At 67.6% G+C, this 56,243-nt stretch carries 51 protein-coding genes, 2 pseudogenes and 1 riboswitch (1 of these 54 running past the window's edge); of the genes and pseudogenes, 33 read left to right on the top strand and 20 right to left on the bottom strand.

Features of this window, described 5'->3' with window-relative positions; all coding sequences use genetic code 11:
• Together ASE66_RS32450 and dksA are read left to right on the top strand one after the other, a co-directional pair.
• A pseudogene (locus ASE66_RS32450) lies at window positions 1-364 on the top strand (MBOAT family protein); the annotation flags it as partial.
• Window positions 365-1,487: 1,123 nt separating this feature from the next.
• Window positions 1,488-1,910: an RNA polymerase-binding protein DksA gene (dksA, locus tag ASE66_RS06065; RefSeq protein ID WP_057188724.1), complete on the top strand. Its 423-nt coding sequence runs from the start codon at window positions 1,488-1,490 to the stop codon at window positions 1,908-1,910.
• Between the two features lie 104 nt (window positions 1,911-2,014).
• Here dksA and ASE66_RS06070 read toward each other — a convergent pair whose 3' ends face one another.
• The 5 genes from ASE66_RS06070 to ASE66_RS06090 all read right to left on the bottom strand — a co-directional run bounded on the left by ASE66_RS06070 (window position 2,015) and on the right by ASE66_RS06090 (window position 6,637).
• Window positions 2,015-2,776 carry an HpcH/HpaI aldolase family protein gene (locus ASE66_RS06070; protein ID WP_057188725.1) on the bottom strand — a complete coding sequence of 254 codons (762 nt, stop codon included), beginning with the start codon at window positions 2,774-2,776 and terminating at the stop codon, window positions 2,015-2,017.
• Window positions 2,777-2,787: 11 nt separating this feature from the next.
• Window positions 2,788-3,570, bottom strand: coding sequence for a 2-oxo-hept-4-ene-1,7-dioate hydratase (hpaH, locus tag ASE66_RS06075; RefSeq protein WP_057188726.1), 783 nt, complete (start codon window positions 3,568-3,570; stop codon window positions 2,788-2,790).
• An 80-nt stretch (window positions 3,571-3,650) separates the two neighbouring features.
• Window positions 3,651-5,156 (bottom strand): 2-hydroxymuconic semialdehyde dehydrogenase, encoded by a 1,506-nt coding sequence (locus ASE66_RS06080; RefSeq protein ID WP_057188727.1) that lies wholly within the window; start codon window positions 5,154-5,156, stop codon window positions 3,651-3,653.
• Window positions 5,157-5,186: 30 nt separating this feature from the next.
• Window positions 5,187-5,927 (bottom strand): SDR family NAD(P)-dependent oxidoreductase, encoded by a 741-nt coding sequence (locus ASE66_RS06085; protein WP_057188728.1) that lies wholly within the window; start codon window positions 5,925-5,927, stop codon window positions 5,187-5,189.
• Window positions 5,924-6,637, bottom strand: coding sequence for a GntR family transcriptional regulator (locus ASE66_RS06090; protein WP_057188729.1), 714 nt, complete (start codon window positions 6,635-6,637; stop codon window positions 5,924-5,926). The genes ASE66_RS06085 and ASE66_RS06090 overlap by 4 nt, the downstream gene beginning before the upstream one ends.
• Window positions 6,638-6,891: 254 nt before the next feature.
• Between ASE66_RS06090 and ASE66_RS06095 the strand changes: the two genes are divergently transcribed.
• Genes ASE66_RS06095 through ASE66_RS06130 form a run of 8 tightly spaced genes read left to right on the top strand, consistent with a single transcriptional unit; the run spans window position 6,892 to window position 13,951 of the window.
• Window positions 6,892-8,097 (top strand): ABC transporter substrate-binding protein, encoded by a 1,206-nt coding sequence (locus ASE66_RS06095; protein ID WP_082613246.1) that lies wholly within the window; start codon window positions 6,892-6,894, stop codon window positions 8,095-8,097.
• Window positions 8,098-8,117: 20 nt separating this feature from the next.
• Complete coding sequence (locus ASE66_RS06100; protein WP_057188730.1) at window positions 8,118-8,987, top strand: branched-chain amino acid ABC transporter permease; 870 nt, start codon at window positions 8,118-8,120, stop codon at window positions 8,985-8,987.
• The gene (locus tag ASE66_RS06105; RefSeq protein ID WP_057188731.1) at window positions 8,984-10,003 is read left to right on the top strand and encodes a branched-chain amino acid ABC transporter permease; all 1,020 of its coding nucleotides are present in this window, start codon (window positions 8,984-8,986) and stop codon (window positions 10,001-10,003) included. The genes ASE66_RS06100 and ASE66_RS06105 overlap by 4 nt, the downstream gene beginning before the upstream one ends.
• Window positions 10,000-10,770 (top strand): ABC transporter ATP-binding protein, encoded by a 771-nt coding sequence (locus ASE66_RS06110; protein ID WP_057188732.1) that lies wholly within the window; start codon window positions 10,000-10,002, stop codon window positions 10,768-10,770. The genes ASE66_RS06105 and ASE66_RS06110 overlap by 4 nt, the downstream gene beginning before the upstream one ends.
• The gene (locus tag ASE66_RS06115; protein ID WP_057188733.1) at window positions 10,770-11,516 is read left to right on the top strand and encodes an ABC transporter ATP-binding protein; all 747 of its coding nucleotides are present in this window, start codon (window positions 10,770-10,772) and stop codon (window positions 11,514-11,516) included. The genes ASE66_RS06110 and ASE66_RS06115 overlap by 1 nt, the downstream gene beginning before the upstream one ends.
• Window positions 11,513-12,370, top strand: a complete 858-nt coding sequence (locus ASE66_RS06120; RefSeq protein WP_057188734.1) for a VOC family protein — start codon at window positions 11,513-11,515, stop codon at window positions 12,368-12,370. The genes ASE66_RS06115 and ASE66_RS06120 overlap by 4 nt, the downstream gene beginning before the upstream one ends.
• Before the next feature lie 40 nt (window positions 12,371-12,410).
• Window positions 12,411-13,268 (top strand): VOC family protein, encoded by an 858-nt coding sequence (locus ASE66_RS06125; RefSeq protein WP_057188735.1) that lies wholly within the window; start codon window positions 12,411-12,413, stop codon window positions 13,266-13,268.
• A complete protein-coding gene (locus ASE66_RS06130) occupies window positions 13,265-13,951 on the top strand; it encodes a class II aldolase/adducin family protein (RefSeq protein ID WP_057188736.1) in 687 nt (228 codons plus the stop codon). The genes ASE66_RS06125 and ASE66_RS06130 overlap by 4 nt, the downstream gene beginning before the upstream one ends.
• 260 nt (window positions 13,952-14,211) lie before the next feature.
• On the opposite strand, the gene flgH is transcribed toward ASE66_RS06130, so the two are convergent.
• The 4 genes from flgH to flgF are packed head-to-tail and all read right to left on the bottom strand — an operon-like array spanning window position 14,212 to window position 17,585.
• Window positions 14,212-14,976, bottom strand: a complete 765-nt coding sequence (gene flgH, locus ASE66_RS06135) for a flagellar basal body L-ring protein FlgH (RefSeq protein ID WP_413814249.1) — start codon at window positions 14,974-14,976, stop codon at window positions 14,212-14,214.
• Between the two features lie 11 nt (window positions 14,977-14,987).
• A complete protein-coding gene (gene flgA, locus ASE66_RS06140) occupies window positions 14,988-16,019 on the bottom strand; it encodes a flagellar basal body P-ring formation chaperone FlgA (RefSeq protein WP_162262451.1) in 1,032 nt (343 codons plus the stop codon).
• A 15-nt stretch (window positions 16,020-16,034) separates the two neighbouring features.
• Window positions 16,035-16,823 (bottom strand): flagellar basal-body rod protein FlgG, encoded by a 789-nt coding sequence (gene flgG, locus ASE66_RS06145; RefSeq protein WP_057188739.1) that lies wholly within the window; start codon window positions 16,821-16,823, stop codon window positions 16,035-16,037.
• Between the two features lie 18 nt (window positions 16,824-16,841).
• On the bottom strand, window positions 16,842-17,585 hold the full coding sequence (gene flgF, locus ASE66_RS06150) for a flagellar basal-body rod protein FlgF (RefSeq protein WP_057188740.1): 744 nt from the start codon (window positions 17,583-17,585) through the stop codon (window positions 16,842-16,844).
• A 288-nt stretch (window positions 17,586-17,873) separates the two neighbouring features.
• Here flgF and fliL point away from each other — a divergent pair, with 288 nt between their 5' ends.
• From fliL to ASE66_RS06170, 4 genes are read left to right on the top strand one after another with little or no spacing between them, the layout of a single operon-like run.
• On the top strand, window positions 17,874-18,386 hold the full coding sequence (gene fliL, locus ASE66_RS06155) for a flagellar basal body-associated protein FliL (protein WP_057188741.1): 513 nt from the start codon (window positions 17,874-17,876) through the stop codon (window positions 18,384-18,386).
• Window positions 18,387-18,416: 30 nt separating this feature from the next.
• Complete coding sequence (gene fliM, locus ASE66_RS06160) at window positions 18,417-19,547, top strand: flagellar motor switch protein FliM (protein ID WP_057188742.1); 1,131 nt, start codon at window positions 18,417-18,419, stop codon at window positions 19,545-19,547.
• 17 nt (window positions 19,548-19,564) lie between these two features.
• Window positions 19,565-20,011: a DUF6468 domain-containing protein gene (locus ASE66_RS06165; RefSeq protein WP_057188743.1), complete on the top strand. Its 447-nt coding sequence runs from the start codon at window positions 19,565-19,567 to the stop codon at window positions 20,009-20,011.
• The gene (locus ASE66_RS06170) at window positions 20,008-20,805 is read left to right on the top strand and encodes a MotE family protein (protein WP_057188744.1); all 798 of its coding nucleotides are present in this window, start codon (window positions 20,008-20,010) and stop codon (window positions 20,803-20,805) included. Before ASE66_RS06165 ends, ASE66_RS06170 begins: the two co-directional genes overlap by 4 nt.
• A gap of 12 nt (window positions 20,806-20,817) precedes the next feature.
• Here the strand turns inward: ASE66_RS06170 and ASE66_RS06175 are convergent, their stop codons facing one another.
• Together ASE66_RS06175 and ASE66_RS06180 are read right to left on the bottom strand one after the other, a co-directional pair.
• The gene (locus tag ASE66_RS06175) at window positions 20,818-21,783 is read right to left on the bottom strand and encodes a Bug family tripartite tricarboxylate transporter substrate binding protein (protein WP_162262452.1); all 966 of its coding nucleotides are present in this window, start codon (window positions 21,781-21,783) and stop codon (window positions 20,818-20,820) included.
• Between the two features lie 190 nt (window positions 21,784-21,973).
• Complete coding sequence (locus tag ASE66_RS06180) at window positions 21,974-22,735, bottom strand: hypothetical protein (RefSeq protein ID WP_057188746.1); 762 nt, start codon at window positions 22,733-22,735, stop codon at window positions 21,974-21,976.
• Between the two features lie 142 nt (window positions 22,736-22,877).
• Between ASE66_RS06180 and ASE66_RS06185 the strand changes: the two genes are divergently transcribed.
• Window positions 22,878-23,786: a LysR family transcriptional regulator gene (locus tag ASE66_RS06185; RefSeq protein WP_057188747.1), complete on the top strand. Its 909-nt coding sequence runs from the start codon at window positions 22,878-22,880 to the stop codon at window positions 23,784-23,786.
• A 390-nt stretch (window positions 23,787-24,176) separates the two neighbouring features.
• Window positions 24,177-27,575 carry a hypothetical protein gene (locus ASE66_RS06190; protein ID WP_057188748.1) on the top strand — a complete coding sequence of 1,133 codons (3,399 nt, stop codon included), beginning with the start codon at window positions 24,177-24,179 and terminating at the stop codon, window positions 27,573-27,575.
• A gap of 9 nt (window positions 27,576-27,584) precedes the next feature.
• Here ASE66_RS06190 and fliP read toward each other — a convergent pair whose 3' ends face one another.
• Entirely contained in the window at window positions 27,585-28,346 is a 762-nt protein-coding gene (gene fliP, locus ASE66_RS06195) for a flagellar type III secretion system pore protein FliP (RefSeq protein ID WP_200964560.1), read from the bottom strand.
• Window positions 28,347-28,459: 113 nt separating this feature from the next.
• A complete protein-coding gene (locus tag ASE66_RS06200; protein WP_057188750.1) occupies window positions 28,460-29,785 on the bottom strand; it encodes a hypothetical protein in 1,326 nt (441 codons plus the stop codon).
• 219 nt (window positions 29,786-30,004) lie between these two features.
• Between ASE66_RS06200 and flgB the strand changes: the two genes are divergently transcribed.
• The 10 genes from flgB (at window position 30,005) to ASE66_RS06250 (ending at window position 40,984) form a co-directional block, all read left to right on the top strand.
• The gene (gene flgB / locus ASE66_RS06205; RefSeq protein ID WP_057188751.1) at window positions 30,005-30,388 is read left to right on the top strand and encodes a flagellar basal body rod protein FlgB; all 384 of its coding nucleotides are present in this window, start codon (window positions 30,005-30,007) and stop codon (window positions 30,386-30,388) included.
• Between the two features lie 11 nt (window positions 30,389-30,399).
• Window positions 30,400-30,810 carry a flagellar basal body rod protein FlgC gene (gene flgC, locus ASE66_RS06210; RefSeq protein WP_057188752.1) on the top strand — a complete coding sequence of 137 codons (411 nt, stop codon included), beginning with the start codon at window positions 30,400-30,402 and terminating at the stop codon, window positions 30,808-30,810.
• A gap of 29 nt (window positions 30,811-30,839) precedes the next feature.
• A complete protein-coding gene (locus ASE66_RS06215) occupies window positions 30,840-31,172 on the top strand; it encodes a flagellar hook-basal body complex protein FliE (RefSeq protein ID WP_057188753.1) in 333 nt (110 codons plus the stop codon).
• Window positions 31,173-31,211: 39 nt separating this feature from the next.
• On the top strand, window positions 31,212-31,478 hold the full coding sequence (gene fliQ / locus ASE66_RS06220; protein WP_057188754.1) for a flagellar biosynthesis protein FliQ: 267 nt from the start codon (window positions 31,212-31,214) through the stop codon (window positions 31,476-31,478).
• 77 nt (window positions 31,479-31,555) lie between these two features.
• Complete coding sequence (gene fliR, locus ASE66_RS06225) at window positions 31,556-32,314, top strand: flagellar biosynthetic protein FliR (RefSeq protein ID WP_057188755.1); 759 nt, start codon at window positions 31,556-31,558, stop codon at window positions 32,312-32,314.
• 12 nt (window positions 32,315-32,326) lie between these two features.
• Window positions 32,327-33,394, top strand: coding sequence for a flagellar biosynthesis protein FlhB (gene flhB / locus ASE66_RS06230; protein WP_057188756.1), 1,068 nt, complete (start codon window positions 32,327-32,329; stop codon window positions 33,392-33,394).
• Window positions 33,395-33,479: 85 nt separating this feature from the next.
• Window positions 33,480-35,984 carry a cell cycle histidine kinase CckA gene (gene cckA, locus ASE66_RS06235; protein ID WP_057188757.1) on the top strand — a complete coding sequence of 835 codons (2,505 nt, stop codon included), beginning with the start codon at window positions 33,480-33,482 and terminating at the stop codon, window positions 35,982-35,984.
• 129 nt (window positions 35,985-36,113) lie between these two features.
• Window positions 36,114-37,247: an efflux RND transporter periplasmic adaptor subunit gene (locus ASE66_RS06240; protein WP_162262453.1), complete on the top strand. Its 1,134-nt coding sequence runs from the start codon at window positions 36,114-36,116 to the stop codon at window positions 37,245-37,247.
• A gap of 9 nt (window positions 37,248-37,256) precedes the next feature.
• Window positions 37,257-40,379: an efflux RND transporter permease subunit gene (locus ASE66_RS06245; RefSeq protein WP_057188759.1), complete on the top strand. Its 3,123-nt coding sequence runs from the start codon at window positions 37,257-37,259 to the stop codon at window positions 40,377-40,379.
• 131 nt (window positions 40,380-40,510) lie between these two features.
• Window positions 40,511-40,984 (top strand): ester cyclase, encoded by a 474-nt coding sequence (locus ASE66_RS06250; protein WP_244494815.1) that lies wholly within the window; start codon window positions 40,511-40,513, stop codon window positions 40,982-40,984.
• A gap of 11 nt (window positions 40,985-40,995) precedes the next feature.
• Here the strand turns inward: ASE66_RS06250 and ASE66_RS06255 are convergent, their stop codons facing one another.
• Both ASE66_RS06255 and ASE66_RS06260 read right to left on the bottom strand, forming a co-directional pair.
• Complete coding sequence (locus tag ASE66_RS06255; protein ID WP_057188760.1) at window positions 40,996-41,415, bottom strand: DUF1330 domain-containing protein; 420 nt, start codon at window positions 41,413-41,415, stop codon at window positions 40,996-40,998.
• A gap of 11 nt (window positions 41,416-41,426) precedes the next feature.
• Entirely contained in the window at window positions 41,427-42,248 is an 822-nt protein-coding gene (locus ASE66_RS06260) for a crotonase/enoyl-CoA hydratase family protein (RefSeq protein ID WP_057188761.1), read from the bottom strand.
• An 86-nt stretch (window positions 42,249-42,334) separates the two neighbouring features.
• On the opposite strand from ASE66_RS06260, the gene ASE66_RS06265 reads away from it, so the two are divergent.
• Window positions 42,335-42,922, top strand: a complete 588-nt coding sequence (locus tag ASE66_RS06265; protein ID WP_057188762.1) for a TetR/AcrR family transcriptional regulator — start codon at window positions 42,335-42,337, stop codon at window positions 42,920-42,922.
• 34 nt (window positions 42,923-42,956) lie between these two features.
• Window positions 42,957-43,508: a hypothetical protein gene (locus ASE66_RS06270; RefSeq protein WP_156412040.1), complete on the top strand. Its 552-nt coding sequence runs from the start codon at window positions 42,957-42,959 to the stop codon at window positions 43,506-43,508.
• Here the strand turns inward: ASE66_RS06270 and ASE66_RS06275 are convergent.
• Entirely contained in the window at window positions 43,452-43,961 is a 510-nt protein-coding gene (locus ASE66_RS06275; protein ID WP_162262454.1) for a hypothetical protein, read from the bottom strand. The two genes, ASE66_RS06270 and ASE66_RS06275, sit on opposite strands and share 57 nt — an antisense overlap.
• A 167-nt stretch (window positions 43,962-44,128) precedes the next feature.
• Between ASE66_RS06275 and recA the strand changes: the two genes are divergently transcribed.
• From recA to ASE66_RS06295, 4 genes are all read left to right on the top strand, one after another.
• Window positions 44,129-45,214 (top strand): recombinase RecA, encoded by a 1,086-nt coding sequence (gene recA, locus ASE66_RS06280; RefSeq protein WP_057188765.1) that lies wholly within the window; start codon window positions 44,129-44,131, stop codon window positions 45,212-45,214.
• Between the two features lie 186 nt (window positions 45,215-45,400).
• On the top strand, window positions 45,401-48,052 hold the full coding sequence (alaS, locus tag ASE66_RS06285; RefSeq protein WP_057188766.1) for an alanine--tRNA ligase: 2,652 nt from the start codon (window positions 45,401-45,403) through the stop codon (window positions 48,050-48,052).
• Window positions 48,053-48,059: 7 nt separating this feature from the next.
• Window positions 48,060-49,217: a cyclic nucleotide-gated ion channel gene (locus ASE66_RS06290; protein ID WP_244494816.1), complete on the top strand. Its 1,158-nt coding sequence runs from the start codon at window positions 48,060-48,062 to the stop codon at window positions 49,215-49,217.
• Entirely contained in the window at window positions 49,217-49,843 is a 627-nt protein-coding gene (locus ASE66_RS06295; RefSeq protein ID WP_156412041.1) for a hypothetical protein, read from the top strand. Before ASE66_RS06290 ends, ASE66_RS06295 begins: the two co-directional genes overlap by 1 nt.
• Window positions 49,844-49,846: 3 nt before the next feature.
• Here ASE66_RS06295 and ASE66_RS06300 read toward each other — a convergent pair whose 3' ends face one another.
• From ASE66_RS06300 to ASE66_RS06310, 3 genes are all read right to left on the bottom strand, one after another.
• Entirely contained in the window at window positions 49,847-50,296 is a 450-nt protein-coding gene (locus ASE66_RS06300; protein ID WP_057188779.1) for a GFA family protein, read from the bottom strand.
• Between the two features lie 55 nt (window positions 50,297-50,351).
• Window positions 50,352-51,476, bottom strand: a complete 1,125-nt coding sequence (locus ASE66_RS06305) for a ribonucleotide-diphosphate reductase subunit beta (protein ID WP_082613249.1) — start codon at window positions 51,474-51,476, stop codon at window positions 50,352-50,354.
• A 157-nt stretch (window positions 51,477-51,633) separates the two neighbouring features.
• On the bottom strand, window positions 51,634-54,537 hold the full coding sequence (locus ASE66_RS06310) for a ribonucleoside-diphosphate reductase subunit alpha (RefSeq protein ID WP_057188769.1): 2,904 nt from the start codon (window positions 54,535-54,537) through the stop codon (window positions 51,634-51,636).
• Window positions 54,538-54,650: 113 nt separating this feature from the next.
• Window positions 54,651-54,849: riboswitch (cobalamin riboswitch) on the bottom strand.
• A gap of 65 nt (window positions 54,850-54,914) precedes the next feature.
• Here ASE66_RS06310 and ASE66_RS31240 point away from each other — a divergent pair.
• Window positions 54,915-55,209: pseudogene (locus tag ASE66_RS31240) on the top strand (5-methyltetrahydropteroyltriglutamate--homocysteine S-methyltransferase); the annotation flags it as partial.
• A 140-nt stretch (window positions 55,210-55,349) separates the two neighbouring features.
• Here the strand turns inward: ASE66_RS31240 and ASE66_RS06320 are convergent.
• Window positions 55,350-56,243, bottom strand: the 3' portion of a protein-coding gene (locus tag ASE66_RS06320; RefSeq protein WP_057188771.1) for an NADP-dependent isocitrate dehydrogenase. Its footprint extends 321 nt past the window's final position; the window shows 894 of its 1,215 coding nt (coding positions 322-1,215); its start codon lies off the right edge, out of view — the gene reads right to left on this strand; the stop codon is at window positions 55,350-55,352.

The raw sequence follows: 56,243 nt of genomic DNA on the forward strand, positions 1-56,243 counted from the left end.
CGCCGGCCTCAACTTCGTCGCCTGGGGCGTGGCGCATGGCGTCGTGCTCGCCATCGGCGTTCTATGGCGCCGCGCCGGGCTGCCGATGCCGAAGCTGCTCGGCTGGGTGCTGACCTTCGTCTTCGTCGCCTTCTGTTGGGTGCTGTTCCGCGCCACCTCCTTCGACGCGGCGCTCGCCGTCTACAAGGGCATGCTCGGCCTGGGCCCGGTCGGCACCGGCTTCAAATGGCGCGCCTTCGTGCCCGCGATCGCCGTCGCGATGATCGGCCCAACCGCCTGGGCGGCAGTGCACAAGGCGACCCCGGCACGCTGGCTCGCGGTCCTCACCGCCATCCTCTTCGTACTGATCCTGTTCAAGATCGGCNNNNGCGCTGGGGCGGCTTCGTCCGGACCTTCCTGCTGGCCTCGGCGGGTGTCGCGGCGGCCTTGCTGGCGCTCGGTCTCCTGGTCGACCCCTACGACAGCGGGCGCTCACCTTTCGCGCTCAAGACCGGCGTGAGGCCGCAGGGCCCGCGCACCGCTGCCGCCAGCCGCGGCCGCGATCCGGCCTTCGCCGGCGCGGTCTTCGGCAACTCGCATGTCCAGCTGATTTCGCCGGAGCAGTTGACGCAGCAAACCGGCATCCCCTTCGTCTCGCTGATCGCCCCCGCCACCGGCCCGCGCGAGACTCTCGTCCTGCTCGACTGGTTCCTGCGCAATCGCAAGGAGCCGGCCAAGGCGCTGGTGATCGGCGTCGACGTGCGCTGGTGCTTTGCGGACCCGGAGCTGCCGGTCGACCGCCCCTTCCCGTTCTGGCTGTATGAGCGCTCGCACCTCGTCTATCTGCGCGGACTGCTGCGCTTCGATGCCATCGAGGAAAGCCTGCGTCGTCTGAGCTATCTCGCGACGCGCTCGCCGGAGCGCGCACGCCCCGACGGCTATTGGGATTATGAGGCCGGCTACGAGGCCCAGGGCTACGTTGCCGACCCGAAGCTTCGCAGCGAATTGCGCAAGCAGCTCGACATCAGCGGCGGCAACCTGACCGGGCAATTCCCGGCGGCCGTTGCGCTGCGCGAATTGCTGGAGCGTGCCGCCCCCGGCGTGCCGGTCGTGCTCGTGCGGCCGCCGAGCATCATTACGGGACTGCCGGTACCCGGCACATCCGGGGCGGATGCCGACTCCGCCTGCCGCGACACCTATGCCAGACTCGCCGCGGAGCGCCCGCGCACCGCTCTCGTCGACTGGCGCGTCGACCGGCCGGAGAATCACGAGCCGGACAACTACTTCGACCACACTCACTACCGCCGGAAAATCGCCGTGCCGCTCGCGGCCGACATTGCCGCAGCCATCGTCGGATTGCGCTGATTTTCCAGCCCTTTGCCAGCTTGTTCACGGCTGCGCGAAAGCGATTGTTCCTTATGTGACCAATCGCTATAAGGACGCCAAATCGGCGGCCTCGACACGGCAAAGCCGGCGGGGCCTTCGAACGCTCATGCAGAAGGCCTGCCATGTCGAAGCAGATCAGTCTTGCCCCTGACTACAAGCCCTCCGATAGCGAGCCGTTCATGAATGAGCGGCAGCGGGAGTATTTCCGCAACAAGCTGCTCGCCTGGAAGGAGGAGATCCTCAAGGAGGCCAAGGAAACCCTGGTCACCCTGCAGAGCGAGAGCGAGAATCATCCTGACATCGCCGACCGCGCCTCCTCGGAGACCGACCGTGCCATCGAGCTGCGCGCCCGTGATCGTCAGCGCAAGCTGATCTCCAAGATCGACTCCGCGCTTTCCCGCATCGAGGACGGCTCCTACGGCTTTTGCGAGGAGACCGGCGAGCCGATCTCGCTGAAGCGCCTGGAAGCCCGCCCGATCGCGACCCTCTCGCTCGAGGCCCAGGAGCGCCATGAGCGCAATGAGCGGGTCTTCAGGGACGATTGAGTCGAACGCGGATATCGCGCTTCATCCTAAAAAGGCCCCACAGCTCGCTGCGGGGCCTTTTGCGTGGAAGGCCGACCGGCCGATCAGGCAAGTTGGTCTGTGTTCTACCAAAACGTCTTCGCCAGCGCGTCGGCGTGCTTGGTGAGCAGACCGAGATCGGAGCCGACCGCGACGAAGCGGTAGCCCCATTCGATGTAGCGGCGCGCATCGGCCTCGGACGGGGTCAGGATGCCCGCCGGCTTGCCGAGTGCCGTCAGGCGGCTGGCCGCGCCCTTGATCGCGTCCTGGACCTCGGGATGACCGGGATTGCCGATATGGCCGAGCGAGGCGGACAGATCGGCCGGGCCGATGAAGACGCCGTCGACGCCATCGACCGAGGCGATCGCCTCCAGCTGGCTCAGGGCCTCGCCGGTCTCGACCTGCACGAGGACGCAGATCTCGGCATCGGCGCGCTTGAGATAATCCGGCACGCGGCCATAGCGGCTGCCACGCCCGCTCACAGTGATGCCGCGGATGCCGGCCGGCGGATAGCGGCAGGCGGCGACAGCCTTGGCGGCCTCCTCCGCGTTCTGGACGAAGGGTACGAGAACCGCCTGCGTGCCGATGTCGAGCAGGCGCTTCAGCAGCACCGGATCGTTCCAGGCCGGGCGCACGATCGGCGTCGCGGTGCCGGCCTGCATCGCCTGAAGCTGGGCGAGCACGGCCGGCGGCTCGTTCGGCGAATGCTCGGTGTCGACCAGGATCCAGTCGAAGCCGCTATGGCCGATGATCTCGGCGACGATCGGGCTGCACAGGCTGCTCCACAGCCCGATCTGAAGCTCGCCTCGGGCGAGCGCGGCCTTGAAGGCGTTGCGGGGCAGATCCATCGACGGCTCCTTCAGACGAACTGCACGGAGACGCTACCAAGCGGCCCGAAATCGGCGTGCAGTGTGTCGCCCTTGTTAGCCCAGACCGGCCGGGTGAAGGAACCCGACAGCATGAGGTCGCCCGGCTTCAGCGTGATGTCGAACGGCGCGAGCTTGTTGGCGAGCCAGGCGATCGCCATTGCCGGGTGGCCGAGCACGCCGGCGGCGAGCCCGGTCTCCTCGATCTCCGAGTTGCGGTAGAAGATCGCGCCGACCCAGCGCAGGTCGACATCCTCAGGCCGGACCGGCCGGCCACCGAGCACGATGCCGGCGGCTGCGCCGTTGTCGGCCACGGTGTCGAAGATCTTGCGCGGCTCGGTGACGCGCGCATCGATGATCTCGATCGAGGGCACGACATATTCGGTCGCCCTGAGCACGTCGATCAGCCCGACGCCCGGCCCCTTCAGCGGCTCCTTCAGGATGAAGGTCAGCTCCGGCTCGACGCGCGGCACGCAGAAATTCTCGAACTTCACCTTGGCGCCGTCATTCAGCAGGAGATCGTCGAAGAGATAGCCGTAATCGGGCTCGTCGATCTTCGAGGAGGCCTGCATCGCCCTCGAGGTCAGGCCGATCTTGTGACCGATGATGCGAGCGCCGGCCTTGACGCGCTCCTGCGCTACGGCCGAGGAGATCGCATAGGAGTCCTCGATTTTGATCTCGGGGAACATCTGCGAGGGGCGCTCGCCCTGCTTCTTGGTGCGGTGGCTCTCGAGCAAAGACCGCACCACCTGGGCGCGCTGGGCTTCAGTCAGCATGGCTTTTTGTCCTGTGTCGCGATGGCAGAGACCGCGGTCGCTGCGGGCGACCGCCGGATGTGGTGAAAAAGCGGAGGCCGTCAGAGCTTGACGCAGACGTTGCGCAGCTCGGTGTAGAACTCCATCGAGTGCACCCCGCCCTCGCGGCCGATGCCGGACTGCTTGGAGCCGCCGAACGGCGTGCGCAGGTCGCGCAGGAACCAGGAGTTCACCCAGGTGATGCCGACCTCGACCTCTGCCGCGACGCGATGGGCTCGCGTCAGGTTCTCGGTCCAGATCGAGGTCGCGAGGCCATAGGGGCTGTCGTTCGCCAGCGCGATGACGGCGTCCTCCTCGTCGAAGGGCACGATGTTGCAACAGGGGCCGAAGATCTCCTCGCGCATGACGGCCGAACCCTCGGAGAGGCCGGTCCAGATCGTCGGCTCGACGAAGGAGCCGGCGGCGTAAGGCGCCGGCAGCTCGGGCACGCCGCCGCCGGTGATGATCTCGGCGCCCTCAGCCTTCGCCTTGGCGTAGTAGGACAGCACCTTGTCGCGATGGACCTGGCTGATCAGCGGGCCAAGCGTGGTCGAGGCCTCGAACGGATTGCCCGGTGTCAACTTCTCAGCCGCCAGCTTCAGGCGCTGGGTGAACTGATCGAAAATCGGCCGCTCGACATAGACGCGCTCGGTGCCCAAGCAGACCTGGCCGCAATTGGCGAAGACCGCACGGCCGACGCCCTCGATCGCCTTGTCCATGTCGCAATCGGCGAAGACCAGCGAGGCGTTCTTGCCGCCGAGCTCGAGCGAAACCGGCCGGACGCCCTTTGCGGCAGCGCGCATGATCGCCTCGCCCGTCCGCGTCTCGCCGGTGAAGGTGATGCCGTCGACCTGCGGGTGGCTGGTCAGGTATTCGCCGGCGCTGTCCTCGCCGAAGCCGTGCACGACATTGTAGACGCCGGGCGGCACGCCCGCCTCGTTCATGATCTCGCCGAGCATGGTCGCCGTCGTCGGCGTTTCCTCGGAGGGTTTGACCACGACGGTGTTGCCGCAGGCGAGCGCCGGCGCGACCTTCCAGGTCATCAGCAGCAGCGGCAGGTTCCACGGGCAGACCACGGCGATGACGCCGCGCGGGCCCCGGATCGCGTAGTTCAACGCGCCGGCGCCGTCAGGCGTCGCCATGCGGAAGGTCTCGGTCGAGAGCGTCAGCACTTGGTCGGCGAAGACGTTGAAGTTGGCGGCGCCGCGCGGAATATCGATATGCGAGGCGAGGCTCTTCGGCTTGCCGGTGTCGAGCACCTCGGCGGCGAGGAAATCGTCGAAGCGGGCCATGATGCCGTCGGCGACCTTGCGCAGGATGGCCGAGCGCTGTTGCTCGCTCATCCTGCCCCACGGGCCCTTGAGGGCACGCTTCGCGGCCTTGACCGCGTCGTCGATCGCGGCCGAGTCGGCCTCCGGCACGAGGTTGATCACTTCGCCGGTCGCCGGATGGCGGTTCTCGAAGCTGCGGCGGCCGGCCGGCACGAAGCGCCCGTCGATGAAATGCGACAGGCGGGCGGTCTCGGCACTGACAGCAGCGCCCTGATAGCGCGGAACGGCGCTGTTCATCATCTCACTCCCGGTTTGTTGTCGTTGTCGTCATGGGCGCATCATCGCGCCGCCATTCACGTCGAGGATGGCGCCCGAAACGAAGCTCGCGGCCGGAGAACAGAGGAAGGCGATCGGCCAGGCGATCTCCTCCGGCCGGGCAGCGCGGCCGAGTGGATGGCGCGCCAGCGCTGCCGAAAGATCGTGGACGCCGACCATCGCCGTGTCGGTGATCCCCGGCGCGACGCCGTTGACCAGCACGCCCTGCCCGCCGAAGCGGGCCGCGAGCCAGCGCACCAGCGTGTGCAGCCCACCCTTGGACGCGGCATAATGCGGGCCGACGCCCGGGAACGAGCCGCCGGTCGCCGCGACGATCGAGCCGACGAGGACGACCCGGCCGCCGCCGCGCGCGGCCATGGCGGGCACGAGTTCCCGCGCCAGGCGCATCGGCGCCATCAGATTGAGCGACAGGGTCGTCTCGGCGACCTCTTCCCAGCCACCCGCATCCCAATCGACGGGGCGATAGATGCCGGCACCAAGGACAGCTGCGTCGATCGCGCCGGCCTGCTCGGCCAGGCGCCGCGGCGCCTCGTCGTCGAGCAGGTCGATGATGACCTCACGGGCAGCGTCGGCTTGCGCGCCGAGCCCGGCGATCGTCGCGGCGCAGGAGATGCGGTCGCTGAGAACGAGTTTTGCGCCGAGGTTCGCCAGCACCTGCGCCGTCACTGCGCCGATGCCGCCGGCCGCACCGGTGACCAGGATGGTCTGGCCGCTCAAATCGAAGCCGCTCATGCCTTCCCTCCGGTGAAGCCATCGTCCTGCGCCAGCGCGGCCATCGCCTTGCGCACCTCTTGCGCCGTGCGGGCGAGGTGCAATTCGGTCATCCGGCAGGCGCGCAGTGCGTTGCGCTGCATGGTGGCGTCGTAGATGGCGCGGTGCTCGTCATGGACGTTGCGCCAGCCGCGCGAGACATTGAGCGAGACGCGGCGATAGCGCTCCGATTGCTGGTAGAGCAGGTCGCGCAGCTTGATCAGCATCGGCGATCCCGCGGCCGAGACGAGCGCGGCATGGAAGGCGCGGTTGCGCGCTTCCCAGGTTTCGAGCTGCTCCGGCGGCAGGGCGTCGCTGGTATGCGGCAGATGCTCTTCCACTGCCGCCAGCGCTTCGAACGCCGCCGTGACCTCGCGCTCCCACTCTGCATCGCCGTTGCGGATCGCGGCATTGAGCGCCTCGGTCTCGATCAGGGCGCGGACGCGCGAGACGTCGTCGAGCTCGTCGAGCGAAAGTGGCGCCACCCAGAAGCCGCGCTGCCCCTCCGAGACGACGAGCAGATCGCCCATCAGCCGGGCGAGCGCCTCGCGCAGCGGCGACATGCCGACCGCATAGTCTTGGGCCAGCCCTTCGAGCTTCAGCTTGCTGCCGGCCGCGAGGCGGCCGTTGACGATGTCGCCGCGCAATTGGCGGTAGGTCCGGTCGGCCAGGGTCTTGTCGGATGAGGACATTCCGAAGCGCGCAGCTCCTGTTGTCGATGCCCCTCTCTAGCATCAAATTTCGAAATTACAATCCTGAACGGAACACTCAATCGCCGCCGCATTCTCTTGTATCGCCGTAAAACAAAGAGATTAATCAAAGAGGCCACGAGTTCCGCGCGTCGCTTTCTGAAAAAATATCGAAATAAGATTGACAGCCCTGCATCGATCTTGTTGGATGCCGGTCGATCGGGCGGCACCAAGACCGCCCCGTTGGAGGACGTCCCATGACCGAGCGCTTTCCACTTTCCCGCCGCGACTTCATCGCCTCAGCGGGCGCCGCTGCTCTGACCAGCGCGATCGGCGCACCGGCCCTGGCGCAGACCGCCAACAAGCCGCTGAAGATCGGTATGGTGACCTCGCTGTCGGGGCCGTTCACGGCGCTCGGTGAGAGCATGCGCGCCGGCATGCAGATGTTCCTGGCGGAGAATGGCGGCAAGCTCGCCGGCCGCGCCGTCGAATTGATCGTCGAGGATGATCAGGCCAAGCCCGACGAGGGCGTGCGCAAATTCCGCAAGCTGATCGGCCAGGACAATGTCGACATCGTCTCCGGCGTGATCTCATCGGCGGTGGCGCTCGCCGTCCGCGACGTCGTGACCGAAGCCAAGGCGCTGACCTTCATCTCCGCTGGCTCGGCCAATGATCTCGCCCGCAAGGCGGCGAGCCCCTTCGTCTTCCGGCCGACCAAGACCAACTGGATGCTCGGCCACACCGCCGGCCAGTGGGCCTTCGAGAAGCTCGGCAAGTCGGGCTGCCTGACCATCGCCGCCGATTACGCCGCCGGCCGCGAATCCGTCGGTGATTTCGTCGCCAGCTATCAACAGCAGGGCGGCAAGGTCGGCAAGCAGCTCTGGGCACCGCTCGGCACCACCGATTTCGGGCCGCTGCTGACGACGATCGCGGCCGAGAAGCCGGAGTTCATCTTTTCCTTCTTCGCCGGCTCTGACGCGGTGCGCTTCCTGCGCCAGATGCGCGAGTACCGGCTGCACGGCAAGATCAAGCTGATCGGCAGCGGCGCGCTGTTCGACCAGGAGGATGTGGTCTCTGCCGTCAAGGAAGCGGCGCTCGGCGGGCTCAACACCTGCAACCAGTCGCCGACGGCACCGAGCTCGGCAGCCTTCACCAAGGCTTATCAAGCGATCCGCAACGCCATGCCGGGCGAGATGGGCACGGCCGGCTACGTCACCGGCCAGGTGATCAAGGCCACCATCGAGCGCGTCCAGGGCGACCTCTCCAACAAGGATAAGGTCAAGGAAGCGCTGCTCGCCAAGGAGGTCGAGACGGTGTTCGGGCCGATGCCGTTCGACCCGCGCAACAACCAGGCGATCCTCGACATCTACGTCAACGAGATCAGGGAAGGCGCCGGCGGCATCCCGGTCAACCAGGTGATCCACACCTATAAGGGCGTGCGCGATCCGGGCCCGGTGGCCTGAGGCGAGGAAGGAACGGTTCCGTGGGTTTCTATGCCGTCCAGAGCCTGAACGCGCTGTCGTTCTCGATGCTCTTGCTGCTGACCGGGCTCGGCCTGTCGGTGGTGCTCAACCTGATGAACTTCGTCAACCTGACCCACGGCTCCTTCTTCCTGCTCGGCGCCTATGTCGGCGTCTACTGGCTGGCCTCGGGCGCGCCCTGGTGGCTCGCCTTCCCGGTCGCCTTCGTGGCGGCCGGCCTCGCCGGTTTCCTGCTCGAGCGCTTCCCGTTCCGGCAGTTCTATCAGCGTACCCATCTGATGCAGGTGCTGCTGACCTATGGCCTGTCGGTGATCTTCGCCGACCTGATGCGCTGGGGTTTCGGAGCACAGATCCTCTCGGCAGAGATCCCGGAAGCGTTGCGCGGCGTCGTCTTCATCATGGACATGCCGTTCCCGATCTACCGGCTCTTCATCATCGGCTTCGGCGCGGCGCTCGCCTTCGCGCTCTGGTTCGTGATCGACCGCACCATCTGGGGCGCGGTGGTCAGGGCCTGCGTCACCGATCGCGGCTTCGTCGAGACCCTCGGCCTCGACACGCGCCGGATCTTCACCGCGGTGCTGGTGATCTCGGCGGGTCTTGGCGGCATTTCCGGTGCGCTCGGCGCCGGCATCCTCTCGGCCTATCCCGGCCTCGACGAGGAGGTGCTGATCCTGGCGCTGATCGTGGTCGTCGCCGGCGGGCTCGGCACCTTCCGCGGCACGGTGCTGAGCGCCCTGCTGCTCGGCTTCGCCATGACCTTCTCCAAGGTCTGGGTGCCGGAATTCTCCAATGTCGTCGCCCTCGCCGTCATGGCCGCGCTGCTGGTGGCGCTGCCCGAAGGGCTGGTTGCCAGGAAGGTGAGGCAGGTATGAGCTCGATCGCCGACGGGACCGGCCGCGTGGAGACGCGCCCCGCCAGTGAGCGGCGCGGCCTGCCGCTGACCGCGAAGCTTGCCCTTCTTGCCCTCGCCGCTGCCATTCCCCTGCTGTTCGCCGGCGACTACCAGCTGCGCTTCCTCGCCGAGATCCTGATCATCGGCACCGCCGTGCTCAGCCTCGATTTGCTCGTCGGTTTCGGCGGGCTGGTCTCGCTCGGCCACGCCGTCTTCTTCGGCGGCGCGGCCTATGTCGCCGCGATCGCCTCGCAGGCGCTGGGCGCCGACATCGTCGTCATGCTGGCTGTCGGCATCGCGACCGGCATGGCGGCTGCGCTGCTGATGGGCATCGTGGTGATGCGCACCATCGCCCTGTTCTTCCTGATCCTCAGCCTGATCGTCGGGCAGATCGTCTGGGAGGTGGTGTTCCACTGGCGCGAGGTCACCGGCGGCGCCGACGGCCTGCGCGGTTTCCCGGTGCTGACGCTGCACACCGGCTTCGCCACGATCCCGCTCAACAACGGCGTTGCGCTCTATCTCGCCTCGGTCGTGCTGGCGCTCGCCGCCTATTACGCCGCCCGCTCCTTCGTCACGGCGCCGATCGGCCGGGCCCTGCTGGGCACGCGCGAACGCCAGCTCCGGATGAGCGCGCTCGGCTATTCGATCCCGCGCATCCGCCTGATGGCGCTGGTCGCCTCCGGCGGCATCGCCGGCGCCGCCGGCGCGCTCTACCCCTTCGTCAACCAGTATGTCGGCCCCAATGCCGTGCATTGGACGATGTCGGCGATGATGATCATCATGCTGGTGATCGGCGGCGTCGGCTCGCTCTATGGCGCCTTCATCGGCTCGGCGATCTATCTCGGTATCCAGACCTATGTCTCGTCCTACACCGATCGCTGGCAGCTGGTCGTCGGGCTCGTCTTCGTGCTGACCGTGATGATCATGCCGAAGGGCGTCGTCGCCGGCCTCAAGGCCGCGTTCGGACGGCGGAAGGATGCGGAGAGCCGGTCATGAGCGCGAACCCAGTGCCTGCTCTCGCGATCGAAGGCGTTGCCAAGTCCTTTGGCGGGCTGAAGGTGCTGAACGACGTCTCGGTCACGCTCGGCCAGGGCGAATGCCTCGGCCTGATCGGCCCCAACGGCGCCGGCAAGACAACGTTGTTCAACATCGTCACTGGCTTCCTCATCCCCGATCAGGGCCGGGTCGCCTTCGCCGGCGAGGACATCACCAGGGCCAGGCCCGACGTCCGCGTTCGCGCCGGACTGGTGCGCACCTTCCAGAAGAGCATGGCCTTCCCGGAACTCAGCGTCCGCGAGAACCTGGCACTGGCCGCCCGGTCGCGGGCGGGCGAAGGCTATGGCTGGTTCGGCAGCCGCAAGGCGGTCGCGGCAGCGGACGAGGCGGCGGACGCCTTGCTGACACGCGCCCAGCTGCGCGAGCGCGCCGAGCTGCTGGTCTCAGGCCTCTCCTATGGCGAGCAGCGCATCGTCGACGTCTTGGTCTCGCTGGCGATGCGTCCGCGCGTGCTCCTGCTCGACGAGCCGACCGCCGGTCTCTCGCGTGCCGAGGGCGAGCACCTGATCGAGGTCGTCCGCACGCTCGGCGAGGACCTCTCGACCATCCTGATCGCGCATGATCTCGATATCGTCTTCGGCGTCTGCGACCGCGTCGCCGTGCTCGATCTCGGCCGGCTGATCGCCTGCGATACGCCCGATGCGATCAAGGCGCATGAGGGCGCGCAGGCCGCCTATCTCGGCGCGTCGCTCGGGGAGGCCGCATGATGTCAGCACAAGCGCAGCAACAGCCGGTGGGCGCGACCTATTTCGACGTCGCCGGGCTCGATGCCGGCTATGACGGGGTGCGCGTCCTGCACGGCGTCGACTTCTCGTTGGCGCAGGGCGAGGCGGTGGCCCTGCTCGGCCGCAACGGCGCCGGCAAGAGCACGCTCTGCTCGGCCCTGTTCGGGCTCGAACCGCAGATCTCCGGCCGCATCGCGATCAAGGGCCAGGAGGTCGCCGGCTGGCCGGGGCACCGGATCGCCCGGCTCGGCGTCGCGCTCGTGCCGCAGGGGCGCGGCGTCTACGCCAATCTCACCGTCGACGAGAACCTGACCATGGCGGGTCTCTGGTCGCGCAAGCAGGCGAACCGGCGCTGGGTCAAGGAGCGCATCTACGAGGATTTCCCGCGCCTCGCCGAGCGCCGCTCCTTTTCCAGCGGCGCGCTCAGCGGCGGCGAGCGGCAATTGCTCGCGATCGCGCGCGCCTTGCTGACGCAGGCCGACCTGATCGTGCTCGACGAGCCGAGCGAAGGCCTCTCGCCACGGGCGATCGAGGAGGTCATCATCGGCACCGTCGGACGCCTGCGCGGCGAGGGCTATACCTTGCTGATCGCCGAGCAGAACCTCGCTATGGCGCTGAAGCTCGCCGAGCGGGCGCTGGTGCTCGACCATGGCCGCGTCGTCTTCGACGGGCCGTCAGGAACGCTATTGGCGGACAAGGATTTTCAGAGAGAGCATCTCGGGCTATGAGCGACGCGATCACGATCGAGCAATTGCGCTATGTCCGGCTCGGCACAGCCGACCTGAAGGGTGCGGCCGATTTCGCCTCGCGCATCCTCGGCCTGCAACTGGTCGACCGCACCGAGACGGCCGCCTATTTCCGCTCCGATTATCGCGACCACACGCTGGTCTATGTCGATGGACTCGACGCCGGCCAGGCGATCGGCTTCGAGGTGCGCGATCCCGATGCGCTGGTTCATGCCGAGCGCGTCTTGCAGGGCGCGGGCTTCACGGTGACGCGCGGCGATGCCGAAGCCTGCGCCGTCCGCAAGGTCCGGCAGTTCATCTCGTTCCGGATGGCGGCCGGCTACGACATCGAACTGGTAGTCAGGCCGCTGGAATCGGGCTGGCGCTATCACGGCCCACGCGATGCCGGCATCACCGGGCTGGAGGCGATCGCCTTGCGCGGCGCGCCCGACGCCTCCGACCAGCAGGTCTGGACCAAGCTGCTCGGCGGCAAGGTCAGCGACTGGGTCGGCGAAGCCGCCTATATCCGCTTCGACGAGGCGCATCATCGCATCGCCGTGCATCCCTCGCAGGAGAAGGGCGTCCTCTCCATCGAGTTCGGCGTCGAGGATGTCGATCTCGTCATGCAGAACGCATACCATCTGCGCGGCGCCCAGGCCCGCATCGTCGACGGCCCCGGCCGGCGCACCGCCTCGCAGCAGCTCTTCTTGAGCTTCGCCGGTCCGGACGGCGTCAACTTCTCCTATGTCGCCGAGGGCGAGCGCCTCGCCTCCCCTCGCCGCGCCCGGCAGTTCCCGCGCAAGCGCGAATCCTTCTGCGCCTGGGGCAGCGACACTCAGATTCCCGAATATCAGTGAAGCGTCTTCGCCGGCTTTGAACCGGCAGGAAGGAGCGACCATGATCAAGCTTGCCGATGTCTCCTATGTCCGGCTCGGGACCCGCGATCTCGAGGGCGCGACCCATTTCGCCACCGAATATCTCGGCCTCGACGTCGCCGAGCGCGCCAAGGGCTCGGTCTATTTCAAGTCGGACGAGCGCGAGCACACGCTCTGCTATTTCGAAGGTGACCCGGGCGACCAGGTCGTGTGTTTCGAGGTCGAGGAGCAACTCCACCTCGATGAAGCCGCGGCGCAGCTCGAAGCGCTCGGCCACCCGGTCCGGCGTGGAACCGCATCGGAGGCGGCGCTGCGCAAGGTCCATGATTTCATCGCCTTCCGCGACCCGACCGGCAATCCGATCGAGCTCGCCTGGCGGCCGGGCTATAGCGGGCGGCGCTATCACGGCGCGCGCGATGCCGGCATCACCGGCTTCAGCCATGTCGGGATCTGCTCCAGCGATCTCGCCCGCGACGAGGCCTTCTGGACCAAGGTCACCAATGCGCAGGTTTCCGACCGGATCGGCGACGCGCCGCTGCTGCGCATCGACGAGGTCCACCACACCATCGCACTGTTTCCCTCGCCCAAGCCCGGCATCCAGCACATCAACCATCAGGTCGAGACCGGCGACGACATCATGCGCTCGCACCAGTTCCTGAAGGACCGGCAGGTGCGCATGGTCTTCGGCCCCGGCCGGCACCCGACCTCCTCCGCCAAGTTCCTGTATTTCGAGGGGCCGGACGGCATGGTCTTCGAATATTCGAGCGGCGTGCGCGAGATCGCCGACGAGCTGCTCTGGCGCGAACGGCAGTACATGTTCGAGCCCAAGGGCTTCTGCAAATGGGGCGCCAAGCCCAACATCGCCGAATTCAACAAATGAGCATGACATCGCCGCGGCCGAGCGCCGCGCAGGAGGATCTGGTCCGGCAGGCCGGGCGCGCACTGGCGCGCCATGGCCTCGTCCACGCCTATGGCCATTGCACCTTGCGCCTCGACGAGGGCCATTTCCTGGTCTCGCCGGCAAAGCCGCTTGGGCTCGTCGCGGACGAGGATGCCTGCAGCGTCGTCCCGCTACACGGGCCGTTGCCTGACGGCGTGCTCGGCGAGGTCCGCATCCATCGCGAGATCTATCGCCGTCGGCCCGAAATCGGCGGCGTCGTGCGCTCCATGCCGCAGCGGGTGATGACGCTCGGCACGGCCCGGATCACGCCGCAGCCGCGGCATGGCTTCGGCAGCTATTTCGCGCCGCAGCCGCCGCTCTGGGACGATCCGCAATTGCTGCGCAATGACGAGCAGGCTGCGGCGCTCGCCGAGCAGATGGGCGCGGCCCGCGCCATCGTCATGCGCGGCAATGGCGCGGTGACGGCGGGCAAGAGCCTGGAAGAGGCCGTGGTGCTGACCTGGTATCTCGAGGATGCGGCGCGGATCGAGTTCGAGGCCCGGGCGGCGGGCATCGCCGAGAGCGGGGCCATCCTCGGCGAGGCGGAAGCGGCGCAGCGCGCCACATGGTCCGGCGCCATCCTCGACCGGATGTGGGCCTATCTGACGACGGCGCAGCGCTGAAGGCCGCCGGCACCAGCCGATATCGCAAAAAAGCAAAGCCCCGCGCGGGAGGGCGCGGGGCTTCTGGCCGCCAGCTTTGAATAGCTTGGGGAGCGTAAGCGGGCGGCCGGGAGGAAAGGCGGCTCGGGAGAGACCGCCGGCCGGCGCGAAGGCATGGAACGTGGGGAGCGTTGCCGTCGCGCCGGGAACCTGGGGATCGGAATTATCTTTCAGGCATGTCCTGTCTCGGAAAACCGGTTTCAACTTTTCCGGGACATGCCTCAGAACGGCAGCAGGATGTCCATCACCTGCTGGCCGTAGCGCGGCTGCTGCACATCGGTGATCTGGCCGCGGCCGCCATAGGCGATGCGGGCCTGGGCGATCTTGGCCGACTCGATCGTGTTGTCGGATTCGATGTCCTCGGGCCGGATCACGCCGGCGACGATCAGCTCGCGCACCTCGAAATTGACCCGGATTTCCTGCTTGCCCTCGATCACCAGATTGCCGTTCGGCAGGGTCTGGGTGACGGCGGCCGCAACATTGGTGGTTAGCTGTTCGGCCCGGCGGACGGAACCGGTGCCTTCGCTCGACGAATCCGAGTCGAGCTTCAGGAACGAGCTGGGATCGGCGTTCTTCTTCCACTTGCTCTCGGAACCGAAGAAATTCTCGGCCCCGAGATCCTCGCCGTTCTTGCGGCTGCGCTTGGTGGTGTTGTCGAGCTGGGCCCGGTCGGTGACCTTGACCTTGACGGTGACAAGATCGCCGACCTGGCGGGCGCGCTGGTCCTTGAAGAAGGCCCGCGAGCCGGTGCGCCAGAGCGAGTTCGGCGCGAAGGAGGCGTGCTCGATCGGTGGCATCGGCATCTGCACGGGCTTGTAGCCCTTGGCGGCGGTCGGATCCTCGATCGGCGAGAGCGCCGGCGCCTGGCCGACATTGGCGAGCCTGTCGGCGGCGCCGCAAGCGCCCAGCATCAGGCCGAGGCCGAGGGTGGCGGGGATGGCGAATGGGTTGGTCCGGGTCATGGTAACGGTCCGCAACTGGAGCAATGGGGTCGTCTTCAGCGGGCAGCGGCGATCTGGCCGCCGCCCTGCGGGCTGACGTTGACGCGCCCGGGACCGGTGACGGTTCCCTGCAGCACGCGCTTCGACTGGGGATTGGTGACCGAGATGACGTCGCCGATGGCGCCGGCCTCGTTGGCGCGACCACGCATGCTGATCGCGATGCCGCGCCCTTCGTAGAAGAGCGTGACGATGTCGCCGCGCCCGACGATCTCCTCGCGCTGGACGTCGCCGCTGCGCAGTACCGAGCCCGCCACCAGCATCCGCTTGGCGACCTTGCCGACTGCAGCTTTTGCCTCGCCGATCACGTCGTTGAACTGCGCATCGCGCGGCCGGCGCTCGATGGTGACGTCGGATGCCTTGAGCGTCTCGCCACGTGCGATCGTGCGCAGCGACACCACGGCCTCCGTCGTCTCGACCAGCTGGCCCGAGACACGCACCGGCTTCAGCCGGGTCGCAGCGCTGCCCGGCATGGTCAGGCGGCCGGTGACGCGGCGGGTGCGCGTATCGTAGTTCAGGTCGAGCGCCGCGAGATCGCCGGTCAGTTCCGGCTCGACCACCACGGAGGGCGCGCCGCCGTCGAGCAGCAGCGCGAAGGCGCGCCCGTCGAAGCCGAAGCGTTCGAGCAGGGCCGATTTCACCGCGGCCTCGACGTCGATGCCGGTGATCCGGCGCGCCGCGCGGGTCACCACCACCTGGGCGACGCCTTGGCCGTCGAGGTCCTGCGCGTCGCGCAGCAGGCCCTGCTTGACCGCCGCCTCGACGATGCGGCTGACCTGGATGGTCCCGGTCTCGCCAAGCGCCGGCGCGCGGAAGGCCGGCAGCGCCGCATCCTGCGGCGACAGGCCGACGATCAGGTCGCCGAAGCCGACGATGTCGCGCGACAGCGTGAGGTCGGACTTCAGCTTGAGCTTGCTGGTTGTCGCCGGCGCGGAAGCGGGCGCACGTTCGCCGGCCGGAACCACCGCCTCTGCAAATGACAAGGCGGGAATCGCGCTCATGGTCGCGATCAGGAGAATGGAGCGGATCATCTGGCTCATCCCTCGTCAGCGCATGATCTGCGTGGTCGACTGCATCATCTGGTCGGCCGCCGAGATCACCTTGGAGTTCATCTCGTAGGCGCGCTGTGCCGCGATCAACGACGAGAGCTCGGTGACCGCCTGGACGTTGCCTTCTTCCAGGTAGTTCTGCTGCAGCGTGCCGAAACCTTCCTCGCCGCCGAGGCCGTCGATCGCCGGGCCGGAGCCCGCCGTCTCGATGAACAGGTTGTCGCCGATCGATTCGAGGCCAACCTTGTTGATGAAGCGGGTGAGCTGGATCTGGCCGAGCTGCTGCGGAGCGGTCTGGCCGGGAAGATTGACCTCGACCGTGCCCTGCGCGTTGATGTTGACGCCCGTCGCATTGTTCGGGACGGTGATGCCTGGCTGGACCTGGTAGCCGTCGCGCGTCACCAGCCGGCCCTGGCTATCGAGGTCGAAGGAGCCGTCACGCGAATAGGCGGTGCGGCCGTCCGGCATCTGGATGCGGAAGAAGCCCTCGCCGCGGACGGCGACGTCGTACTGCTTCTCCGTCGGCGTCAGGTTGCCCTGGCTCATCACCCGGCCGGTCGAGGCGGTCTTGACGCCCGAGCCGATGAAGGTGCCGGCCGGCACCTGCGTGTTCTGGTCCGAGGTCTGCGTGCCGGCGCGGCGGACATGCTCGTAGAGCAGGTCCTGGAAATGGATGCGCTGGCGCTTGTAGCCGGTGGTGCGGACGTTCGCGATGTTGTTCGAGATGACCTGGACGTTGAGTTCCTGGGCCATCATGCCGGTGGCGGCGGTGTAAAGCGCGCGCATGGATCTGCTCCTTCCGCGTCAGGCTTGCTGATCGGCCAGGCGGGTGATCGCCTTGGCGCGCAGTTCATCGGTCTTGCCCATCATCGCCGAGAGGCTCTGATAGGCGCGCTGGACTTCGACGAGGCGGGTCATCTCGACCACGGCCTTGACGTTGGAGCGCTCGATCGCCCCGGTCTCGAGCCGCGCCTGCGGGCCCGCGGCCTGTGCAGCAGTGGTCGAGGAGAACAGGTTGGCGCCGTCGCTGGCGAGGGCGCGGGGATTGTCGAAGCGGACGATGCGCAGCTTGCCGCGCTGGCCCTGGTCGGACGTGACCGTGCCGTCGGTGGCGATGCGCGGGTTGCTCTCGGTCGAGCCGAACACGATCGGGCCGCCATCGCCCATGACCGGCTGGCCGGCCTGGGTCACGAGCTGGCCGCGGCCATTGATGTCGAGCGAGCCGGCGCGGGTGTAGCGCTCGCCCTGCGGGGTCTGGACGACCAGATAGTTCTCGCCCTGCAGCGCGACGTCGAGCGGGTTGCCGGTGCGCTCGATCATGCCGAGCGACAGGTCGATCGGCGTGCCCTTGTCGATGACATAGGAGAGCCGCCGATCCTGCGTCTGGAACGTGTCGGCCCGCGCCGTCGGCGAGACGTACTCGGCAAAGCGGGCCGAACGAGCCTTGAAGCCGTTCGTGCCGACATTGGCGACATTGTTGGCGATAACGTCGAGCTCACGCGCCAGAGCCATCTGGCGCGACAGGCTGACGAGAAGCGCGTTTTCCACGGCTCCTGCTCCCGATCTGTCCCGTGGCCGCCCCGACGCTCCCCAGCGCGGTGGCCACACCAATCGGGTGGCAAGCGGCGTGCCAACATGGTTAATCCAGACAAATTATTGATATCATTGAATATCGATCTGAAGACCGCCTTCACCACTGCTGGATCGAACCCGCCGGCATGGCAGAAACGGCCCGGCAAAAATTGCCGTCCTTAACGAGCCGTTAACTGTAATTGGGCAGGGTCTGGGACAGAGAGACGGGCCGGGGCGGCGCCCGTCCCGGGCGGGCGGGCCGAGATGGCGAAGAAGGCGAACAAGGACGACGAAGCTGCCGAGGGCGGCGCTGAGGCGGCGCCGAAATCCGGCAAGAAGAAGCTCGTCATGATCGGCGGCGCGGCAGCGCTCGTCGCCGTGCTCGGTGGCGGCTGGTTCTTCTTCATGAAGACGAAGCCCGTCGAGGAGGTGACGGCCGAGCAGGCGGCCGCGGCTGCCAAGAAGCTGATCACCTTTGTCGAGATGAAGGACATGATGATCGGCATCTCCGCCGGTCCGCAGCAGGACCGCCAGCCGATCGTGAAGATCAAGGTCGCGCTCGAGATCGCCGATCCCAAGACCGCAGACCAGGTCAAGCCGCTGCTGCCGCGCGTCGAGGACGCCTTCCAGGTCTTCATGCGCGAATTGCGCCCCTCCGACCTCGACGGCTCGGCCGGGATGTACCGCCTGAAGGAAGAGTTGCTGCGCCGGGTCAACGTCACCGTCTACCCGGCCAAGGTCGACGCCGTCCTCTTCAAGGAACTGCTGCTGCAATAGCAGCAGCCCGATCGCTCAAAGCAGACCATCATGGCCAACGACGATCTCGAAGCCCAGGACAAGGACAAGCTCCCGCTGACGCCGGAAGGCATGGCGGCCGAATGGGCCACCATGTCCGACATCGTCTCGGAGGACGGTAGCGAGCAGGAAGCCAATGTCGATCGCCTGATGAATCAGGAAGAGATCGACACCATGCTCGGCTTCTCCATCGGAGATGACGGCAAGGGCGGGCGCAACGGCATCCAGGCGATCGTCGATTCCGGCTCGGTCACCTATGAACGCCTGCCGATGCTCGAAATCATCTTCGAGCGCCTGGTCCGGCTCCTTTCCACCAGCCTGCGCAACCTGTTCAGCGACAATGTCGAGGTGACACTGGAGAGCATCCGTTCGGTCCGATTCGGCGACTACATCAACTCGATCTCGCTGCCGGCGATGCTCGCCGTGTTCAAGGCCGAGGAATGGGATAATTTCGGCCTCGTCACCATCGAGTCCGCCCTCACCTATTCGGTGCTCGACACCATGCTCGGCGGCAAGCGCGGCCAGACGGCCGGGCGCGTCGACGGGCGCCCCTTCACCTCGATCGAGATGAGCCTGCTGCGCCGCGTCATCGGCGTCGTACTCGGCGATGCCGAGGCCGCCTTCAGGCCGCTTTCGCCGGTGAATTTCAAGATCGACCGGATCGAGTCCAATCCGCGCTTCGTCTCGATCTCGCGGCCCGCCAACGCCGCGATCCGCGTCGAGCTGCGCTTCGACATGGAAGGCCGCGGCGGCTCGCTCCATCTGCTCCTGCCCTACGCCACCATCGAGCCGATCCGTGAATTGCTCCTCGAGAGCTTCATGGGTGAGAAGCTCGGGCGCGATCCGATCTGGGAGAACCACCTCGCCACCGAGGTCTGGCAGGCGGACGTCGCCGTGAAATGCGTGCTGCACGAATGCACCATGCCGCTGAAGCGGGTGATGAAGCTCGAGATCGGCGACACGCTGATGTTCGACGCCCGCCCCGATTCGGTCGCCTCGCTGCGCTGCGGCGAGTTCATCGTCAGCGAGGGCCGGATCGGCCGCGTCGACGACAAGATCGCCGTCCAGGTCGTGAGCCCGCTGCGGCGCTCGAAGACGACCATGGCTGCCTTCGACACCAGCCATCTCACTTCGGCGTCCTGACCAGGGAGACCCGCCCCATGACCATCACCCTGATCGCCGACGCCTTGGTGGGTTGCCTGCTGGTCGCCACCATCATCACCTGCTTCGTGCTCTCCAAGCGCATCGAGCGGCTGAAAGCCGACGAGAGCGCCATGCGCCAGACCATCGGGGCCCTGATCTCCGCCACCGACACGGCCGAGCGCGCCATCGCCGGGCTGAAGCTGACGCTCGGCGATTGCGACCGCACCCTCGCCGAACGCCTGCAGACCGCCGAGCGCTATGCCGCCGACCTCGCCCAGCAGATCGAGGCCGGCCAGACGGTGATGGAGCGCATCGGCCAGATCGTCAGCGCCGCAAGCATGGTCGCGGCCAAGCCCGAGCCCACGCCGGAGAAGCCCGCCCTCTCGCGCATGGCGAGCGCCGCCGATGCCGCCGCCGCGATCCGCGCCCGCGCCGCCCGCCGGCTCGAAGGCCAGGCTGCGTGATCCAGACGCCCCGCCTCATCCCGGCAGTCATCCTCGGCGCCATGGGTCTCCTGGTGCTGAAGCTGCTTGCCTGGTCGGCGGAGCCCAGCCCGGGCAAGATCCCCGCCAGCCCCCAAGTGTTCAACGTGAAGCCGGAGAAGGAGGTCTGGGGCCTCGCCAAGATCATCGCCAAGGCCCACCAGCCCGACGTCTTCATGGATCCCGAGACGACCGGCACTATCGACCCGCCGAAACCGAAGCTCCCGCCCGAGGAACAGGCCAAGCGCGATGCCGCCCCGAACAACAAGGCCGGCCTGATGAACGGTACCGTCCAGCCGGTGTCGCCGGCTGAGAAGGCGCTGCTCGAACGCCTCGGCCAGCGGCGCGATGAGATCGAGGCCCGCATGCGCGAGCTCGACATGCGCGAGAAATTGCTCGACTCGGCCGAGAAGAAGCTCGGCGGTCGCGTCGACGATCTCAAGGCGCTCGAAGAGAAGGTCGATGGGCCGCGCAAGCAGGAGGCGGACGCCAATCAGGCGGTCAAGAACCTCGTGATCATGTACGAGACAATGAAGCCGAAGGACGCCGCCCGCGTCTTCGACCGGCTGGCGCTCGACATCCTCGTCCCAGTCGTCCAGCAGATGAGCCCGCGCAAGATGTCGGATGTGCTCGCCGCCATGTCGCCCGAGGCGGCCGAGCGTCTCACCGTCGCGCTGTCGGTGCGCGGCCGCCCCGCCGTCGCCACTGAGCGCGCCCCGGCGCCGATGCCTGCCGGCAACGAGCTGCCGGCGATCGAGCCCGCCCCCCGGCGCTAAGCCCGCCGCTGGTCACTGCTGAACGCTGATGCCGCTTTCCTTGATGATCGTCGCATAGGTCGCGACGTAGCGGTCGATCACCTTCTCGAACTCGGCGCCAGGGCGCGCCAGCACGGTGAAGCTCAAGGCTTGCAGGCGCTCGCGCACGTCCGGGCGCGCCAGGGCCTTGAGCCAGGCGCGCTCCAGCGCCTCGCGGGCCGGCGCCGGCGTATCGCGCCGCACCATGATGCCGAACCAGCTGTCGGACAGAAGGTCGGGCAGGCCCAGCTCGGCGAAGGTCGGGACATTGGGTAATTCCCGCACCCGCTGCTCGGCCGTCACCGCGAGCGCGGTGAGCTTGCCCTCCTCGATCGGCTGGACGACATCAGGCAGGTTGCTGAGCGCGAAATCGATCCGGCCGGCGTAGAGGTCGACGAAGAGCTGCGCGGTGCCGTTATAGGGCGCATGCACAGCCTTGCCGCCGGCCAGCCGCAGGAAATGCTCGGCCCCCAGATGCGGTGAGGTGCCGATCCCGGGCGAGCCATAGGTCATCGAGCCGCCGCTCTCGCGCAGGCGCTTGAGAAAGCCCGCCCAGTCTGTCTTCAGCGATGGCGCAGCGACGAGGACGTGAGGCACCACCGTCGCCTGCACCACCGGGACGAAAGCGCGCTGCCAGTCCGCGGTCCGTGTCCGCAGCGTGATGTTCGCCGCGAAGCTGTTGGCGATCATCAGCATGGTGTGCCCGTCGGGTGGCGACTTCAGCGTCTCGGCCCCGGCGATGACGGTCGCGGCGCCGGCGATGTTCTCGACCACGACGCTCTGGCCGAGCGTATCCTTGAGGCTCTCCTGCGCCAGCCGCGCCACCGGGTCCATCGATGTGCCCGCCGTGAACGGCAGGATCAATCGCACGGGCCGTTCCGGCTTCCACGCCGTTTGCGCCCTGGCCAGCGTCGGCAGGGTGAGCCCCGCCAGAAGAAGCGCACGTCGATCAAGCAACATCGAATCCTCCAGGGGAAAATGGTGTGAAACTGCGTCCTCGTGGCCTCGACGGGACGTTCTGATCCCGGCGGTCATCTGCTGGCGAAAGCTCGGGATACCCGACAGCAATGGTCGCGAGGCGCTCGCGGCAGCGCGCTCCGCGCGCCGCACCGTTCGATTTCCGGCAACACACCGGAGCGTCCGAAAGGGGTCAGGCCCGCGCCTCGATCACGATCTCTCGCGGCAGGCCCCTCACATCCATTTCGTAGTCGAGGACGGCCACCGGAGGCCGCGAGAAGTGCCAGGTCACGGCGCGGCCAAGGCTGGTGATCGGCAGGAGGACGTCCGCCAGGAGCGGATGGATGTCGCGAACCGTGTAGATGTTCGCGACCGTGGCATCCCCCCAGCCATAGCCGAGTCCCGCCAGGCGGTGCTCCATCTCGCCCATCACCCACTCTGCCTTGGCGCGCACGCCGTCGGGCGAGGCATCGCCCGGCCGGATCGTTCCCTGCGCGTAGCCGGCGCCGCCTTCGGGCGCCTCGCCGCTGCCCGCCACCACGAAGCTTACACGGGCCGCGTCATCGGGAACGGTATAGCTGAAGGCATGCAGCGACACGGCGTCCGGCTTGCCGATCTCGGGACAGATATTCGTCCGCGCGACGGGGTTCACCTGCCCCTGCAGGACACCCCATTGGTCGAGACGTGCGGCATAGAGCCGGTTGAAGGCATCGAACCCGCCTTCCGAGAACGGCTCGGGCGAACGCAGTTCGCAGGCGCAGAGCGCGGCCAGCGGCCGGCCGGCCTGCTTCAGATGCGCCTCGATCAGCTGAAGGCCGCGATCCAGCGGGACCGGGTTGACCAGCTGCGCGCGCTCGATCCGGAAGCCCGGCTCAGCCGCGACCCCGCCTGAGTACTGGTAGACGGCCGGGATGAACCTGTAGCTGCCGTCCTGACTGGTTCGGGTGGAGTACATCTGATCGCTTCCTCGCCTGGTTTTCCTAGTCGTAGAGGGCGGGCCCGCCGATCAGCCAGCACGGATTCGCGGAGAGTTCGTTGCCGATCCGGCAACACTCCCCTACTGTCCGAAGCTCTTGCCTCGGCCTCTGCCCCCTGCCATGTCGCTCGCCCGCTACCGCTATTTCGCCCTCGTCGCCGATCACGGCTCGGTCCGTGAGGCGGCGGATACGCTGCGCGTCGCGCCATCGGCGATCAGCCGCCAGATCGCCAGCCTGGAGGAAGAATACGGCACCGCCCTGTTCGAGCGCCGGGCGCGCGGCATGCGGCTGACCACGGCCGGGGCGGCCGTGCTGGAGACGGCGCGCATCATCCTCGACAGCGTCCAGACCGCGCGCTCGGCCATCGACGAGCTCCAGGGCATGAAGCGCGGGCATGTCCGCGCCTGGACGGTCGAAGGCGCGATGGACGATTTCGTCTATCCAGCGCTTGCCGAGTTCTCGGCTGCCCACCCTTCGGTGAGTTTCGACATCATGGTCGCGAGCTCCGACCAGCTGGTGCAGCGCCTGCTCGACGACGAGGCCGATGTGATCGTGGCCTTCAACCCGATCCTCCACCGCAGCGTCCTCTCGCTCGCCGAGATCGCCGATGCGCTGGTCCTCGCTGCCCATCCCGGCGATGCCGTCGCGCAGCGGCAGTCGGTCAGGATCGCGGAGATCGGCGAGATGCGCCTTGCCCTCCCCGACCGGACTTTCGGCCTGCGCCGCCTCGTCGACGACATGGTCGCGGCGACCGGGATCGAGCTCAAGCCGGCTTTGGTGACGAACTCGATCGAGTCGCTGCGCTCCTTCGCTCGGGCCGGCCTCGGCGTCAGCGTCCTGACCCGCTGCGCGACGCAGCGGGACGTTTCCGAAGGGCGTCTCGTCACGGTTCCGCTCCAGGGCCGCAACCTGCGCAAGGCCTGCCTCAAGATCTGCGTGCGCAAGGGGCGAACCTTGTCCCCGGCCGCACGAGCGCTGGCCCGACATCTCGCCCGAAGCGCCAGGGGTTATGCAGCCGGCCATACGTGAGGAGCGGGAGCAGGAAGGGGACGCAACTGCCTCCCAACAGTGCGCCCCCTTCCCTCGGGCGCGGGCCCGCCTCGTCTCGAGCGCCATGTGCTGCTGGCCCATTCCAAGACGAGTGAACGGGCTTTAGACGCTGATCCCCGGCAGGCGGATTACAAGCGGATTAAGAGAGCGACAGGTACGCCAGGCCGCCGAGCGCCGACGACCAGGCGCGGCCAGGCGGATGCCAATGGGGCAGGCGTGGAGGCTGCACATCGACATCGGTCAACGTGGACGGACACGGCCTTCACAAAGGACGCCCTTTAACGCCCCGTTATCCTTGACGGGCTAGCCTCCGTACAGGTTGGAGCGGCCTGTCGCTGCTCCGCCTCTGCGTCGGGTTGAGTAGCGGTCGTGCGTATCCTGCGGTCCCTGAGCTTCGGCATCGGCCTGGCGGCGCTGAGCCTCGCTGCCGGCTTTGCCGCGCCGGCAATAGCCGCCACCGCGACCTTGCGTGGCGAAGCCATGCGCGCCGGCTTCGGCCGCCTGTCCTTCACCTTCGACGAGGCGGTGACGACGCGGGTGCGTGTCGCCAACGGCGTCGTCGTGATCGGCTTCAGCCAACCGGTGAAGCTCGACCTGGGCCGGCTCGCCGCCGAGCTGCCGAGCTACATCTCGGTGATCAGGATCGATCCCGACGAACGCGGCCTGCGCCTGGCGCTCGCCCGTCCCTATCGCGCCAACTTGCTCGAAGCGGGCGACAAGGCGTTCATCGACCTTCTGCCGGAGAATTGGACCGGCCAGCTGCCGGGCCTACCGCCCGAGGTCCTCGCCGAACTCACCCAGCGCCTGCGCCTCGCCGAGGCGCGCGCCCGCGACATCGCCCGGGCGCCTGCGCCCGCGCCGAAGACGCTCGGATTCCGCACCGCCCGCCTGCCGACGCTCGACCGGCTGATGTTCTCGGCGCCGCCGGAGGCCCTGCTCACCCCCAGCCTCGACGACGGCAAGCTGACGCTGAACTTCGACCAGCCGCTGGCGGTGACGCCCTCGCAGATCCGCAGCCTGCTGCCGGCCGACTTCACGCTTGAGCAGGCGACGATCGGCGATGACCGGACGCAGCTCGTCTTCAGCGTGCCGAAGGACCGCCAGCTCCGCAGCTTCCGCGACGAGACCGGCTGGACCGTCGACCTGCCCTATCCTGGCGCCGCCACCCCGCTCTCGCTGGCCGACCTCCAGGCCACTCCACCAAGCGGAGACAAGCCGGCGGAGGCCAAGGCGCCCGAGCAGAAGCCTGCTGCCGCAGCGCCGTCCCCTGCCCCGAAGGCTGAAGCGCCGCAGGCCCAGCCCAAGCCGGTTGCAGCCGCCATCGCCAATGCGCCGCCCCGCGATGTCGAAACCGCCTCCGCCGCCGATGGCGATGGCGGCCGCATCGACTTCCGTTTCTCGCGCCCGACCGGCGCTGCCGCCTTCACCGAGCCCGGCCGGGTCACGCTCGTCTTCGATACGCGCGACACGCTCGACCCGGACAAGCTCAAGGGCGTGCTGCCGGCGCTGGTGCAGGACGTCACCGTCACGCGCGAGGCCAAGGTCACCATCGTCAGGCTGAAGACCCGTCGCCAGCAGATCGTGCGGCTCTCCGACGACAACACGCAATGGTCGCTGACCTTCGGCGACAAGGCCGGCAAGCCGGCCGGGGCGCTTACGCCTCGTCGCGACGCCGACGAGCGCGGCCAGACCATCGTCGCCGTGCCGGTGTCCGGCCTGACCGGCGTGCATTGGCTGGAGAACAGCGAAGGCGGCCCGAGCCTGGCGGTCGCGACCGTGCTGGGGCCGACGCGAGCCGTCGCCAAACCCTATCGCTTCATCGAGTTCGGCTTGCCGCAAAGCGCCCATGGCGTCGTCGTCAGCGCCGTCGCGGACGATCTCGCCGTACGCGCCGACACCGACGAGGTCCGGATCGGCCGCCAGAACGGCCTGATCGTCAGCCTCGATGCCGAAAAGCCGCGCGAGGCGGAAAAGAACGCCCAGGCCCCCGCGCGGCCGCTGCTCGACAGCGAAGCCTGGTCCGCTCTGCACACTGCCGATATCCGCGACCGTACAGCGAGCCTGCTGCGCGAGGTCGCCGGCGCCTCGCGTGGGCGGAAATCCGAGACCCGGCTGGCGCTGGCCCGCTTCCTAGCCGCCAACGGCATGATGCCGGAAGCGGCCGGGCCGCTGAATGCACTGCTGGCCGACGATGCCGCGATGCGTGGCAACCGCGACGCGCTGTTCCTGCGCGGTGTGATCGCCACCCGCATGCAGCGCAGCGCCGAGGCGCTGAAGGCGTTCGACGCCGCGCCGATCCGCGACGAGGCCGAGGCCGGGCTCTGGCGCGCCCTCTCCGAGCAGAGACTCGGGCGCAGCGCCCAGGCGCTCGCCGGCTTCCGCCGGGCCGAGGACATCCTCGACCGCTACCCGGCCGATCTCCAGGCCGAGTTCCGTCCGGCCATGGCGCGTGCCGCGCTCGCCAGCGGCGAGGCGACGGTGGCGGAAAAGCAGATCGGCCTGCTCGCCGAGATGCCCGAGGACCTGATCAATCCCGAGGAGCTGGCGCTGCTACGCGCCAGGCTCGACGATGTCAGCGGCCGGCCGGAGGAGGCGATCAACGGCTACAAGCCGCTCTTCGAGGCGAAGACGCGGCCGATCGCGGCCGAAGCGCAACTGCGCGCCGTCAAGCTCGCCCGTGCCGAGAAGCGCGCGGATTTCTCGCCGGACGAAGCCATAGCCCGGCTGGAAACGGTCTCGGCGATCTGGCGTGGCGGCGAGGTCGAGATCGAGGCCCTGGCCGAGCTCGGCCGCCTCTATGCCGAGCAGCAGCGCTGGCGCGACGCCTTCCAGACGGCGCGGCGCGCCAACGAGATCTTCCCGGAGCATCCGGCGACGCGGCTCCTGCACGACGAGACCGCCCAGCGCTTCGAGGCGCTGTTCAGCGATCCCAATCTGGAGAAGCTGCCGCGGCTCGAAGCCCTGGCGATGTTCTACGATTTCAAGGAATTCCTGCCGATCGGCCGGCGCGGCGACGAGATCACTCGCCTGCTCGCCGACCGGCTGGTCGAGCTCGACCTGCTCGACCAGGCCAGCGAAATCCTGCAATACCAGATGGATCGGCGCCTGACCGGCGCGGCCCGCTCCACCGTCGCGACGCGGCTCGCCATGATCCGGCTGATGAACGGCAAGCCGGCGGAGGCGCTGCAGGCGATCGTCTCGACCCGGCTCGCCGAGTTGCCGGCCGACGTCAAGCGCGCTCGCCTGCTGCTGGAGGCCAAGGGCCTTTCCGATCTCTCGCGCACCGACCAGGCGCTCGACCTGCTGGAGGGCGAGAGCGGCCCGGAGGTCGACCGGCTCAACGCCGACATCCTCTGGAACGGCCGGCGCTGGCGCGAGGCCGGCGAGGCGCTCGAACGCATCCTCGGCGAAAGCTGGCGCGGCCAGACGCCGCTCGGCGACGGCGAGCGCGGCGACGTGATGCGCGCCGCCATCGGCTATGTCATGTCGGACGAAGCGCTCTCGCTCGACCGGCTGCGCACCAAGTTCGCCGCCAAGATGGCGCAGGGTGCCGACGCAAGGCTGTTCGGCTTCGTCACCGGCGCAAGCCGGGCCAGCGTCGCCGACATCCGCGAAGCTGCACGCACGGCCGCCGGCTCCGACACGATGACCGATTTCCTCAAGGAATACCGTAAGCGCTACCCGGCCTATTCCAGCGCCGTGCGGGAGCGACGCAAGGCCGGAGATGCGGACGCCGCCAATTCCGGACCGCAGCCGGGCCAGGGCTGAGCGGTCGCGTCAACTGCCGTAGCTCTTGACCAGCGAGCCGGCGACCAGCCCCCAGCCGTCGACCAGCACGAAGAAGATCAGCTTGAACGGCAGCGCCACCGTTACCGGCGGCAGCATCATCATGCCGACCGACATCAGGATCGAGGCGACCACCAGGTCGATGATCAGGAACGGCACGAACAGCAGGAAGCCGATCTCGAAGGCGCGCCGGAGTTCCGAGATCATGAAAGCCGGAATGAGCACCTGAATCTGGACCTGATCGGGGCGCTCGGGCGGGGGTTCGCGCGACATCTCCATGAACAGCGCCAGGTCCTTCTCGCGCACATGCTTCAGCATGAACTCGCGGAACGGCACGATGCCGCGCTCGAACGCTTCCTGCGGCTGCATCTGGCCGGCGATCACCGGCGCGCCGGCGACGCGATAGGCCTCCTTCAGGGTCGGCGCCATCACGAAGCCGGTCAGGAACAGCGAGAGCCCGATGATCACCGCATTGGGCGGCGCCGTCTGGGTGCCGATCGCCGAGCGCAGCAACGACAGCACCACCACGATGCGGGTGAACGAGGTCACCATGATCAGGATCGACGGCGCCAGCGACAGCACCGTGATCGTGGCGATCACTTGCAACGCCCGCTCGGTGACACCGCCCTGGCCGAGATCGAGCGAGAGCGTCTGGGCCTGCGCGACGGCGGCGATCCCCAGCATGCCGAGCGCCGCGGCGAACCCCGCCAGCCAGCGCAATCTCCGTCCCGTGGGTATCCGCCTGCCCATCATCCGCCCCTGCCCGAATCACGGCTCGGGCTCGCGGGAAAGCTAGAGCAAGGCTCGGAGGCGGGAAGAGGGTTTGCGCCGCTATCCCCCGGCGCCTTCACACCGGAGGAGCGAGCTCAACCCTTCGTCTTGGGATCGCGCCCTAGCAGGCGGGCGAACTCGGCCTCGATCGCGTCGACCGAGAACGGATCGTCCTCAGCCGGCTTGGCGGCCGGCTTCGGCTCGTCGGCAGGCTTGACTTCGGCCGGCTTGGCGTCAGCAGCCTTGGTGTCCGCCGCCTTTGCCTCCTGAGGCTTCGCCTCGGCAGGTTTGGACTCGCTCGGTTTGGGCTCGTTCTTGGCCGGGGCCTCGGCCTTGTCGGCCTTGGCGGTATCCTGCACCTCGTCGAGCACGTCGTCGAAGACCGGCGCGAACTTGGTTGGCTTGCTCGGCTCCGGCGCCTGTTCCTTCGCCGGCTCGGGCTTCTTCTCGTCCGCCTTCACGGGTCCGGCGGCCGGCGGCTTCGGCGGCGCGAAGACCGGCGGGGCGACCAACGGCGCCTCGGATGCGGCCGGACGCGCCGGCGCAGGCTTCAGCCCGAGCGCCATTTCGAGCTCGGCTTCCATGTCGAGCGCCGGGCGCGCGGGAGCCGGCGCTGCCGGCTTGGGGGCGGTCGGAGGCTCGGAAGCGGCCGGCGGAGGCGTGACCACCGGCTTGGGCGCCGGCGGCGCTTCCGGCTCGGTCCGCGGGCCAGCCGAGCCAGGGCGCACGGCCGAGAACGGGCGCTTCAGCGCCTCCTCGAGCTGGCGGGCCATGTCGCCGAGCTCGCTGGCGCTGGCGGCCGGGGCCGGATCGCGCGCCAGCGTGGCGCCGATGCCGACAGCGCTCGCGGCGACAGCCGGCGGAATCGAGGCCGACTGGGGAGCCGGAGCCGGTCGTAGCGGCGGCGGCAGAGTCGGGGGCTGGACGACCGCGCGCGGCGGCGGGGCCGGCGGAGGGGCCGGGCGCGGCGGCGGTACGGGCTCGACCGGCACGGCCAGGGCCGGCACCGGCGAGGGCGGCAGCGGGCGCGGCTCCTCGGCGGCATGCGGGCGCGGCTCGGGCTCGAGCGCCAGCGGCCGCTCGGCCAGGCCTTCGGTCGGCAAGGGCACGGCGACACGCCCGCCGCTGCGCAAGATATTGGTCTCGACCACCACGTCGGAGGCGCCGCCGATCATGACGAGATGCTCGACATTGTCGCGCCGGACCAGGATCAGCTGGCGCTGCCGATCGAGATCGTAGACATCGACCACGCCGAGGCGCGGCTGGCGGGTGCGTCCCCCGCCCTGGCCCTTGAACTTCAAACGGCCGCCGCTCATCCGCCGCAGGAAGAAGCCGAGCAGCGCCACCAGGAGCAGCACCACTGCGAAGGCGATGATCCAGCGCAGGCCGGAAGAAAGTTCGAAGCCAAACAAAGTCTGCAAGGTCTGCCTCATGAAGCGACGCGACAGCCGCTGACCGCTCTTTGTAAGGGCGATCAGGCGGATAGACGGAGCTGGCTATACCATAAGCACCGCCAGTTCGAGAAACATGGTTAGCAGATGGTTAACACCACCGTGCAGATCGCTGTGAATTAACCCGATATTAACCATGCACCCGGCAATAATTTCCCACTTCGGCGCTGGCCGACGGGAGATTGCGGCATGGCGAACAACGGCCTCGGCCTGATGGGAGCGCTGAAGACGCGCATGCATTGGCATCAGGCGCGGCAGAAGCTGCTCGCCGAGAATGTCTCCAATGCCGATACGCCGCGCTTCAAGCCTCATGACCTGCGCGCCCCCTCCCCGGCCGGCGGCGCCATGACGTTGGCGCAGACCTCGCCGATGCATCTCGGCCTTTCCGGCCAGCAAGGCGGCTTCGATCCGCGCGATCCCAAGCGCTTCGAGACCACGCCGAGCAGCAACAGCGTTAATCTCGAGGACGAGATGATGAAGGTTGCGCAGAACCAGTCGGACTACCAGCTCGCCGCCTCGCTCTACAGCAAGAGCCTGGGGCTGATGAAGATCGCAATCGGCAAAGGCCGCTGAGGAGCCGCATCATGGATCTGCTCAAGAGTCTCGCCGTCGCTGCCTCCGGCCTCAAGGGCCAGGCCGGGCGCATGCGCGTCATCGCCGAGAACCTAGCCAATGCCGATTCCTCGCCGGAACGCGCCGGCGTCGACCCTTATCGCCGCAAGATCGTGACCTTCCAGGGCAAGCTCGACCGCGAGCTCGAGGCCCAGGTGGTCGAGCTTGGTCGCGTCAGCCGCGACCGCAGCGATTTCAAGACGAAATACGATCCGGGCCATCCGGCGGCCGACGCCAGCGGCCAGGTCCGCATGCCCAACGTCAACTCGCTGATCGAGTCGATGGACATGCGCGAGGCCCAGCGCAGCTACGAGGCCAATCTCAACGTCATCTCGTCCACGCGCCGGATGATCCAGCGCACCATCGACATCCTGCGCGCCTGACCTCCCACGGCTGAAGCGGAGCCCACCCGATGACCACCTCGAGTTTCGCCGCCGGCGCCTATGCCTCGGTCCAGGGCATGGGCGCGAGCGCCCTACTGAAGAAGCCGGCCTCGGTCGGTGGCCTCGACGGGGCCGGCGCCGGCCTGCCCGACTTCTCGTCCCTCGTCAGCAAGGCACTGGAATCGACCGCGCAGAGCGCCCGCCAGGCGGACATCCAGACCGGCAAGGTCGCCGCCGGCCGCTCCGACGTCGTCGACGTGGTCACGGCCGTCGCCGAGAGCGAGGCCGCGATCGAGACGCTGGTGGCGGTGCGCGACCGGGTCATCGCCGCCTATGAGGAAATCATGCGGATGCCGGTCTGACGCCGCCATCCCGCAAAGCGCACAACGGAATGTGAGCCTATGACCTCCGCAGCCATCCTCGACGTCGCCCGTGACGGCATCGTCGTCTTCCTCAAGGCCGGCGCGCCGCTGATGCTGATCGCGCTCGTGGTCGGTCTCGTCGTCTCGCTGATCCAGGCGCTGACGCAGATCCAGGAACAGACCCTGGTCTATGTCCCGAAGATCATCGCGGTCTTCGCGGCGCTGCTGCTGTTTTTGCCGTTCATGGGCGACGCTCTGGCGGGTTATATGGGCAGGGTCGCCGTCCGAATCGCCACGGGCGAATGAATTCAGCGCCAGCCAGCGCCTCCTACCCACGGAGTCCGGTCGGCGCGCCTTGCTGGCGTGGGAGCCGGGTTCGCCCGATGCAGATCGCCATCCTGCCCGAGCTCAGCGCGCTGTTCGTGCTGGTCTTCGCGCGCGTCGGTACTTTGGTGATGCTGATGCCGGGCCTCGGCGAGCGCCTCATCCTCTCGCGCGGCCGGCTCTCCCTCGCCTTCTTCCTGGCACTCGTGATCCTGCCAATGGCGCGCGGTGCGATCACCATCCCGCAGACTCCGGCAGCGCTGGGCGGGCTCTTGATCAGCGAAATCCTTGTCGGGCTCGTCATCGGCGCCAGCGTGCGCCTGCTTATGGGGGCGCTGCAGACGGCCGGCTTCATCGTCGCCCAGACCATGGGATTGGGCTTCGCCGTCACCGTCGACCCGAGCGGCGGTCTTCAGAATCCCTCGATCGCCAATTTCCTCTCGATGCTCGGCATCACGCTGATCCTGGCGACGGATCTGCACCATCTCGCACTCGCCGCCATCCATGAGAGCTACCGGCTGCTGCCGCCCGGCGGCTTTCCCGAGATCGGCGACGTGATGACCCTCGCGGTCAAGGCGATGGCGCAGGGTTTCTCGCTCGCGGTGCAAATCTCGGCCCCGTTCATCGTCTTCGGCCTGCTGTTCAATCTCGGCCTGGGTGTGCTGGCGCGATTGATGCCGCAGCTCCAGGTCTTCTTCCTTGCGGTCCCCGCCTCGATCCTCGGCGGCATGCTGGTGCTCTTCGCTTCGGTCGGAGTGATGATGGGCGTCTTCCTCGACGATCTCGGCGCCTTCCTGCGCCAATTCATCGGTCTGTAAGGACATAGAGCGATGGCGGGAGACGTCGAGAACGAAGATCGCACAGAAGAACCGACCCAGCGAAAGCTCGACGAAGCCATCGACAAAGGCGACGTCGCGCGCTCGCAGGAGATCGGCACCTTCTTCGTGCTCTGCGGCTTCACTTTGGCGCTAATGGTCGCAGCCGGCAGCTCGGCCCGCGACGCCGCGCTCTCGCTGCGCTCCTTCCTGATGAACGCTCATCAGGTCTCGGACGACGCCGGCGCCCTCTTCCACGTCACCAGCAAGGGCGTGATGACCGGCTTTGCCATCATGGCCCTGCCGCTCGGCTTCATCCTCATCGCCGCGCTCGCCGGCGCGCTGATCCAGCACAAGCCGCTCTGGACCACCGAGCCGATGATGCCGAAATTCGACCGGATCTCGCCGATGGCCGGGGCGAAGCGGATTTTCGGCAAGGAGGCCTGGGTCAATTTCGCCAAGGGCCTCGCCAAGATCGCCCTGGTCGGCGTCGGCGTCTGGATCGTGCTCTGGGGCGAGCGCGACCGCCTGCAGGGCTTCGCCCAGATGGATGTGCACGCCCTGCTGCCGGCCGTGCTCGTCATGACGATCAAGCTGATGGCCAGCGTGCTCGCCATCTTCGCGATCATCGCCATCGGCGATTTCGGCTACCAGCGCTTCACCTGGTACCAGCGCCAGCGCATGACCAAGCAGGAACTCAAGGACGAGTACAAGAACACCGAAGGCAATCCCGAGGTGAAGGCCAAGCTGCGGCAATTGCGCGCCCAGCGCGCCCGCTCGCGCATGATGGCGCAGGTGCCCAAAGCGACGGTGATCATCACCAACCCGACCCACTACGCCATCGCCCTGCAATACGAATCCGGCCAGGGCGCGCCGCTCTGCGTCGCCAAGGGCGTCGATGCGATCGCGCTGAAGATCCGCGAGGTCGCCGGCGAGCACAGCATCCCGATCGTCGAGAACCCGCCTCTGGCCCGCGCGCTCTACGCCACCGTCGACGTCGATGATGAAATTCCTGTCGAACACTATCAGGCGGTGGCGGAAGTGATCGGATACGTCTTGCGCCTGAAGCGCCGGCGCGCCTAACTCGCTGGCTGGGCAGGCATCTCTGCTATATGCCGGCCCTCGACCCCTCCACTGACGGGCGACTGAAGGAAACGGACCCGCTGCAATGAGCGCAAGCACGGCATCGAGCGCGATCGACCGTTCCGACCGGCCCGGCCATGTCGGCATCATCCTGCTGGTCGCGGGCCTTCTGGTCGGCGCCGCGATCGCGCTCGGCTTCATCGCCAATGAATGGGCGCAGCCGCTGATCCTCGGCCTGCTCGCCTTGCTTTCGGTCGTCGGGGTGTTTTGCCTGTTCGCCTTCGCGATCGGGCTGATCCAGTTCGCCGGGCGCTCGGCCCGCAACGACCTGACCAAGGCGATCGTCGACGGGGCCGAGGACGGCGTCGTCGTCACCGAGGGCGAGAACCGCATCGTCTACGCCAACGAGGCCTATCTCGCCTTCGCCGGCGCCCGCAACGCCAGCGAGATCGCTCCGGTCGAGCGCCTGTTCAAGGGCCGCGCCGAGGTCTCCGAGGCGATCTATCGCCTCGCCACCGCCGCCCGCGCCGGCCGCCGCCTCTCGGAGGAGATCAGGCTCGAGCCCGCCCTGAACGAGCGCGGCGCTGTCGGCTGGTACCGGGTGCGCGTCTCGCCGATCACCCGCGCTGGCCGCCCGGCCTGCCTGTGGAGCGTCACCGACGTCACCCCCGAGCGCGAGCGCCAGGAGAACGCCTTCCAGGAGCTCCAGCACGCGATCGACTATCTCGACCACGCGCCGGCCGGTTTTCTCTCGATCGATGCCGACAGCGAGGTGCCCTACCTCAATGCGACGCTGGCCGGCTGGCTCGACTACGATCTCGCCCGCTTCGGCTCCGGCGGGCTGCAGCTCGAGGACATCGCCTCGCCCAACGCCGCCGCGCTGATCCAGGCCATTCGCGGCCAGCCCGGCGATGTCCGCATCGAGGTGCTCGATGTCGACCTGCGCCGTCGCAACGGCCAGTCGCTGCCCGTCAGGCTGCACCACCAGGTCGCCTTCGGCCAGGACGGACGCGCCGGCGCTTCGCGCACGCTGGTGCTCAACCGCGCCGCCGGCGAGGCGGGCGCCGACCGCCACACCGATGCCGAGGCGCGCTTCGCCCGCTTCTTCCACGCGACGCCGATGGCGATCGCGACCGTCGACCGCCACGGCGCGATTCTGCGCTCGAACGCCTCCTTCACGCGCCTGATGCAGGGCGGCGCCCAGCCCGCGACGATCCAGGAGCTCGTCAACGGCAACGGCGCCCTCGCCCAGGCCTTCGAGGCGGCGCTCGCCGGCAAGGGCGAGATCGCGCCGCTAGACCTGACGCTCGCCGGCGAGGAAGGCCGCTCGGCCCGGCTCTATCTCTCGCCGGTGCCCGCCAGCGAGGATACCGATGGCGAGCGCGCCATCGTCTACGCGCTCGAGACCACCGCCGAGCGCAAGCTCAAGGACAATATGGACCAGGCCGGCAAGATGCAGGCTGTCGGCCAGCTCGCCGGCGGCATCGCGCACGACTTCAACAACGTGCTGCAGGTCATCATCAACGCCTCGGAATTCCTGCTCGCCAGCCACAAGCCGACCGATCCGTCCTTCCCGGACATCATGCAGATCAAGCAGAACGCCTACCGGGCGGCCTCGCTGGTCCGGCAATTGCTCGCCTTCTCGCGCCGGCAGACGTTGCGTCCGCAGGTGCTGGCCCTCGGCGATGTGCTCTCCGACCTCTCGCTGATGCTGAAGCGCGTCGTCGCCGACAAGATCGCGCTCGACGTCCGCCAGGGCCGCGATCTCTGGCCGGTCAAGGCCGATCTCGGCCAGCTCGAGCAGGTCGTGGTCAACCTCGCCGTCAACGCCCGCGACGCCATGCAGAGCGGCGGCAAGCTCCAGGTCCGCACCCGCAACGTACCGGCCGCCGAGGTCGGCGAGCTCGGCTATGACAGCCTGCCGGCGGCCGACTATGTCCAGCTCGAGGTCGAGGACAGCGGCACCGGCATCCCACAGGAGCATCTGGAGAAGATCTTCGAGCCCTTCTTCACGACCAAGGAAGTCGGCAAGGGCACGGGCCTCGGCCTCTCCATGGTCTACGGCATCGTCAAGCAGACCGGCGGCTTCGTCTTCTGCGACTCGGTCGTCGGTCGCGGCACCAATTTCCGCATCTTCCTGCCGCGCTATATCCCGACCGAGGAGGACATCGCCGCCGAGGCCGCCGCCAAGGAAGCGCCGAAGAAGGCCGCCGCCGACCATACCGGAGCCGGCGTCATCCTCCTGGTCGAGGACGAGGACGCGGTGCGCGCCCTCAACGCCCGCATGCTGATCTCGCGCGGCTACACGGTCCATGAGGCGGCGTCCGGCGTCGAGGCGCTCGACCTGTTCAAGCAGCACGAGGGCAAGATCGACCTCGTGATCTCCGACGTGGTCATGCCCGAAATGGACGGCCCGACCCTGCTCGGCGAGTTGCGCAAGCGCAACGCGTCCACCAAGGTCGTCTTCGTTTCCGGCTATGCCGAGGAAGCCTTCCGCAAGAACCTGCCGGAGGGCGAGGATTTCCACTTCCTGCCCAAGCCGTTCACGATGAAGCAACTCGTCGAGACGGTGAAGGCGGCGATGGCCTGAAGCAGGCGGGCAACCCGGCAACCGCCAGGATTACGAAGAGTTCATGCTGCGGACAGGCGGCCGCGACGGATGCAGGCTAGAGTGATGTCTCGTCGACAGCGCTGCGCCTGGTGACCGATGAAACGCTACGTGATCATAGCCCTCCTGGTGGCTGTCGCCGCCTTTGCCGCCTATCGCGTGATCAGGCCGCAGGACGGTCCGGAGCAGGCCCATGCCGAGCGCCGCGCCGGCCCGTTGGCGGCGCCGGTCACGACTGTGCTCGCCGGCCGGGCCGATATTCCGGTGACGCGCCGCTCGATCGGCTTTGCCGAGCCGGTCGCCATCGTCGCGGTCAAGTCGCGCCTCGACGGCGTCATCGCCGACCAGCACGTCAAGGAAGGCCAGGAGGTCAAGCAAGGCGACCTGCTCTTCACCCTCGACGATCGTGAGCTCAAGGCGCAGGTCGCCCGCGACGAGGCCAATGTCGAGCGCGACAAGGCGACGGTGGCGCAGAAGCGCGCCGATCTCGCCCGCCAGAAAAGCCTGGTCGACAAGGGCGCCGGCACCCAGCAGGCGCTCGACCAGGCAATCGCCGACGAGGCCGTCGCCAACGCCGCCGTCAAGGCGGACGAGGCGACATTGGCGCTCGACCGCGTCCGGCTCGGCTACACCACCATCACCGCCCCGATCTCCGGCCGGCTCGGCGCCATCACGGCGACGCCGGGCAATGCGGTGCGGGTCAACGATGCCAACAGCAACCTCGTGACGGTGACGCAGCTCGCGCCGATCCGCGTCACCTTCACCCTGCCCGAGCGCGACCTGGCATTGCTGCAGGAGGCAGCAAAGGCGCAGACGCCGGCCAAGGTCACCGCCTTCGCCTCCGGCACGCGCGAGGCGCTCGCCACCGGCGATCTCTCCTTCATCGATTCCGCCGTCGACATCCCCTCCGGCACCGTCAGCGTGAAAGCGCTGTTCACGAACGAGCCGCACCGGCTCTGGCCCGGGCAATATGTCGACGTCGTCGTCCAGCTCGGCATGCTGCCGGGCTCCGTCACCGTGCCCTCGGTCGCCCTGCAGGAGGGCCAGAAGGGCCCGTTCGTCTACGTCGCCAAAGCCGACGACACGGTCGAGGCGAGGCCCGTCAAGGTCGCCTCCAACGAGAACGGCGTCGCCGCGCTCACCTCCGGGCTGTCGCAGGACGAGAAGGTCGTGACGGAAGGGCAGTCGCGGCTGGCGCCGGGCGCCCGGATCAGGCTGACGGCCCCGCAAACCACCAAGCCGTGAGGGCGCGTCATGTCGGTCTCGGCCTTCTGCATCCGCCATCCGGTCGCGACGATCCTGATGTCGTGCGCGCTCATCCTCGGCGGTCTCTTCGCCTGGCGCTCTCTTCCGGTCGCGGCGCTGCCACGAGCTGAATTCCCGGTCGTCAACGTCTCCGCGCAATTGCCCGGCGCTTCGCCCGAGATCATGGCAACCTCGGTGGCGACGCCGCTGATCAAGCAGTTCGCCACCATCGCCGGCATCGACTCGATCGCGACCACCAACGCGCTCGGCAACACCTCGATCGCGATCCAGTTCGCGCTTGATCGTGACATCGACGCAGCCGCGGCCGACGTCCAGGCCGCGATCGCCCGCACCCAGCGGCAGCTCCCGGTCGACATGACGACGCCGCCGAGCTACCGCAAATTCAACCCCGCCGACGCGCCGATCCTGCTGCTGGCGCTGAAGAGCGAGGTCACGCCGCTCTCCAAGATCGACGCCTTCGTCCAGCAGGTGCTTTCGCCGACGCTCTCCACCGTCGAGGGCGTGGCGCAGGTCCAGATCTTCGGCAGCCAGAAATACGCGGTGCGCATCCAGGTCGACCCGACCGCGCTGGCCGCCCGCGGCATCGGCATCAACGAATTGCAGCTGGCGATCACCGCCGCCAACGTCAACACGCCAGTCGGCACGATGCAGTCCGGCCCGCAGCAATTGACGATCGAAGCCGAGACGCAGCTCGCCAACGCCGCGCACTTTGCCGACATCATTATCGCCACCCGCGATGGCCGCCCGGTCCGGCTCGGCGACGTCGCCAAGGTGATCGACTCGGTCGAGAACCTCCAGCTCGCCAGCTGGTATGACGGCTCGCGCGCGCTCGTCGTCGCGGTCTTCCGCCAGCCCGACGCCAACACGGTCGAGGTCGTCGACCGCGTCAAGACGGCGATCGGCCAGATGCAGTCGCTGCTGCCGCCGGCGACCACGCTCGGCCTGCTCAACGACCGCTCGGCCTCGATCCGTCAGGCGGTCGAGGACGTCCAGTTCACCCTCGGGCTGACGATCGTCCTGGTCGTCGCGGTGATCTTCCTGTTCCTGCGCCGCTTCACCGCGACGCTGATCCCGGCGGTGGCGGTGCCGATCTCGCTGATCGCGACGCTGGGGGCGATGTATCTGTTCGACTTCTCGATCGACAACATCTCGCTGCTCGGCCTGACGCTGGCCGTCGGCCTCGTCGTCGACGATGCGATCGTGATGCTCGAGAACATCGTCCGCCATATGGAGGAGGACGGGCTCTCGGCCTTCGACGCCGCGCTGAAGGGATCGAGCGAGATCGGCTTCACCATCATCTCGATCTCGCTCTCGCTGGTCGCGGTCTTCATTCCCGTGCTGCTGATGGGCGGCGTCATCGGGCGCGTCTTCAACGAGTTCGCGGTGGTCGTCACGGTCGCGATCCTGGCCTCGGCCTTCGTCTCGCTGACACTGACGCCGATGATGTGCGCGCGGCTCGGCGCGAGCGCGGCGGGCCATGCGGAACCTGGGAAGAAAGACCGGCTCGCCTTCCTCGAACGCGGCTTCGATGCCGTGCTCGGGGCCTATCGCGCCGGCCTCGATCTCAGCCTGAAATACCGCCGCACCGTGCTGATGATCTTCCTCGCCAGCGTCGCCGCCAGCGCCTGGCTGGTGGTGACCATCCCCAAGGGCTTCTTCCCGCAGGAGGATATCGGCCAGCTCCAGGTCGCGACAGAGGCACGCCAGGACATCTCCTTCGACGCGATGTCGGCCCTGCAACAGAAGGTCGAGGAGGTCTTCCGGCGCTCGCCCTATGTCGCCCACGTCGCCTCGACCATCGGCTCCGGCGGCCAGTCGAGCAGCCTCAATGCCGGACGGCTGTTCGTCGAGCTCAAGCCGAAGGCGCAGCGCCCACCCTTGCAGCAGATGCTCGCGGAGCTGCGCCGTGAGCTCGCCGCCATTCCCGGCATCGCGACCTACATGTCGCCGGTGCAGAATCTCAACATCGGCGCGCGGTCCTCGAAGAGCCAGTACCAGTTCGTGATGCAGTCGATCGACCAGGCAGCGCTGTCCGACTGGTCCGGCAAGATGCTGGAGGCGCTGCAGCACGATCCGCTCTTCGTCGACGTCACCACCGATCTGCAGAACAAGGCCCTGCTCGCCAATCTCGTCATCGACCGGGCCAAGGCGCAGTCGATGGGCATCAGCGCCGACGTGCTGCGCTCCAGTCTCTATTCCGGCTTCGGCGTGCGCCAGATCTCGACGATCTACACCACCAGCGACAGCTATCAGGTGATCATCGAGTTCAATCCCGACATCGCATGGTCGAACGACAGGCTCGATCAGGTCCGCTTCCGCTCCTCTTCGGGCGCGCTCGTCCCGCTCGGTTCCTTCGCCCGGATCGAGCGCAAGGCCGGCCCGCTCACCGTCAACCAGCTTGGCCAGCTCCCGGCCGTCACCCTCTCCTTCAACTTGCCCGCCAGCCGCGCGCTCGGCGAGGCCGTCCAGCGCATCGACACGATCAAGGCCGAGCTCGGCCTGCCCGCCCAGATCGGCACCAGCTTCGCCGGCGTCGCCAAGACCTTCGAGCAGTCGCTCGGCAACCAGGGGCTGCTGATCGCCGGCGCGGTACTGACGATCTACATCGTGCTCGGCATCCTCTACGAGAGCTTCATCCACCCGCTGACCATCCTGACCGGCCTGCCGGCGGCGGCGCTCGGCGCGCTCCTCACGCTGAAGCTCTTCGGCCTCGATCTCTCGGTCATCGCCGTGATCGGGCTCCTGATGCTGATCGGCATCGTCAAGAAGAACGCGATCATGATGATCGACGTCGCGCTCGAATTGCAGCGCGCCGGCGAACCGCCGGAAACTGCGATCCGCGAAGCGTGCCTCCGTCGCTTCCGTCCGATCATCATGACGACGCTGGCCGCAATCCTCGGCGCGCTGCCGATCGCGATCGGCGCCGGCGCGAGCGCGGAGCTCCGTCAGCCGCTCGGCCTCGCCGTGGTCGGCGGGCTGATCGTCTCGCAGGTGCTGACCTTGTTCATCACCCCGGTGATCTTCCTCTTCATGGAAGGGCTCTCGCGCCGGCTCGGCGGCAGCAGGTCGGCCACGCCCGCTCCGGCGGAAACACGCCACGCGGCAGGGTGATCAGACCCGGCTCGGCATGGGCAGTTTGCCACCGGCGCTTTGCGAGATTTGCTGTCCCCTCCGGCGCAGCTTCGGCGGAGTTTGATCCGGCGGGCCTCTCGACAGCCTGCGACAACGAAGGGGACCCGTGCATGACGGAGATGCCAAAAGGCCGGGACGCGCCGCAGGACGAGCCCGCCCTCGATTTCGCTGGTGTGACGCTCTCGCCGCAGAAGGAGCTCGTTCGCGTCTTCTACAAGGAGATGTGGGACCACGCCGACAAGTCGCTGATCCCGCGGATCTTCCACGAGGACTTCACCTTCCGCGGCTCGCTCGGTCCGGTCCTGCACGGCCACCGCGAGTTCGCGGGTTATGTCGACTGGGTCACCGGCTCGCTCGGCGACTACACCTCCGACATCCTGGCACTGGTCGAGGAAGGCAACCGCGTCTTCGGCCGCTTGCGTTTCCACGGCTTCCATCGCCGCGAGATGTTCGGGGTGCCGCCGAGCGGCCGCCATGTCTGGTGGCATGGCGCGCCGGCCTTCAGCTTCGAGGACGGGCTCGTGCGCGACCTCTTCGTGCTCGGCGACATCCATGGCCTGATCGGGCGCCTGAAACAGGGCTGAACCTCCCTGCCCTATCCGGCGAAGGTCACGCCCGCCTCCCGCGATTCCAATCGGATCAGGCGGCAATCCTTCACAGCCGCCTGTCGATGTATCATCGCCTCGCGATAGATCGGGTCGCGCAACATGGCGGCGAAGGCCTCGACGCTGGGATATTCGGCGATGAAGCAGATGTCCCAGCGCTCGCCCCGCGGGCCGATCAGCATCTGCTCGAAGCCGCCGCGCCAGAGGATGCGCCCGCCGAGCCGCGTCAGCACCGGCGCGCTGATCCGGCCATAAGCCGCGAAGGCCTCGCGGCCGCCGCCATGCGGCCCGTCCGGATACTGCGCCTCGCCGTTGAGCCGGATCAGATTCAGCATCTGCACCGGGCCCGGCCTGTCGTCGGCGCGGAAGGCAGCGAAAGCCTCGCGGCTGAAGCTCGCATGATCGCTCATCTCCGCCTCCCTCACCCGGCCTTGGCGACCAGCGACCAGTCGCCGGAATAGATCGGCTGGCGCCGCGCCATCCAGGCGTCGAGCCCCTCGCGCAGATCGGCCGTCGGCGCGACGCGGGCGAACTGCTCGCTCTCGATCAGCAGCCCTTCGGCGATGCTGGTGTTGATGCCGCGCGTCACCGCGGTGAGGATGCTCGCCGCCGCTAACGAAGAGTGCCGCAGGATGCGCGCCGCCAGCGCCTGCGCGGCCGGCAGCAGCTCCTCATGCGGCACCACCGCGTTGATCAGCCCCATATCGAGCGCCCGCTGCGGCGTGAATGGATCGCCGGTCAGGAGCAGCTCCAGCGCGCGCTTGCGGCCGGCGAGCCGCGGCAGGCGCTGCGTCCCGCCGAAGGTCGGCGGCATGCCGAGATTGATCTCCGGCTTGGCGAACATCGCCCGCTCGCTGGCGATGGCGAGCGGCACCGCCTCGGTGACCTCGCAGCCGCCGCCATAGGCGAGCCCGTTCACCGCCGCGATCACCGGCTTGCCGTAGGCTTCCAGACGCGCCGTCAGCTTTTGCCCGCGGCGGACGAAATCACGTACCGCCTGTTCCGGCCCGGCCGCGACGCTCCGCGAGAACTCATGGATGTCGCCGCCGGCCGAGAAGGCGCGCTCGCCGGCGCCGGTCAGGATCACCGCGCGGATGGAGGGGTCGACCTCGATCGCGTCGAGCAGTTCGAGCAGGCGGTCGATCAGCCCGTAGCTCAACGCGTTGAGCTTGCCTGGGCGGTTCAGCGTCAGCGTCGCGATCGCCTCGCGCTGTTGAATCAGGACGGGATCGTTATCGGCCATGGCCTTGGCTTTCTTCCGGTTTCAGGTGTCGGAAGGCTGCGCTTCAGGCTTGACGATGTATACTACCTGTACGGTATACATGAGCGATGGCCGAACCCGACAAGCCGACGCGCACCCGCATCATCGAGGCCGCCAGCAAGCTGTTCTATGGCGAGGGCATCCGCGCCGTCAGCGTCGACGCGGTCGCGGAGAAGGCGGGCGTCACCAAGCGCACGCTCTACTATCATTTCGAGAGCAAGGACGAGCTCGTCGCCGCCTATCTCGATGCGCGCGACCAGCCCAATCTCAAGCTGATGGCCGGCTGGTTCGACAAGGCCGAAGGCGGCCTGCCGCGGAAGGTCGAGGCGATCTTCCAGAACCTCGCGCGCTCGGCCCGGCATCCACGCTGGAAGGGCTGTGGCTTCCTGCGCACCGCCGCTGAGCTCGTCAACCTGCCAGGCCACCCCGCGATCAGGATCGGCGCACGCCACAAGGCCGGCTTCGAACGCTGGCTCGCCGGCGCCTGCGCCGATCACGGCGTTACCGCCCCGGACGAGTTGGCCCGGCAGGTCGTTCTGCTGATGGACGGTGCCTTCTCGGTCATGCTCGTCCACCGCGATCCGGCCTATGTCGAGGCTGCCGGCCGCGCGGCCGCGACGCTGGCTGCCGGTGCGTGCCGGAACAGCCCCGTTTGATCGCCGCCCGGCCGCCTTCTATCCTGCGCCGATGATGCGCAGGCCCGTCCTCGCCTACACGCTGCTGCTGCTCGCGCAGACCGCCTGCGCGCTGGTAATCCTCTTTCACATCCACATCGCCTTCCGCGTCCTGGTCGAGCGGATCGGCCAGCAGCAGACGCTGCCGACCGAGATTCTGGCGCAGGTCTGCGTGGCGGCGCTGCTGGGTCAGTGCTGCTACTGGACCCGTCTGTACTGGCTCCCGGTACCGCAAGGCTTCCACAGCCTGCCCCTGGGACATGTCCTGGCTTTCGCCGCCCGCCTCGGTGCGATCGTCGGCGGCGCGCTGGCCTCGATCTATTTCCTGCGCCATCTGCCGGAGCTGACGAAGCTCGACGATAGTTTCACCCTGGCCTGGCGCTCCGGCCTGCTCCTCGCGATCGTCTTCGCGATCTATTGCTACACGCTGGAGCTGGAACGGCTCGCCGCCGCCTGGCAGGCCGAGCCGGCGGAGGAGGACGCCCCTCTTCCGGCGCCGCAGGTCAGCCTGTCAGGCACGCCGGCGCAGCCTGAAGCCACGCAGGCGCTCCCGCACCGCCCGCACTAGCACCACCGCCCGCTGCCAGGCCGCACTCGCCTTGATCCGCCCGATCACCACCTGCCGGATCGCATCGATCCAGCCCATGATCCGCGCGAACCAGGGGATGGTGAGGAGCTGCGCCCGCCCGGCATGATAGACGCGCTCGACCAGGAGGAAGCCGGCGAGATGGCCGATCGCCGTCGTGACGATGCCGGCCATGAACGCCCCGCGCGCCAGGAACAGCAAGCCGAGCAGCTTCAGCGGCTCGACGATGGCGAAGGGAATCGCCAGCGCGACCAGCGCGCCATAGGGCGGCAGCCGCCCGATCGCCGCTTCCAGCCGCGCCACCAGCCTGAGCGAGGCGAACCAGGCGATCAGCGGCCGGTAGAGCGGCCGCACCAATTCGTCGAGCAGGATGACGAGGCCGACGACGAGATCGAGCGGGATCAGGAGGAGCTTGATCAGGGCCTTGCGCATCACGCCGCAGTCTCCGACAGCAAGCTGCTTTCACGCTGTCCTAGCACAACCGGCGCGCACCGAAACGAGAACAAAAAAAGAACTTGCGAGCGAGAACAAACCATGACCATAGTCGATTCCATGGCGCGGATTGAGATGTGGTCGCGCCCCTGCCATAAGGAGCGCACGTCGTGAATCAGGCGAATCTCAAGCTCGTGGAAGGCTCCTCGATGGACAAGGCCAAGGCGCTCGACGCCGCGCTCTCGCAGATCGAACGCGCCTTCGGCAAGGGCTCGATCATGCGCCTGGGCAAGAACCAGCAGGCGATCGAGATCGAGACGATTTCGACCGGCTCGCTCGGCCTCGACATCGCGCTCGGCGTCGGCGGCCTGCCCCGCGGCCGCGTCATCGAGATCTACGGGCCTGAATCCTCCGGCAAGACCACGCTCGCGCTCCACACCATTGCTGAAGCGCAAAAGAAAGGCGGCGTCTGCGCCTTCGTCGATGCCGAGCACGCGCTCGATCCGGTCTACGCCCGCAAGCTTGGCGTCAATCTCGACGACCTCTTGATCTCGCAGCCCGACACCGGCGAGCAGGCGCTCGAGATCACCGACACGCTGGTCCGCTCCGGCGCGATCGACGTGCTCGTCATCGATTCGGTTGCGGCGCTGACACCCCGCGCCGAGATCGAGGGCGAGATGGGCGACGTCCAGCCCGGCCTGCAGGCGCGCCTGATGAGCCAGGCCCTGCGCAAGCTCACCGCCTCGATCTCCCGCTCCAATTGCATGGTCATCTTCATCAACCAGATCCGCATGAAGATCGGTGTGATGTACGGCAGCCCAGAGACCACCACCGGTGGCAATGCGTTGAAGTTCTACGCCTCGGTCCGCCTCGACATCCGCCGCGTCTCGACGCTGAAGGAGCGCGACGAGGCGACCGGCAACCAGGTCCGCGTCAAGGTCGTCAAGAACAAGGTCGCGCCGCCCTTCAAGCAGGTCGAGTTCGACATCATGTTCGGCGAGGGCATCTCGAAATCCGGCGAACTGATCGACCTCGGCGTCAAGGCCGGCATGGTCGAGAAGTCCGGCTCCTGGTTCTCCTTCGACAGCCAGCGCCTCGGCCAGGGCCGCGAGAATGCCAAGGCCTTCCTGAAGGCTAATCCCGACGTCGCCGCCAAGATCGAGACGACCATCCGCCAGAATTCCGGCCTGGTCGCCGAGCGCATCCTCGACAATGCCGACCCGACCGCCGAGGATCTCGACGAGGGCGAGGCCTGAGCCTTCAAACCGAGGTTCAGAGTGATTGAGTCGACGGGCGGCCTTCAGGTCGCCCGTTTCCGTTTTGCGGTCAGCGGCTTGCCGCAGCCGCGAACTATGCGGGCCGTTTCTGGACAGGCGCACATGGGCTGACTAGAACCACTGCGCCGGGCCTGCCGGCCCCACCAGAACAGAGCCAAGATTGCGATGAGCGGCGTCAACGAGATCAGGTCGACCTTCCTCGATTACTTCAAGGCGAACGGCCACGAGGTGGTGCCGTCGAGCCCGCTCGTGCCGCGCAACGACCCGACCTTGATGTTCGCCAATTCCGGCATGGTGCAGTTCAAGAACGTCTTCACCGGCCAGGAGAAGCGGCCCTATTCGCGCGCCACCACGGCGCAGAAATGCGTGCGCGCCGGCGGCAAGCACAACGACCTCGACAATGTCGGCTATACCGCCCGCCACCACACCTTCTTCGAGATGCTGGGGAACTTCTCCTTCGGCGACTATTTCAAGGAACAGGCGATCACCCATGCCTGGACCCTGGTCACCCGCGAATTCGGCCTGCCCAAGGACAAGCTGACCGTCACCGTCTACTCCGAGGACGACGAGGCGCATACGCTCTGGAAGAAGATCGCCGGCCTGCCGGATTCGCGCATCATCCGGATCGCGACCTCCGACAATTTCTGGCGCATGGGCGATGTCGGCCCATGCGGCCCCTGCTCCGAGATTTTCTACGACCATGGCGACCATATCCCCGGCGGCCCTCCGGGCTCGCCCGAGGAGGATGGCGATCGCTTCATCGAGATCTGGAACCTCGTGTTCATGCAATATGAAGAGGCTGCGGGTGGCATCAGGACCAACCTGCCTCGCCCCTCGATCGACACCGGCATGGGGCTGGAGCGCATCGCCGCCGTGCTCCAGGGCACGCATGACAACTATGCGATCGACCTGTTCGCGACGCTGATCCGCACCATCGCCGACCTCACTTCGGTGTCTTCCGAAGGGCCGATGAGCGCGAGCCACCGCGTCATCGCCGACCATCTGCGCTGCTCCGCCTTCCTGATCGCCGATGGCGTGCTGCCCTCGAACGAGGGCCGCGGCTATGTGCTGCGCCGGATCATGCGCCGCGGCATGCGCCATGCACAGCTGCTCGGCGCCAAGGACCCGCTGATGCACAAGCTGGTGCCGGCGCTGGTGCGCGAGATGGGCCAGGCCTATCCCGAGCTGATCCGGGCCGAGGCGCTGATCAGCGAGACGCTGAAGCTGGAGGAGAGCCGCTTCCGCACCACGCTGGCGCGCGGCCTGTCCATCCTCGACCAGGAAACGCTGGGCCTGAACTCCGGCGACAAGCTCAAGGGCGACGTCGCCTTCACGCTCTACGACACCTTTGGCTTCCCGCTCGACCTGACCCAGGACGCGCTACGCACCCGCGGCGTCGGCGTCGATATCGAGGGCTTCGACGCGGCGATGGCGCAGCAGAAGGCCAAGGCGCGCGCCGCCTGGGCCGGCACCGGCGAGGCCGCGACCGAGACGCTCTGGTTCCCGCTGCGCGAGCGCGTCGGAGCGACCGAGTTCCTCGGCTACGACACCGAGGGCGCCGAGGGCGTGGTCACCGCCCTGGTCAAGGACAATGCCGAGGTCACCTCGCTGAAGGAAGGCGAGAGCGGCACCGTCATCCTCAACCAGACGCCGTTCTACGGCGAATCCGGCGGCCAGGTCGGCGATACCGGCACGCTTGTCGGCAACGGCTTCAAGGCGCAGGTCCTCGACGTCCAGAAGAAGCTCGGCGACGTCTTCGCCCACCAGGTCAAGGTCGTCTCCGGCGCAATCGAGATCGGCAAGCCGGCCGAGCTGACCGTCGACCATGCCCGCCGCGGCGGCATCCGCGCCAACCATTCTGCGACCCATCTGCTGCACGAGGCGCTGCGGCGCGTGCTCGGCGACCATGTCGCACAGAAGGGCTCGCAGGTGGCAGCCGAGCGCCTGCGCTTCGACTTCAGCCATCCCAAGCCGATTTCGCGCGAGGAGCTGGCCAAGGTCGAGGAGATGGCGAACCGGCTGGTGCTGCAGAACGAGCCGATCACCACCAAGCTGATGTCGGTCGACGACGCGATCGCCTCCGGCGCCCGCGCGCTGTTCGGCGAGAAATACGGCGACGAGGTCCGCGTGGTGTCGATGGGCACGGATCGCGATGCCGATACGCCGAAGGCGTTTTCGGTCGAGCTCTGCGGCGGCACTCATGCCGGCCGCACCGGCGACATCGGCCTCGTCACCGTCCTGTCGGAAGCCGGCGTCGCGGCTGGCGTGCGCCGGCTCGAGGCGCTCACCGGCGAGGCGGCGCGGCGTCATCTGCGGCAGGAGAGCGTCGCGCTCGACGAGATGGCCGGGCTGCTGAAGGCGCCGATCGCCGAATTGCCGGCGCGCGTCGCGACACTGGTCGAGGAACGTCGCAAGCTCGAACGCGAGCTCAGCGAAGCGCGCAAGAAGCTCGCAATGGGCGGCGGCGGCGAGGCGAGCGACCCCATCCGCGAGGTCGCCGGCGCCAAGCTCCTCGCCCGCGCCGTCACCGGTGTCGAGATGAAGGACCTGAAGAGTCTGGCCGATGAGGCCAAGGCGCGGGTCGGCTCCGGCGTCGTCGCCATCGTCGGCGTCGCCGAGGACGGCAAGGCCGGCGTCGTCGTCGGCATCACGTCCGATTTGACCGAGCGCTTCGATGCGGTCGCTTTGGTGCGCGCCGCCTCCGAGGCACTGGGCGGCAAGGGTGGCGGTGGCCGTCGCGACATGGCCCAGGCCGGTGGTCCGGACGGTTCCCAGGCGCAGGCGGCGCTCGACGCCGTCGCCGCCGCGATGGGCTGACGCTCACATGACGCCCGCCCCGCAGCCTGGCATGAGCTGGCGGCGGCGGGCGCATCTGATCATCGACCGTGGCGCAGGCGACGATCTTTCGGCCAGGCTCGTCCATGGCGGGCTGGTCGCGCTGATCATCGTCAACGTCACGGCGCTGGTGCTGGAATCGGTACCGAGGCTCGCCACCGCCCATGACCGGCTGTTCCACGGCATCGAGCTGGTCTCGACCGTGTTGTTCACGCTCGAATATGCGGTCCGGCTCTGGGTCGCGCCCGAGCATGCGCGCTATCGCGGCATGAGTGGCTGGGCGGCGCGGCGCGCCTATGCCCTGTCGCCGCCGGCTCTGCTCGATTTCCTCGCCACCGTGCCGCTCTACGCGGCCCTGCTCGGCTATGGCGATCTCAAGATCCTGCTGCTCTTCCGGCTGGTGCGCTTCTTCAAGCTCGGGCGCTATTCGCCGGGCATGGCCTCGCTGGGGGCGGCGCTGCATGCCGAGCGCAAGGCGCTCGCCGCCTGCATCGTCATCCTGATCGGGGTCATGCTGCTCGCCGCCACGGCGATGCACTTCGTCGAGCACGACGTCCAGCCGGACAAGTTCGGCACCATCCCCGACGCGATGTGGTGGGCGATCGTGACGCTGACCACCGTCGGCTATGGCGATGCCTTCCCGGTGAGCCCCCTCGGCAAGGTCGTGGCATCATTCACCGCGGTGATGGGCCTCGTCATGCTGGCGCTGCCGGTCGGCATCATCGCCACCGCCTTCGCCCAGGAGATCCACCGGCGCGAATTCGTCGTCACCTGGAGCATGCTGGCGCGTGTGCCGCTGTTCAGCGGCCTCAACGCCGCCGAGATCGCCGAGATCATGCATGCACTGCGCGCCCGCACCGTTCGCAGCGGCGGCGTCGTGCTGCGCCCGCACGAGCCGGCGCATTCGCTTTATTTCGTCGCCAGCGGCGAGGTTGAGCTCGTAGCGGCCGATGGCAGCCGGCGGCTCGACGAAGGCGGCTATTTCGGCGAGCTCTGCCTGACCGAGCTCGCGGCCGCCGAGGGTGGCATCGCTGCGCGTGCCATCGTCGCGACCAAGCTCCTTGTCCTTGATCCTGCCGACTTTCGCCTGCTCATGCTGCGCCACCCGGAACTGGCCGCCCACCTCCATCGACTTGCAGCAGTATGATGCCGACCCGCCGCACCGCCCTCGTCCTGCTCCTTGGTGCAGGCAGCCCCGCCATGGCGCAGCAACCGCGCCCGCAGCGCCAGCCGCAAGGCCCGAATCTCTCGGCGCCGCGCACGCTGATGGCCGGCGCTATGGCGACCGCCTTCATCAGCCGCGCCCCGGCCAATGCCCGCCTCGCCATCAGCAGGCCGACCGATCCGCCCGAGGGCGCGATCGTCGCCTCCCCGCTCGGCCAAGCGACGGTGCTGTCGCTGCCCGCGCCGGGTGAGGTCGGCAGCTTCGAATGGCGCCTGCTCGGCGAGAGCGACGGCAAGCCGGTCATCCTGCTGCGCCAGCCGCTGGTGACGACGGCGCCAGCTGCGACCCTCGCCGCTCCCGCCCGCGTCGCGCGCGGCAACCCCTTGCCCGCGCGCGGCATCGGCCCCAATGGCGATCGCGACCGCGTCGTGCTGGTCAAGCCGGATGCGCCGCCGGACGCGCAGGGGCCGAGCTTCTTTCCAGCCGAGAATGTCGAGAGCACGCTGGAAGCCCCGGCCGAGCCCGGCAGCTACGAATTGCGCTACGTGATGGACGCGCCCCTCACCGGCCCGCGCGTGCTGGCGCGACGCGAGGTCGTGGTCGAATAGCGCTCAGTCGCGATCGGGATGCTGGCGCGAGCGATAGGCGGGCAGCTCGTCTGCGGGGATATCGTCCTCGGTCCGCGTGCCCTCCAGCCGGCAGAGCTCGTCGAACCAGGACGCCCTGCCCTCGACGCCATAGGCATGGCTCGGCGGAAACGCAGCCGGGTCGTCGAGACTGCCGACGGCAAGCGAGAGCGTGCCCATGCCGGGATAGCTGAAGCTCAGCGGCGTGCCGCAATCGCGGCAGAAGCCGCGCTCGGCGACCTCCGACGAGCGGAAGACCGAAGGCCGCCCGCGCGTCCAGACGACGTCGGCGATACGCGAGGAGGCGAAGGCGCCGAAATAATTACCCACCGCCTTCTGGCACATCCGGCAGAAGCAGACAGAGACCTTGTGCGGCGGCTTCAGCAGCCGATAGCGCACCGCGCCGCACTGGCAGCCGCCGGTGAGAGTCGTCACCTCGCTCATGTCAGCTCCCAATCCCGTGCGGGCGCAGCGATTATCCGCTCTCGCCTCACTCCCAGCTCAGCGCGCCGCCATTCTGATACTCGATCACCCGGGTCTCGAAGAAATTCTTCTCCTTCTTGAGGTCCATCGCCTCGCTCATCCACGGGAACGGGTTCTCGGTCTCGGCGAAGACGGGGGTCAGGCCGAGCTGGCCGCAGCGGCGGTTGGCGATGAAGTGCATGTACTGCTCGCAGAGCGCCGCGTTGAGACCGAGGAAGCCCCTCGGCATGGTGTCGCGGCCATAGGCGGCTTCGAGCTCGGCCGCATCGCGGATCATGCCGCGGACCTCGTCCTGGAAAGCCTTGGTCCAGAGATGCGGGTTCTCGATCTTGATCTGGTTGATCACGTCGATGCCGAAGTTCAGATGGATCGACTCGTCGCGCAGGATGTACTGGTACTGCTCGGCGATGCCGACCATCTTGTTGCGCCGGCCGAGCGAGAGGATCTGGGCGAAGCCGGTGTAGAACCACATGCCCTCGAAGATCACGTAGAAGGTGATCAGGTCGCGCAGCAGGGCCTGGTCGTTCTCGGGCGTCCCGGTCCGGAATTCGGGATCCTCGATGCTCTGGGTATGCTTCAGCGCCCAGGCCGCCTTGTCGGTAATCGAGGGCACCTCGCGGTACATGTTGAACAGTTCGCCCTCGTCGAGGCCGAGGCTCTCGACGATGTACTGGAAAGTGTGGGTGTGGATCGCCTCCTCGAAGGCCTGTCGGAGCAGATATTGCCGGCATTCGGGATTGGTCAGGTGGCGGTAGATCGCCAGCACGATGTTGTTGGCGACGAGGCTCTCGGACGCCGCGAAGAAGCCGAGATTGCGCTTGAGCATGCGCCGCTCGTCCTCGGTCAGCCCGTCCTTCGATTTCCACAGCGCGATATCGGCCTGCATCGAAACCTCGGTCGGCATCCAGTGGTTGTTGCAGCCGGAAAGATACTTCTCCCAGGCCCATTTGTACTTGAGCGGCAGGAGCTGGTTCACGTCGGCGCGGCAGTTGATCATCCGCTTCTCGTCGACGCTGACGCGCCCGCCCTTGCGGTCGATGTCGCCGAGGCCGGTAGCGTCTGAGGCGGGAGCGTTGGTCAGGATGGCGGGATTGGCCGGGGTCGCCGGCTTGGTGTCGGACCAGTCGAGCATGGGAAATTCCGTTCTGAAACTGAAGGGCGTCATGCTCGGGCTTGACCCGAGCATCTCATGCCGAAGGAGGCTCGGGAGCCTTTTCCTGATGGAGATTCTCGGGTCTGCGCTGCGCTTCGCCCGAGAATGACGGTGAGGAAAATGACGGCGGTCAGGCTTACTGGCACGCCTCGCAGGTGGGATCGTCGATCGAGCAGGCGTTGGGCACGGCCATGCCGTTCTCGAGCGGGATGTCGACGATGATCGGCGCGGCCGCGACCGGCACGGTCGCCGAGACCGCGTTGAGCTTTCCGTCCGTGCCTTTCAGCGTCGACTTCTCGACATGCGTCGCCGAGAGCGCGCGCAGGTAATAGGTCGTCTTCAAGCCGAGCCGCCAGGCCAGCCGATAGGCCTCGTCGAGCTTCCGGCCGGAGGGCTGCGCCATATAGAGATTGAGCGACTGGCCCTGGTCGATCCATTTCTGCCGGCGCGCAGCCGCCCTGATCAGCCACTCCGTCGGGATCTCGAAGGAGGTCGCGTAGAGCGCCTTGAGATCGTCGGGGACGCGGTCGATGCCGCTGACCTTGCCGTCATAGTATTTGAGGTCCGAGACCATCACCTCGTCCCAGAGGCCCCTCGCCTTCAGGTCATGCACGAGTCCGGCATTCACCACGGTGAAGTCGCCTGACATGTTGGCCTTGACGTAGAGCTGGCTGTAGGACGGCTCGATCGACTGCGAGACGCCGACGATGTTCGAGATCGTCGCGGTCGGCGCGATCGCCATCGTGTTCGAGTTGCGCATGCCGGTGGTCTTCACCCGCTCGCGCAGGCTCTCCCAGTCCAGCGTCGAAGAGCGGTCAAGCTCGACGTCGCCGTCGCGGGCCTCCGAGAGGATGTCGAGCGAGTCGATCGGCAGGATGCCCTTCGACCAGAGCGAGCCTTCGAAGCTCGGATAGCGGCCACGCTCGGCGGCGAGATCGACCGAGGCCGAGATCGCATGGAAGCTGATCGCCTCCATCGAGCTATCGGCGAAGGCGACCGCTTCCTCTGACGCCGCCGGCAGGCGCAGGCTCTGCAGCGCGTCCTGGAAGCCCATGATGCCGAGACCGACCGGACGGTGACGCAGGTTCGAGCGGCGCGCTTCCGGGATCGTGTAGAAATTGATGTCGACGACGTTATCGAGCATGCGCATCGCGGTCTTCACCGTGCGAGCGACCCGCGCCTGGTCGAGCCCTTCCGAAGTGACATGAGCGGCGAGGTTGACCGAGCCGAGATTGCAGACCGCGACCTCGTCGGCCGAGGTGTTGAGCGTGATCTCGGTGCAGAGGTTGGAGGAATGCACCACGCCGGCATGCTGCTGCGGCGAGCGCAGGTTGCAGGCGTCCTTGAAGGTGATCCAGGGATGCCCGGTCTCGAACAGCATGGTCAGCATGCGGCGCCAGAGATCGAGCGCCTTTACGCGCTTGCAGACCTTGATCTGGCCAGCGGCGGCCTTCGCCTCATAGGCCTCGTAGGCTGCCTTGAACGGCTTGCCGTAGAGGTCGTGCAGGTCCGGCACCTCGTCCGGCGAGAACAGCGTCCAGTCGGCGCCAGCCTCGACGCGCTGCATGAACAGGTCGGGAATCCAGTTCGCCGTGTTCATGTCATGGGTACGACGGCGGTCGTCGCCGGTGTTCTTGCGGAGATCGAGGAACTCCTCGATGTCGACATGCCAGGTCTCGAGATAGGCACAGACCGCGCCCTTGCGCTTGCCGCCCTGGTTGACCGCGATCGCCGTATCGTTGGCGACCTTGAGGAACGGCACGACGCCCTGGCTCTCGCCATTGGTGCCCTTGATATGCGCGCCCAAGCCCCGCACCGGCGTCCAGTCATTGCCGAGGCCGCCGGAGTACTTGGCGAGCAGCGCGTTGTCCTTCACCGCCTTGAAGATCCCATCGAGATCGTCGGCGACCGTCGTCAGGAAGCAGGACGAGAGCTGCGGCCGCAGCGTGCCCGAATTGAACAGGGTCGGGGTCGAGGCCATGAAGTCGAAGGAGGAGAGCAGGTCGTAGAACTCGATCGCCCTCGCCTCGCGGTCGATCTCGCGCAGGCTTAAGCCCATCGCGACGCGCATGAAGAAGGCCTGCGGCAGCTCGAAGCGGTTGCCTCGGACATGCAGGAAATAGCGGTCGTAGAGCGTCTGGAAGCCGAGATAGTCGAACTGCAGGTCACGCCCGGGCTTCAGGGCCGCGGCGATACGGGCGATGTCAAAGCGGCCGAGCTCGGGGTCGACCAGCTCGTTCTCGATGCCCACCTTCAGATAGGCCTCGAAATACTCGCCATAGCGGCCGGCCATCTCTTCCTGCGTCGCCTGCTCGGCACGCCCATGGACGAAGCTCAGCGCTTCGCGGCGAAGCTTGTCGAGCAGGAGGCGGGCCGAGACCTTGGCATAGCTGGGCTCGCTCTCGATCAGCGTGCGCGCGGCGAGGATCGGCGCGAGCGCCAGCTCGTCGAGCGAGATCCCATCATAGAGGTTGCGCTGAGCCTCGGCGAGGACGGGCTCAGCCGAGACGCCGTCGAGGTCGGCGCAGGCTTCGCGCACGACCTTGTCGAGGCGCGCGGCATCGAGCGGGACAAGTGCTCCGTCGGCCAGCTTCATCCGCAGCGCCGGCGCTACCGCGGCGGCCGGCTTCGCCTCGGCGACCACCTTTGCCCGCTCACGCGCCCGCTCCGCGCGATAAAGCACATAGGCGCGGGCGACCTTGTGGTGCTCGCCGCGCATCAGGGCGAGCTCGACCTGGTCCTGCACGTCCTCGATATGGAAGGTGCGACCGGTCGCGGCACGCCGCGTCAGCCCGGCGACGACCTGCTCCGTCAGCTCGGCAACGACATCATGGATACGGCGCGAGGCGGCGGCGCTTGAGCCCTCGACAGCGAGGAAGGCCTTGGTCAACGCGACCGCGATCTTCGAGGGATCGAACGGCGTCACCGCGCCGTTGCGGCGAATGATCTGATAGCCGGGCTCGCTCGTGACCGATTTTGGCGGCACCGCGGTAACCGGCAAGGCGGCCGTTGGCCGTTCGGCTTCGAGAGACAGAGACATCGGCATCAACCCCAAGATGTTGGGAGCAAAGGCCGAGCGGTTGCGTCGAGAAGGCGCGCGGCACCTAAAGGCCACGACCTGCCAAGCGCACCACCGGGACACCCCGCCCGTGGACGTAGAACTAGGGTCGCGGCAGGTCTCCTGGCTCCCGGATCATCGCTCGTGCCCGTCTTCCCAAGGCCTTGCGGCCTCAGTGACTTACATGGACGCGAACTCACCGCTGACAGTTGCGGGGGCAGCGCCGGTTTCTCACCGGCTTCCCTCTTAGCTCTCGATCTTGCGATTCGAGAGACCATCGACCACCAGATTTAGTAGCGCCCACTCAGGCGCTGTCAATTGGTCGTAAGTGACTTGTCACTCGCATGTGGAAAGCGAGGATCATCGACGCGATCGCGGCGATGGATGCCGACGTCATCTCGATCGAGACCTCGCGCTCGAAGATGGAGCTGCTGGAAGCCTTCCGCAGCTACCAATCCGAACGAGATCGGGCCTGGCGTCTACGACATCCACTCCCCGCGCGTGCCGGATGTCGCCGAGATGACTGATTTGCTGCGCTTGGCACGCCAGCGGCTGAAGGACGACCAGCTGTGGGTTAATCCGGACTGCGGTCTGAAAACTCGAAAGTGGGAGGAAGTTCGGCCCGCCCTAGTGAACATGGTCGAAGCGGCGCGCGCTGCGGGTCGGCTGAACCGCAGGACAGACGACGACGTGCGGATGGCAATTCTGTCACCCGCCATCATGTCCCTCCGACATAGCAAAAAAGCCCGGCCAATCTGGCCGGGCTTCGTCGTATCGGCGAGGAGTCTACCGCCTTACGCGGCCATCGCCTTGCGCAGGTTGTCGCTGACCTTGTCGAGGAAGCCGGTGGTCGAGAGGAACTTCTGGTCGGGGCCGACCAGCAGCGCCAGGTCCTTGGTCATGTCACCGGCCTCGACGGTGTCGACCGTGACCTTCTCGAGCAGCTGGGCGAACTTGGCGAGCTCGGCGTTATTGTCGAGCTTGGCACGGTGGCTGAGGCCGCGCGACCAGGCGAAGATCGAGGCGATCGAGTTGGTCGAGGTCTCCTTGCCCTTCTGGTGCTCGCGATAGTGGCGGGTCACCGTGCCGTGCGCGGCCTCGGCCTCGACGGTCTTGCCGTCCGGCGTCATCAGCACCGACGTCATCAGGCCGAGCGAGCCGAAGCCCTGCGCCACGGTGTCGGACTGCACGTCGCCATCGTAGTTCTTGCAGGCCCAGACATAGCCGCCCGACCACTTCATCGCCGACGCGACCATGTCGTCGATCAGGCGGTGCTCATAGGTGATGCCGAGCTTGTCGAACTCCGCCTTGAACTCGGCCTGGTAGATCTCCTCGAAGATATCCTTGAAGCGCCCATCATAGGTCTTGAGGATGGTGTTCTTGGTCGAGAGATAGACCGGATACTTGCGCAGCAGGCCGTAGTTGAGCGAAGCCCGGGCGAAATCGCGGATCGAGTCGTCGAGGTTGTACATCGCCATGGCGACGCCGGCGTCCGGAGCCTTGAAGACCTCCTTCTCGATGACGTTGCCGTCCTCGCCGACGAACTTGATCGAGAGCGTGCCCTTGCCGGGGAACTTGAAGTCGGTCGCGCGGTACTGGTCGCCATAGGCATGGCGGCCGATGACGATCGGCTGCGTCCAGCCCGGGACGAGGCGCGGCACGTTCTTGCAGATGATCGGCTCGCGGAA

The sequence above is a fragment of the Allobosea sp. Root483D1 genome (genome assembly GCF_001429505.1).
Lineage (GTDB): Bacteria > Pseudomonadota > Alphaproteobacteria > Rhizobiales > Beijerinckiaceae > Allobosea.

What these genes read in the sequence shown, in the direction of transcription:
- dksA (WP_057188724.1), top strand. Translation starts at nt 1,488, where the DNA reads ATGTCGAAGCAGATCAGTCTTGCCCCTGACTACAAGCCCTCCGATAGC.
- ASE66_RS06070 (WP_057188725.1), bottom strand. Translation starts at nt 2,776, where the DNA reads ATGGATCTGCCCCGCAACGCCTTCAAGGCCGCGCTCGCCCGAGGCGAG.
- hpaH (WP_057188726.1), bottom strand. Translation starts at nt 3,570, where the DNA reads ATGCTGACTGAAGCCCAGCGCGCCCAGGTGGTGCGGTCTTTGCTCGAG.
- ASE66_RS06080 (WP_057188727.1), bottom strand. Translation starts at nt 5,156, where the DNA reads ATGAACAGCGCCGTTCCGCGCTATCAGGGCGCTGCTGTCAGTGCCGAG.
- ASE66_RS06085 (WP_057188728.1), bottom strand. Translation starts at nt 5,927, where the DNA reads ATGAGCGGCTTCGATTTGAGCGGCCAGACCATCCTGGTCACCGGTGCG.
- ASE66_RS06090 (WP_057188729.1), bottom strand. Translation starts at nt 6,637, where the DNA reads ATGTCCTCATCCGACAAGACCCTGGCCGACCGGACCTACCGCCAATTG.
- ASE66_RS06095 (WP_082613246.1), top strand. Translation starts at nt 6,892, where the DNA reads ATGACCGAGCGCTTTCCACTTTCCCGCCGCGACTTCATCGCCTCAGCG.
- ASE66_RS06105 (WP_057188731.1), top strand. Translation starts at nt 8,984, where the DNA reads ATGAGCTCGATCGCCGACGGGACCGGCCGCGTGGAGACGCGCCCCGCC.
- ASE66_RS06110 (WP_057188732.1), top strand. Translation starts at nt 10,000, where the DNA reads ATGAGCGCGAACCCAGTGCCTGCTCTCGCGATCGAAGGCGTTGCCAAG.
- ASE66_RS06115 (WP_057188733.1), top strand. Translation starts at nt 10,770, where the DNA reads ATGTCAGCACAAGCGCAGCAACAGCCGGTGGGCGCGACCTATTTCGAC.
- ASE66_RS06120 (WP_057188734.1), top strand. Translation starts at nt 11,513, where the DNA reads ATGAGCGACGCGATCACGATCGAGCAATTGCGCTATGTCCGGCTCGGC.
- ASE66_RS06125 (WP_057188735.1), top strand. Translation starts at nt 12,411, where the DNA reads ATGATCAAGCTTGCCGATGTCTCCTATGTCCGGCTCGGGACCCGCGAT.
- ASE66_RS06130 (WP_057188736.1), top strand. Translation starts at nt 13,265, where the DNA reads ATGAGCATGACATCGCCGCGGCCGAGCGCCGCGCAGGAGGATCTGGTC.
- flgA (WP_162262451.1), bottom strand. Translation starts at nt 16,019, where the DNA reads ATGATCCGCTCCATTCTCCTGATCGCGACCATGAGCGCGATTCCCGCC.
- flgG (WP_057188739.1), bottom strand. Translation starts at nt 16,823, where the DNA reads ATGCGCGCGCTTTACACCGCCGCCACCGGCATGATGGCCCAGGAACTC.
- fliL (WP_057188741.1), top strand. Translation starts at nt 17,874, where the DNA reads ATGGCGAAGAAGGCGAACAAGGACGACGAAGCTGCCGAGGGCGGCGCT.
- fliM (WP_057188742.1), top strand. Translation starts at nt 18,417, where the DNA reads ATGGCCAACGACGATCTCGAAGCCCAGGACAAGGACAAGCTCCCGCTG.
- ASE66_RS06165 (WP_057188743.1), top strand. Translation starts at nt 19,565, where the DNA reads ATGACCATCACCCTGATCGCCGACGCCTTGGTGGGTTGCCTGCTGGTC.
- ASE66_RS06175 (WP_162262452.1), bottom strand. Translation starts at nt 21,783, where the DNA reads ATGTTGCTTGATCGACGTGCGCTTCTTCTGGCGGGGCTCACCCTGCCG.
- ASE66_RS06180 (WP_057188746.1), bottom strand. Translation starts at nt 22,735, where the DNA reads ATGTACTCCACCCGAACCAGTCAGGACGGCAGCTACAGGTTCATCCCG.
- ASE66_RS06185 (WP_057188747.1), top strand. Translation starts at nt 22,878, where the DNA reads ATGTCGCTCGCCCGCTACCGCTATTTCGCCCTCGTCGCCGATCACGGC.
- fliP (WP_200964560.1), bottom strand. Translation starts at nt 28,346, where the DNA reads ATGATGGGCAGGCGGATACCCACGGGACGGAGATTGCGCTGGCTGGCG.
- flgB (WP_057188751.1), top strand. Translation starts at nt 30,005, where the DNA reads ATGGCGAACAACGGCCTCGGCCTGATGGGAGCGCTGAAGACGCGCATG.
- flgC (WP_057188752.1), top strand. Translation starts at nt 30,400, where the DNA reads ATGGATCTGCTCAAGAGTCTCGCCGTCGCTGCCTCCGGCCTCAAGGGC.
- ASE66_RS06215 (WP_057188753.1), top strand. Translation starts at nt 30,840, where the DNA reads ATGACCACCTCGAGTTTCGCCGCCGGCGCCTATGCCTCGGTCCAGGGC.
- fliQ (WP_057188754.1), top strand. Translation starts at nt 31,212, where the DNA reads ATGACCTCCGCAGCCATCCTCGACGTCGCCCGTGACGGCATCGTCGTC.
- fliR (WP_057188755.1), top strand. Translation starts at nt 31,556, where the DNA reads ATGCAGATCGCCATCCTGCCCGAGCTCAGCGCGCTGTTCGTGCTGGTC.
- flhB (WP_057188756.1), top strand. Translation starts at nt 32,327, where the DNA reads ATGGCGGGAGACGTCGAGAACGAAGATCGCACAGAAGAACCGACCCAG.
- cckA (WP_057188757.1), top strand. Translation starts at nt 33,480, where the DNA reads ATGAGCGCAAGCACGGCATCGAGCGCGATCGACCGTTCCGACCGGCCC.
- ASE66_RS06245 (WP_057188759.1), top strand. Translation starts at nt 37,257, where the DNA reads ATGTCGGTCTCGGCCTTCTGCATCCGCCATCCGGTCGCGACGATCCTG.
- ASE66_RS06250 (WP_244494815.1), top strand. Translation starts at nt 40,511, where the DNA reads ATGACGGAGATGCCAAAAGGCCGGGACGCGCCGCAGGACGAGCCCGCC.
- ASE66_RS06255 (WP_057188760.1), bottom strand. Translation starts at nt 41,415, where the DNA reads ATGAGCGATCATGCGAGCTTCAGCCGCGAGGCTTTCGCTGCCTTCCGC.
- ASE66_RS06260 (WP_057188761.1), bottom strand. Translation starts at nt 42,248, where the DNA reads ATGGCCGATAACGATCCCGTCCTGATTCAACAGCGCGAGGCGATCGCG.
- ASE66_RS06265 (WP_057188762.1), top strand. Translation starts at nt 42,335, where the DNA reads ATGGCCGAACCCGACAAGCCGACGCGCACCCGCATCATCGAGGCCGCC.
- ASE66_RS06270 (WP_156412040.1), top strand. Translation starts at nt 42,957, where the DNA reads ATGCGCAGGCCCGTCCTCGCCTACACGCTGCTGCTGCTCGCGCAGACC.
- alaS (WP_057188766.1), top strand. Translation starts at nt 45,401, where the DNA reads ATGAGCGGCGTCAACGAGATCAGGTCGACCTTCCTCGATTACTTCAAG.
- ASE66_RS06290 (WP_244494816.1), top strand. Translation starts at nt 48,060, where the DNA reads ATGACGCCCGCCCCGCAGCCTGGCATGAGCTGGCGGCGGCGGGCGCAT.
- ASE66_RS06295 (WP_156412041.1), top strand. Translation starts at nt 49,217, where the DNA reads ATGCCGACCCGCCGCACCGCCCTCGTCCTGCTCCTTGGTGCAGGCAGC.
- ASE66_RS06305 (WP_082613249.1), bottom strand. Translation starts at nt 51,476, where the DNA reads ATGCTCGACTGGTCCGACACCAAGCCGGCGACCCCGGCCAATCCCGCC.
- ASE66_RS06310 (WP_057188769.1), bottom strand. Translation starts at nt 54,537, where the DNA reads ATGTCTCTGTCTCTCGAAGCCGAACGGCCAACGGCCGCCTTGCCGGTT.